Genomic DNA, 56,118 nt, shown 5'->3' on the forward strand with positions numbered 1-56,118 from the left:
GTTCACCTGCTTCTGCACCTCGTCGAGCTTGGACTGCGCCTGCTCGGCGAGCTTCTTGGCCTTGTCGAGGAACCCCATGCCGCGACACTAGCGCGGAAAGCCCGCCCGTGAGGGCGGGCCGTTGCGGGCGGCGACGAGGCCGCGGCGGGCGCGCGGTGAGGCGGGGCGCGGCGAGGCCGCGGCGGCGCGCGGTGCGGCGGGGCGCGGCGAGGCCGCGGCGGCGCGCGGTGCGGCGGGGCGCGGCGAGGCCGCGGCGGCGCGCGGTGCGGCGGGGCGCGGCGAGGGCGCGGCGGCGCGCGGTGAGGCGGGGCGCGGCGAGGCCGCGGCGGCGCGCGGTGACGCAGGGCGCCGCGGGCGGGGCCGTCGGCGCGGCGCGCGTGGGTCGTGGCGTGGCCCGCCCCCGTCCAGGGCGGGCCACGCCGGGTTTACGCGGTGACCTTGAAGCGGCGGACCAGACCGTTGAGTTGGTCGGCGGTGGCCGAGAGGGTCTGGGCGGACGCGGCGATCTCCTGGGCGGAGGCGCTGGTCTCCTCGGTGGAGGCGGAGACCTGCTCGGCGGAGGCGGAGGACTCCTCGGCGACGGCGGCCACGTCGGCGACCTCGAGCTGGGCGCGCTCGGTCTCGGCCGAGATCTCCTCGACCGCGCCGGAGATCTCGGAGACGCGGGCGGCCATGCCCTCGACGGCGGAGCCGATGGCCTCGAAGGCCTCGCGGGTGCGCTCGACGGTCGCGACGCCGTCCTGGGTGCGCGCGGTGCCTTCCTCGACGACGCCCACGACGCGGGCGGTCTCGCCCTGCATCTCGCCGATCAGGGCGGAGATCTCGGCGGCGGCGTTCTGAGAGCCCTCGGCGAGCTTGCGGACCTCTTCGGCGACGACGGCGAAGCCCTTGCCCTGCTCGCCGGCACGGGCGGCCTCGATCGCGGCGTTGAGCGCCAACAGGTTGGTCTGTTCGGCCAGGCCCGTGATGGTCGTGACGATCCCGCCGATCCGCTCCGAGCGGGCGTTGAGCTCGGCGATCGCCTCGCCCACCGCGGCGGAGGACTGGGCGACCTCGCGCATCGCCTCGCTCGCCGAGTTGGCGGCGTCGACGCCCTCGAGCGCTACGGCTTGTGCCTCGCCGGCGGCCTGCACGGTGGCGGTGGCGATCTGCGCGCTGGCCTGCGCCGAGCGGGCGGCGCCCTGGACGGCGTCACGCGTGGACTCGACGAGGCGGACCTGACGCTCGGCGCCGTGCGCCACCTCGGACACCGCGGAGGCGATCTCCGAGACCGCGCGGCCGGTCTCGTCGGACGTCGCCGCCATCTGCTGCGACGCGGCGGCGACCGTACCGGCGCCGGTGGAGAGCTCGCCGATCGTCTCGGCCAGCTGCGCGCGCATCGCGTTGTACGCCTCGACCGACGCGATCGTGTTGTCGCGAATGAACCCGACGGCTTCGGCGACGTCACCGATCTCGTCGTTGCTCGTCCGCTCGAGCGCCGGCGTCCGCGGGCTCACGTCGACCGTCAGATCGCCCTCCGCGACGGCCTCCAGGGCCTTCCGCAGCTCGGTGGTGTCGTGCATGCGGAGGCTCTCGATGCGATCGAGGATCTCCTTGACCGTCTTCTGGATGCGGCCGGAGAACCACAGCGCCATCGCGAAACCGACCACGAGCGCGCCCACGAGGAGCGCGATCGCCCGCGTCCGGGCCGACGCGGCCGCCGCCTCGATCGAGTGCTGCTCGTCGCCGGCGAGCTTGACCTTGGAGTCGAACAGCGCCGTGAAGGCGTCGACGGCCTCGCTCACGCGCGGGAGCACCTTCGCCTTGTTGAGTGCGTACGCCGCCTTGACGTCCCCCGTGTCGGACACGGCGAGGACCTCGGTGCGCGCCTTGCGGTATTCGACGATCGCCGCGCCGAGCGCCGCGAAGGCCTGCTTGCCCTTCGCCGTGGCGAGCGAGTCCTCGACCTTGGCGAGGTTCTGGTCCACGACCGCGTCGTTGGCCTTGAGCTTCTCGACCAGCTTGGCCTTGTCGGCCGGCGCGGACTCGAGGATGTGGTTGTTCGTGAAGGCCCGGCTCTCGTTGAACTTGGCGCGAGCGGTGCCGAGTTCGGCGAGCGGCTCGACGGAGCCCGCGAACATGCGTTTCGAGCTTGCATTGGACTCCGCGTTCGTGCGGATTCCAAGCAGCCCGATCAGGGCCGTGAACGCAAGTAGAACGCTTGCGCCAGAAAGCAATTTCGCCCGTAGACCGAAACGGGAAGGGAGACGTGGGTGCACCGGTAGCTCCTACGGGATTGATTGTGGTGACCCGTTTATCGACGGCTTAGAAACTCGATTCATCACCCCCAGGGTTAACTTTCATCTTCAGTCCATCCTGAGCGGTCGGACGCTGTCGAACATGGTGCCCCAGGGATCGTTCTCTCGCAGCCGCGCCTCGATCTCGCGCAGCTTGAAGCCCCGAGGCGCGAGCGCCGGGTCCGCGACCTCCTCCCACGTGACGGGCATCGCGACCGGCGCGCCGGCCAGCGCGCGGACGGCGTAGGGCGCGACGATGGTCTGCCCGTAGGTGTTGCGCGCGACGTCGACGAGGATCCGCCCCTCGCGCTTGTCCTTGCGCCAGAAGGTCGTCAGCGTGTCGGGCCGCTCGGCCGCGATCAGCTCGGCCAGCTCCCCCGAGCGGGCGCGCACCTCGTCCGCGGTCCGGCGCCGCTCGAGCGGCGCGATGATGTGGATGCCGCGCGAGCCGGAGACCTTCGCGAACGGGACGAGCCCGAGGTCGCGCAGCACCTCGGCGCACACCAGCGCGCCCTCGCGGATGTGGTCGAAGTCGTCCTCGGACGACGGGTCGAGGTCGAACACGATCCGGTCCGGCTTGTCGCGAAGGTCGCAGCGCGCGTTCCAGACGTGCGGCGTGATGCAGTTCTGCTGCGCGAGCCAGCGCAACGTGTCCGCGTCGTTGATCATCCCGTGGACGATGTCGCCGCCCTTGCGGCGCGGCACCTCGCAGCGGGCGACCCAGTCCGGCGCGCCCTTGGGGAGCGACTGCTGGACGACCACGTCGGAGCCGATCCCCTTGTTCCAGCGCCAGAGGTTCATCGGGCGGTCCTTGCAGTGCGGGACCATCAGCGGCGCGACCCGCGCGTAGTGCTCGGCCAGCTCGGCCTTGGTGATCCCGTCGTCCGGGAAGAGCACCTTGTCGGGATTGGAGAGTTTCACCTCGGGCATCAGCGGTTCCCCCGTAGAACGTCGGTGAACCGTTTCGGAACCTCGGGTGCCTCTCCTTCCTCCCACAACGTGACGACCACGAGCTCGCCGCGCGGCTTGTCCTCCATGCAGACGAACACGAGGTCCGGCCGCTCGAGGTCGCGGACGTTCAGCGCGCCGCGCTGACCGGGCTCGACCCGGCCGGCGTCGACCGCGCGCGAGACCCGCGACGCGATCTCCACCCGCGGGTCGAGCGCGCCGCGGACGCGCTGCAGGTAGCGCTCGACCGCGTGGTCGGTGACCGAGACTAGGGCCAAAGCAGCCGCTCGAGCCCGAATACCGGGGACTCGGGCAGCTGGGCCACGTGGCGGATCGCGAGCAGGACGCCGGGCATGAAGCTCGTGCGGTCGGTCGTCACGTGGCGGATGGTCAGCGTCTGGGCGACGTCGCCGAGGACCACGTCCTGGTCGGCGACGAGCCCCGGCAGGCGGACGGAGTGGATCGGCGGGTCGCCCTCCATCAGCGCCGCGGTCCGCGCCGCGGTGCCCGAGGGCTTGTCGACCTTGCCGGCGTGGTGGTACTCGATGATCTCCGCGGAGGCCATGATCTTCGACGCCTCGGCCGCGAAGCGCATCATCAGCACGGCGCCGATCGCGAAGTTGGCGGCCACGAAGACGTTCCCGGGCGCGCCGGCGACCGATGCCCGCAGATCCTCCTCGGAGTACCCGGAGGTGCCGATGACGACGTGCACGCCGGCGGCCGCGGCCAAAGCGGCGTTCGCGACCGCCTGGTCGGGCAGCGTGAAGTCGACGAGCACGTCGGCCGCCTCGAGCACGTCGGCGACCGACGTGCCCAAAGCGGGGTCGGCGCGGCCGACGAGCTCCATGTCGTCCGCGCCCTCGACCGCAGCGCAGACGGTCGCGCCCATGCGACCAGCTGCTCCCGCCACGGCAACCTTGATCATGTCGTCGGAACCGGCCCCGCGACCTTTTCGACGGCCGCGCAGAACGCGTCCTCGTCGGGCCCGATGCCCGCCGCGGACAGCCCACCGGGCGCCCACAGCTGGTCGACGAGCGCGCGCATGTCGTCCATCGTCACGGCGTCGATGCGCGCCATGACCTCGTCGGTCTCCAGCAGCGGCAGGTCGAACAGCAGCGACCCGCCGAGCCGGTGCATCCGTGCGCCCGTGGACTCCATGCCCAGCACGACCCGCGCCTTGACGTTCTCGCGGGCGCGGACGAGCTCCTCCTCGGTCGCGGGCTGCTCGCGCAGGCGATCGAGCTCGTCGCCGACGACCTGCATCGCCTCGACGAGGTTGTCCGGCCGCGTGCCGACGTACAGGCCCACCTGGCCCGTGTCGGCGTACTGGCCGGCGAACGAGTAGACGCTGTAGGCGAGCCCGCGCTCCTCGCGCACGGCCTGGAAGAGCCGCGAGGAGGAGAGCCCGCCGAAGATCGCGTCCAGCACGCGGGCGGCGAAGCGGCGCTCGTCGCCGCGCTGCAGGCCGAGGCCGCCGAGCGTCACGTGGACCTGCTCGGTGTCCTTGCGCACGAAGCGCACGTTGGAGACCGGCGCGTGCGGCGCCGGCTCCGGCGGGGCGACCGGCTCCAAAGAAGCCCGCTCGCCCAGCGTGTTGGTGGCCAGCTCGACGATCTGATCGTGGTCGACGGACCCGGCCGCCGCGATCACCACCGAGCCCGGCACATAGCGCCGGGCATGGAATTCGGCGATCACGTCGATCGGCGTGTCGCGGATGACCGGCGCGCGGCCGATGATCGGCCGCCCGAGCGGGTGCGCACCGAACACCGCCTCGCCGAGCACGTCGAACACCGTGTCCTGCGGGTCGTCCTCGTACATCGCGATCTCCTCGAGCACGACCTCGCGCTCGGGGTCGACGTCCTTGAACGCGGGGCGCCAGACCATGTCGGCCATCACGTCGAAGGCCGCCGGCAGGTGCTGGTCGAGCATGCGGGCATAGACCGCCGTGCTCTCCTTGTCGGTGCCGGCGTTGAGCTCGGCGCCCATCCCGTCGAACAGCTGGTCGATCTCGGCCGACCCGTAGCGGTCCGTGCCGCGGAACAGCAGGTGCTCGAGGAAGTGCGAGAGGCCGGCCTCCCCCACCGCTTCACCGCGGGAGCCCGTGGCCACGAAGAAGCCCAGGGCCGCGGAGCGGACCGAGGGCATCGCCTCGGTCACGATCCGCAGCCCGGAATCGAGCTCCGTGATGCGATGACTGGAAATGGCTATTTAAGCCCGATCGGGATCTCGGTCGCCGCGCGGGGCGCGGTCCCGGTCACGGTCGCCACGGTCGCTGCGCGGTCCGCGGTCGCGATCGCGCCCGCCACGCGGGCCACGGTCGCGGTCACGGCCACCGCCGCGCGGCCCACGGTCGCGGCCACCGCCGCCACCCATGGTCGGGTCGCCGGTGCCGACGGAGGCGAGCTCCTCCTTGGTCTTGCCGGCGATCTCCGGGTCCTCGGCGAGGCGCAGGCCGATGCGGCCGCGCTCCTTGTCGACCTCGACGACGCGGACCTCGATCTCGTCGCCCTTGTTGAGCACCTCTTCGACCGTGCCGACGCGGTTGCCCGGCGAGACGTTGGAGATGTGCAGCAGGCCGTCGGTGCCCTTGGCGAGCTCGACGAAGGCGCCGAAGGTCGTGGTCTTGACGACCTTGCCCTTGAACTCGTCGCCGACCTCGACCTCCTTGGTCATCGAGCGGATCCGCTCGACCAGGGCGTCGCCCTTGGCGCCGGTGACGGCGTAGACCAGGACCTGGCCCTCGTCGTTGACGTCGATCTGGGACTCGTACTCCTCCTGCAGCGAGCGGATCGTCTCGCCGCCCTTGCCGATGAGGAGGCCGATCTTCTCGGGGTCGATCTGGATCGAGCTGATCCGCGGGGCGTGCTCGGAGAGCTGCTCGCGCGGGGCGTCGATCGCCTCGGCCATCTTGCCGAGGATGAACTCGCGACCCTCCTTGGCCTGCGAGAGCGCGTCGCTCATGATCTCGAACGTCACGCCCGTGATCTTGATGTCCATCTGCAGGGCGGTGATGCCCTCGGACGTGCCCGCGACCTTGAAGTCCATGTCGCCGAGGTGGTCCTCGACGCCGGCGATGTCGGAGAGGATCGTGTAGTCGTCGCCCTCCTTGATCAGGCCCATGGCGATGCCGGCGACCGGCCGCGTGAGCGGCACGCCGGCGTCCATCAGGGACAGCGAGGAGCCGCAGACGGAGGCCATCGAGCTCGAGCCGTTGGACTCGAGGATGTCCGACACGACGCGGATCGTGTACGGGAACTTCTCCTGGTCCGGGATCATCGGGACCAGCGCGCGCTCGGCGAGCGCGCCGTGGCCGATGTCGCGGCGCTTGGGGCCGCGCATGAAGCCGGCCTCGCCCACGGAGAAGGGCGGGAAGTTGTAGTGGTGGAAGTAGCGCTTGGACGTCTCGAGCCCGAGGTTGTCCAGGCGCATCTCCTCGCGCGTCGTGCCGAGGGCGACGACGGACAGGGCCTGCGTCTGGCCGCGGGTGAACAGCGCCGAGCCGTGCGTGCGCGGCAGCGGCTTGACGTCGATCGAGATCGGGCGGATCTCGCGCTCGGAGCGGCCGTCGGGGCGCTTCTTGTGGACGGCGATGCGCTCGCGGATGATCTTCTTCTCGAGCGCGTCGAACGCGAGCTGCGCGTCCTGGCGCTTCTCGGCGTAGTCAGCGGCCTCGGGGTCGCCCGCGTACTTCTCGAGCACCTCTTCCTCGACGGCCTTCGTGGCGTCCTGGCGGGCGAGCTTGTCCTCGACCGACGTCGCCTTGTCGAGCTTCTTGCCGTGGGACTTGGTGATCTTGGCGATCAGGTCCTCCGGCGCCTTCTTGACCTCGATCTCCTGCTTGGCCTTGCCGGCCTTCTCCTGCAGCTCGCGCTGCGCGGCGGTCAGCTTCTTGATCGCCGAATGCGCGATGTCCAGCGCGTCCAGGATCTCGGCCTCGGGCACCTCGTTGGCGCCGCACTCGACCATCAGCAGCGCCTCGTCCGTACCGGCGACCACGAGGTCCATGTCGGCGGTCAGCAGCTGCTCGTCGGTCGGGTTGACGACGAAGTTGCCGTCGATCTTGCCGATCCGGACGGCGCCCACGGCCTGCGGGTACGGGATGTCCGAGATCATCAGCGCGGCGGACGCGCCGTTCATCGCCAGGATGTCGTACGGGTGGATCTGGTCCACCGACAGCGTCAGGTTGACCAGCTGGGTCTCGCGGCGCCACCCCTTGGGGAACAGCGGGCGCAGCGGGCGGTCGATGAGGCGCGCGATCAGCGTCGCCTTCTCACCCGCGCGGCCTTCGCGCTTGAAGAACGAGCCGGGGATCTTGCCCGCGGCGTACATACGCTCCTCGACATCCACCGTCAGCGGGAGGAAGTCGACGTCCCGGAGGCTGCCGGCGGTCGCGGTGGACAGCACCACGGTGTCACCTGCTGTGACGGTCACAGCCCCGGAGGCCTGCTTGGCCATCTTTCCCGTCTCGAAGGCGATCTCGGTCCCGCCGATCTCGACGGCGACCCGGTGCACTTCAGACATATGTCCCTTTCTCTCGCCCGCCTCGGAGTCGGCGGGCCCTCTGCATCGTCTTGACGCTTCGGTAGTCGTTGACAGGCATGTTAGAAGGCGCTTTCACACGATGCGCTGCCGGGTAAGGTGCCCCGTCGATGCGGATCGTGATCTTCGGCGCAAGCGGTTACACCGGCTCCCTGATCGCCGACCGTTTGGTTGCCCAGGGCGTGCGTCCAGTCCTCGCCGGCCGCTCGTTGGGGCGCCTGCAGGAGCTCGCGGACTCGCTCGGCGGCCTCGAGGTCGTGCGGGCGGACGTGATGCGGCAGAACTCCGTCTTCGACCTCGTCGGGGCCGGCGACGTGCTCGTCTCCACGGTCGGGCCGTTCGCGAAGTGGGGCGAGCCCGCGCTGCGCGCGGCGGTGGCCGCCGGCGCCGTCTACCTGGACTCGACCGGCGAACCCCCCTTCATCCGGCGCGTGTTCGAGGAGTTCGGGCCGCCGGCGGAGAAGTCGGGCGCGCGCCTGCTGACCGCGATGGGCTACGACTTCGCCCCGGGTGCGCTCGCGGGTGCGCTCGCCCTGGAGGAGGCGCCCGACGCCGTGCGGGTGGACGTCGGCTATTACGCGCTCGGCGGCGGCCCTACGTCGCTGTCCTCCGGCACCCGCGAGTCGCTGGTGGGCGTGACGCTGGACGACGGCCACGCGTTCCGCGAGGGGCGGATCCGCACCGCCCGCCCCGCCGAGCGCGTGCGCTCCTTCGCGGTCGCGGGCAAGCCGCGCGAGGCGATCTCGGTCGGCGGCGCCGAGCACTTCGGCCTTCCCGCGGCGTTCCCGCGGCTGCGCGAGGTCAACGTCTACCTCGGCTGGTTCGGCCCGCTCGCGCGCCCGCTGCAGGCCGGGTCGTTCGTCGGCCAGTTCGTCCGTCGCGTGCCGCTGACGACCGCGGCGATGAAGTTCGCCGGCGAGCGTGCGCTCGGCCTCTTGTCCGGCCCTGACGCGGGCACGACCCCGGGCGGGCGCTCCTGGATCGCCGCCGAGGCCTACGACGCGAGCGGTCACCGGCTCAGCGAGGTCCACCTCGCGGGCGTCGACGGCTACGCGTTCACCGCCGGCTTCCTCGCCTGGGCCGCGCAGCAGCCGGTCGACGGCGTCGGCGCGCTCGGACCCGTCGAGGCCTACGGGATCGAGCGCCTGACCGCGGGCGCGTCCGCCGCAGGGCTAGACCGGGTTCCGTAGTCCCGCGAGCGCGGTCGCGAGGATCGGCTCGACGTAGGCGGGGTCGCCCTCGATCCGCGCGATCGCCATGACCATGTCCAGGACCTGTTCGAGCGTGAGGTCGCCCCGGACCTCGCCGGCCGCTTGCGCGGCGCGCAGCAGCGGGCGCCCGGCGGCCAGCACCCGGTCGCGGTTCGCGTTGAACATCGGGTTCGTGCGGTCCAGGGCGAGCAGCTCGTTGGCGATCTCGTGCTTGCCCGCCGAGAACGCCAGGAACTCGTGCACCCACTCGGTGAACGTCAGCGACTCCGCGGCGGCGCAGATCGCGTCGACCTCGTCGGTGTAGAGCGCCTCGAGCAGCTCGCGCCGCCCCGGGAAGTTGCGGTAGAGCGTCGCCATGCCAACGCCGGCGCGGCGCGCGATCTCGGCCATCGACGTCTCGCCGGGTTCGGCGAGCGCGGCGCGGGCGACGGCGAGGATCTTCTCGCGGTTGCGCGCGGCATCGGCTCTTCTGGGCGCGGGCATGAAGCGGATAGGTTATCCGGTTAGGTGATGCGAGCGGCGAGCAGGCAGAGGTCGTCGGTCAGGGTGCCGTAGGCGAAGTCCGCGACGCGTGCGCGAAGGACGGCGACCGCCTCGGTCGGTGAGGGCCGGTGCAGGCCGCCGAGCACGGCGCTCACGCCGTCCACGCCGAACATCTGGCCGTCGTGCCGTGCTTCGGTGAGCCCGTCGGTGTAGAGCAACACTCCCGCGCCGGCCGTCGAGCGTTGCGAGCCCTCCACGAATCCGGGGTTCGGGCCGAGCCCGAGAGGCGTTCCCTGCGTGGGCGCGATCAGCTCGTGACCGTCATCCAGCCAGAGCGCGGGGGGATGACCGGCGTAGGCCCAGCGCAGGATCTGGGTGCTCGGGAGGAAGGTGACGCAGGCGGCGGTGACGAACTCGACGCTCACGCCTGCCCGCTCGATCAGAGCGGTGTTCGCCCAGCTCAGCAGGCGGCAGGGATCATCGGAGAACGGTGCGGTCGCGGCGAACGTCGTGCGGATGAACGCGGCCCGTCGCGCCGCCTGCAGGCCGTGGCCGACGACGTCCCCGACGACGAGTACGGTCGAGTCCTGTGGCCCCTCGGCCACCAGGTAGAAGTCGCCGCTGACCCGTTCTGCGATCGCAGGCAGGAACGCCGCCGCCAGTTCCAAGCCGGGGCGCCGGGGCAGCTCGGGCGGGGTCAGCGCGTCCCGGATCGCGCGCAGATCCTCCAGCTCGTGCTCGGCCGCCGCGAGGCGCTTACGCAGCACGGCGAGGTCCCCTTCGCGCACCGCGGCGTCTTCGCGAAGGCGCGCGATCAGCTTCTCTTGGCGGTGCTCGAGGTCGTCCAGCTCGTGGATGTCGCGCCGCTGAGCGGCCACCTCCGAGCGCAGCCGGCGAAGCTCCTCGTCGTTGTCGTGGTGATCGCTCAGGGTGGTCGCCGCCGCTGATGCGACGTAGCGCGTGCCGGTAGCCATCGTGTCGCATCGCCGCGCGACTGTCGATTGCGTCGAGTACTTGACCCCGTTGGCCACGTCCTCCCTAGGTGCGGTAGCGGCGTCGGCTCTGGATCAGTGCGTGGTCGAGCATCGCGTCGTGGTCGTCCTCGCGGACGACGACGACGAGCTTGTTCCACGCGCCGGGGTAGACGATCCGCTCGTTGTAGATCTGCGTCCGGAAGCGCTCGGTGTAGGCGGTAGGGAGCGTGTCGCCGGCGCTGTACATGCGCCGCCCGCCGTCGCTTCCGCGGATGACCGCGACCAGCTCGCGCGTGCGCTCGAAGTCGTCGGCGGCGGCGAACTCGACGAGCGGGTCCTGCGGCGAGCCGCTGCTGAGGAAGGCGACGACGTACTTGCGGTCGCGCCCGCGCGTGTTCTCGCGGATCGTCTCGCCGAGCCCGATCTGCACCGCGCCCTCGGCCCGTGTGGTGCCCATGAACACGCGGTAGGGCGCGTAGCGGTCGCGCCGCTTCGGCCACTGGTAGGACTCGGCCTCGCGTTCGCGGACGACCCGCCAGTCGCCGGGGAGGTCCGTCGGCGTGGCGCGCGCTGATGCTGCCGCACCCGCGGAGGCGGCCGCGGCGGCGTGTTCGATGAGCGGATTGTCGAAGCCCGCTTCGGCGAGCTGGGTCAGCAGTGGCCCCAGCTCGCGGTCGGGGACGTCGTGCACGGTGACGGAGAAGGGCGACATTTCAAGCTCCTACGTTGTTACGTAGAGGAACGTAGACAACGTAATAGAACGTAAGTACGAGAGCTGCTACGGTACTACGTACGTCACGCCTCCCCAGCGCCGCCACAGAGCTCTCACGAGTCCTCGCGGCGCCACGCGAGGCGAACGTATCCAGGAGCGTTCCACGGAGCGCCTCCGCCCGAAGAAATCGTTGGGATTCACATGTTCGCCACCATTCGCCGCTACGAGTCGGTCGACCAGAGCCGCACTGCCGAGCTCGTCAAGAAGGTCGACGAGACGCTGCTGCCGCGCCTGAGCAAGATGCCGGGCTTCGGCGGCTATCACCTGATCAAGGCCGACGACGGCACCATGAGCTCCGTCGGCTTCTTCGACACCTCGGCGCAGGCCGACGAGTCGACCAAGATCGTGTCCGGCTGGGTGCGCGACGAGAAGTTCGAGACGGTCCTCCCGAGCCCGCCGCGCATCACGACCGGTGAGATCGTCGCGCACCAGTCGCGCGAGCTCGTCAAGGCGTAACCCGCCAGAGCGAAATCCGACTGAAGGCCCGCCCCCGCGGGCCTTCGGTCGTTCCGGGACGGTTGCGACGAGCCTTCTTCCGCGGACCCAAGCGAACTAGGTCGCGTCGGGGGCAGCGCGCATCGGGGCGGGCATGAGCGCCGCGCCGGCGATCACGAGGCAGAACGCGAGGAAGCGGGCGCCGATCTCGACGGCGCCCGAGCCGATCGGCTCGTGGAAGATCAGGATGCCGCCGATGATGGCGGCGAGGTTGGCGGCTACTGAGGTGAGCGCGATGACCTCGACGCCGTCGCCGATCTGGAGGCTGCGCGCGGACGCGTAAAAGGCGATCACGCCGGCGATGATCGCGGTCACCGCCCACGGGCTCACCACCCCGAGCAGCGGGCCCGGTGCCGCCTGCGTGAGCCACTTGATCGCGACATCGGAGACCCCGAAGAGCGCGCCGGCGGCCGCGCCGAGCAGCAGCCCCTCGGCGCGCGGCGGGACGTGGCGGCGGGTCGAGACCCGCACCAGCGCGCCGCCGATCGCAAACGTCGTTGCCTCGACGGCGATCAGTGCCGCCAGCGAGGCGCTCTGAGGATCGTTGGCGCCGCCGCCGGTCAGTCCGATCACCACCAGCCCGGCGGCGGTGATCGTCACGCCGCCCCATTGTCGCCGTCCCAGGTGAAAACCGAAGAAACGCTCGGCGAGCACGGCCAGCAGGACCAGGCCACCGGAGAGCACCGCCTGCACGATCGACAACGGCGCCAGCGAAAGCGCACCGACGTGCAACCCCCAGGCCGCGATCGCCACGATCCACCCGACCAGGAACCATCCGGAGCGAAACAGACCGACGGCGCCGCGCAGCGGATGGCGCAGGCGGATCGGCGCGGCGAGCACCGCGCCGCGATGTTTGAACAAGAACGCGAGGTTGGTGGCCAGCGCCGAGGCGAGCGCCAGGAGCAGTCCTATGAGCATCGTTCAGGCGCGACGCGGGAACACGGTCTGAGCCCGGTCACGGCCTGGCCCGTACCCCGTGGGTGTTCGGCCATCACGTCCTGACCCGCGAGCAGCGCCTGCCCGGCACGCCCGAGGACGTGTTCGGGTTCTTCGCCGACGCGGGCAACCTCCAGGCGATCACGCCGCCCTGGCTGTCGTTTCACGTCGTCACGCCGCGGCCGATCGAGATGCGCGTCGGCACGTTGATCGAGTACCGGCTGAGACTGCACCGGCTCCCGATCAGCTGGCTGACGCGCATCGAGGAGTGGCTGCCGGGCGAGCGTTTCGTCGACGCGCAGCTGCAGGGGCCGTACAAGCTCTGGCACCACACCCACGAGTTCGAGGCGGACGGAGCGGCGCACACGCTGATGCGCGACACCGTCCGCTACGCGCTGCCCTTCGCGCCCCTGAGCGAGATCGCACACCGCGCGTTCGTCGCGCGCGACCTCGCCCGCATCTTCGACTACCGGCGGGACTACTTGACCGTCAGCTTGCCCTCCATGCCGGCGGCCCGGTGGCCGTCGACGGGGCAATAGAACTCGTAGACCCCGGGCTTGAGGTCGACGGTCAACGGCGCGGCGTCCTTCCCGGTCACCGTCTCGGTCGTCTTCTCCTCGATGCCGTTGCCCTCGATCGCGACCGCGTGCGGGAGCTGTGACGGGTTCGAGAAGTCGATCTCCACCGTGCCGGCCTTGGTCGTCAGCGACGACTCGGTGAACTTCAGAGCGCCGCCGGGGTCCGCCTTGATCGCGAGCTTGGTCGCCGACCCGGACGCCGGGGCCTCGGTCGCGGCCTCGGTCGGCGTCTCGGTGGCCGTCTCCGTCGCTTCGGGAGTCGACGTCGAGCTACTGCTGTTGTCGCTCCCGCCGCAGCCGGCGAGAGCGAGTGCGGCCGTGGCCGCGCATACGACAAACCATCTCATAGCAGGGGATACGCGCCCCCAGTGCGCAGGTTCAGGACAACTTGGCCGTGAGAATGTCCGACGGCACGACCTCACCGTTGGGCTTGTGCTCGCGACGCACGAGTCGAATCTGATCGTACTGGCCCTTCTTCACGGCTGTGGTGAGAATCACGTACGCGTTGCCCTTGGCGTCGACGCGGAACGTGCCGGCCCCGGCGCTCCACCCGGGCGCGTCGCAGAAGACCTCGTAGGTGTCGCCGGTCGGGAGGTTGTTGACCCACAGGCGCACGACCGTGCCGGACTGGGTCGTCCGCAGCCCGGCGCGCGCGTTGGCGTTGGCGGGCGCGTCGCCGACCTTCTCGAACACGACCCGGTACTGGGAGCCGGGCCGCCCGGCGTTCTTCTGGAAGTTCAGGGGGACGACGAGGACCGCGATCGCGACCGCGGCGCCCGCCAGCGCACTGCTGAGACCTAACGCGAGCCGGGGCCGCCAGCGGCGCCGCCGCGACGGGCGCTCGGGGCGCTCGCGTGCGAAGCGGTCCAGGAGCCGCTCCTCGATCGCCGGTGGAAGCGGCTCGTCCTCGGTGGCGCCTGTGACGACCGCCAGGTCGAGCAGGCCCGGGATCCCGGCCAGCTCGGAGTGGGCGGCCGCGCACTCCTGGCAACCGGCCAGGTGCTCGCGCACGCGCTTCTCGGTGTCCGCGTCCAGCGCGCCCAGGACGAACGCGCCGATGTCCTCGTGGACGTGCTGCGTCATGCCCGCACCCCCATCTCCTCCAAGACCAGCCGCAGCGAACGCAGCGCGTACCACGTGCGGCTCTTGACCGTCCCCTCGGGGAGCCCGAGCCGCTCGGAGATCTCGCGCACCGACAGTCCTTGGACATGGGCGAGGCGGATCACCTGGCGATGCTCGGGCGTGAGCTTCTCCAGTGCGCTCGCGACCTGCCACCCCAGCATCGCTCGCTCGATCGAGAGTCCTTCAGGGTCCTGCTCGTCGCGCGGCTCGTGCAGTGCCAGCGCGGGGCGCACGGCAGCTCGCCGGCGCGTGTCGATGATCGCGTGCCGCGCGATCTGATACAGCCAGGTCCGCACGCTGCCGCGTGTCGGGTCGTAGGCCTCGGCGTGCCTCCAGGCGCGTGTGAACACCTCTTGCACGACTTCCTCGGCGGTCCCCCGATCGCCGAGCGCGTTGAGCGCGAAGCCGTACAACTCGCCCGCGTAGGAGCGATACAGCGCGCGCAGCGCTTCGCCGGTGGCATCCGACGAGATCTTGGCGAGGAGTTGCGCGTCAGTGGGCATCTACCGCGTGGTAATACGCGCCGGTCCGCTTCCCGGTTCGATCCGGGAACTCTAGGGGTTCGTTGACGAATGGTCGGTCCGACCGATGTGGCGCGAGACGCCGCGGATGCGCCGCGGCGGGCGCACCGGTATTCGTCAACGGGCCCCTAAGCGTCCAGCAACGAGCGGCCAGGAAACATCCGGCCATCGGAGAACGCGGTCGGCGTCGTCACCACACCGGCGCGCACGCCGCCGCGGAAATCTGCCTTCACCCGCGCCAGGACGGCGTCCGAGCGGCGGTCGGCGTCGAAGCGGTCGACGTCGAGCCCGAGCCGCTCCGCCCGCGCCCACAGGTGCGGATCCTCGAGCCGGCCCTGGTCGGCGAACAGCGCGTCGTGCATCTCCCAGAAGGCGCCCTGCAGCGCGGCGGCCTCGGCCGCGCAGGCGGCGGCGAGCGCGCGCGGGTGCGCGGACTTGACCGGGAAGTGGCGGAAGCAGACCTCGTAGACGTCCAGGCGCGCCTCGAACGCGGCGCAGAACGGGCACTCGTAGTCGCCGTACACGATCACCAGGGGACCGGTCCCGCGAACATGGTCCTCGGGCCCGACCGGCGGCAGCGGGGCGGAGCTGAGGTCGCTCAGAGCGCGTCGAAGATCAGGTTGGCGCCCGGGAGAACGCCGGGGTTCTCGGCCTGGTGGCTCCAGGTCACGACGCCGTCGGGACCGACGATGACCAGCGCGCGCTCCGGGAAGCCGCCCGGGTGCAGGACGCCGAACGCCTTACACGTGGCGCCCTTGGGCTCGAAGTCCGAGAGTTGCTCGATGTCGACGCCGAGCTGCGCCTTGAAGGCGGCCTGGGAGTACGTCGCGTCGCAGGAGACGCCGTACAGCGTCGCGCCCTTGGCGGCGAAGTCCTCGAGCACCTCGTTGTAGAGCGAGAGCTGGTCCGTGCAGACCGGCGAGAACGCGAAGGGGTAGAAGACGAGGACCGTCGTGCGCCCGAGCAGCTGCTCGCGCGTGAAGTCCTCGCCGTCCGAAGTCTTGAGCGTGAAGTCGGGCGCGGAGTCGCCCGCTCCGACGATCGGCATGGCGCTTAGCGCCGCAGACCTAGTTCGCGGATGAGGCTGCGGTAGCCCTCGAGGTCGTTCTTCTGCAGGTAGTTCAGAAAACGACGGCGGCGACCGACGAGCATCAGAAGGCCCCGGCGCGAGTGGTGATCATGCTTGTGCTCGCGAAGGTGCTCGGTGAGGTGGTTGATGCGATGCGTGAGCAGCGCAACCTGGACCTCGGTCTTGCCCGTGTCGTTCTCGTCGCGGCCGAATCGCGAGATGATCTCGCGCTTTTCCTCTGCAGTCATGGTCATGTGCGGCCGTGCAGGGTAGCAGCCATGACACGGTCACGTCCGGCTGACTTCGCCGCGTACAGCGCCTCGTCGGCGCGGTGGAGCAGGTCCTCGGGCGCTTCGCCGTCCCAGGTGGCCACGCCGATGCTCACCGTGACCGGTACCGGCGTCGCCGCGCCGGCGAGCTCGGCACGCAGCTTTTCGGCCACGTGCTGCGCCGCTTGGGCGTTCGTGTCGGGCAGCAGCACGAGGAACTCCTCCCCGCCGAGGCGTCCGAGCTGGTCCTCCGCGCGCAGGTGGGTGCCCATCGCGTGCGCCGCCGCCACCAGCACCGCGTCGCCGGTCTTGTGGCCGTGGCCGTCGTTGATGCGCTTGAAGTGATCGAGGTCGCAGATCGCGATCGAGAGCGGGTGCCCGTGACGGCGCGCGGCGGAGACCATTCCGTTGAGGTGGGTCAGGATCGCGCGCCGGTTCGACAGCCCGGTGAGCCCGTCCTCGCGCAGCAGCGCCTCCAGACGGGCGCCCTGGGCGACCAGCTCCTGTTGGAGCGCCTTGGTACGTGCCGCCGCCTCCACGCGGGTCAGGACCTCGCCGTCGGACACCGGCTCGACCAGATAGTCCTGCACGCCGCTGCGCATCCCCTCGAGCGCCCGCGCGGGCTCCAGGCCCGGACGCTCGATCATCACGATCGCGATGCCGAACGCGACCGGGTCGCTCTTGATCGCCGGCACCAGGTCGCCGCAGCACTCGACGTGGATCAGGGCGACGTCCGGCGCGCTGACGCGAACGTGCTCGAGCGCCTCGTCCGGCGTGTCGGCCTCGAGCACTTCGTGGCCGGCGCCACGGAGGACGCGCGCGATCCGCCGGCGCTTCGGCGTCAAGGCATGGGCCAGCAGAACGCGCATCTCCGACTCGATACCCGTTGACCGCCGTCCGAACCTCGGACGATCGTCCAATGGTCAGACGATCTGACGAATGTCCTCGACGTCGCGGTGCATCTGCTCGACCAGGGTCTCGACGGACTCGAAGCGCTTCTCGCCGCGGATGCGGTCGATGAAGTCGAGCCGCAGCTCCTTGCCGTAGAGGTCGCCGTCGAAGTCGAGGATGAACGCTTCGACGAGCAGGCCGCGGCCGGTGACGAACGTCGGCCGCACGCCGACGGAGACGGCCGCGGTCCACTCCCCCACGCCCGGGACCGCGGCGCGGCAGGCGTAGATGCCGTGGTCGGGAACCGCAAGCGCCGGGTTCGGGACGAGGTTCGCCGTCGGGAAGCCGAGCGTGCGGCCGCGCTTGTCGCCGTGGGCGACGATGCCGCGCATCCCGAACGGGGCGCCGAGCAGGCGGGCGGCGTCGGCGACCGCGCCGGTGGCGATCAGGCCGCGGATGTGGGTCGAGGAGACGATCTCGCCGTCGATCTCGACCAGCTCGACCACCCGCGTCGTGAACGCGTCCTGGGCCTGCAGCAACGCCGCGTCGCCCTTGGCCTTGTTGCCGAAGCGGAAGTTCTCGCCGACCGAGACCTGGGTCGCGCCGAGCCGCGCGACGAGCTCGGCGTCGATGAACTCCTGCGCGGTCTGGGCGGCGCGGGCGCCGTCGAACGGGACGACGATCAGCTCGTCGACGCCCAGCGCGGCGATCAGGTCGGTCTTCTGCTCGAGCGTGGTGAGGAGCTTCGGCGCGGCCTGCGGGGCGACCACGGTGCGCGGGTGCGGCTCGAAGGTCAGCACGGCGTCCGAGCCGCGGATGACCTCGCGGTGGCCGGCGTGCACGCCGTCGAACTCGCCGACGGCCAGCTTGCGCGGCCGCGGGGTCGCATCGGGGAGCCAAACGGTCTTCATCTAGCCGCGGAAGCCTACGACGGGCTTGAGCGTGGCGCCGCCGCGGGGCTCGGCGAGGGCGATCAGGCCGTCCGCGTCGCGCAGCCGGACATAGCCCGTGGCGCGGCCCGGGACGGTCACGCCGTGCGCCGCTTTGCGGGCGGATTCCGGGTCCAGGTCGACCGCCGGGAGGAAGTCGAGCGCGTCGTCGAGGCCGATGAGCCGCTCCTCATCGGCGTCGGCGACGTCGAAGCCGCCGATGTGGGTGCGGCGCAGCTCGACGCAGTACGCGTCGTGCAGGTCGGCGATCAGCGAGCGCACGTACGTGCCGCTCGAGCAGACGATCTCGAACCCCGCGCGGCCGTGCTCGCGCCACAGCAGCTCGAACTTCGTCACCTCGACCTCACGTTCGGGCACCTCGACATCCTGCCCGGCCCGGGCGAGGGCGTAGGCGCGCTTTCCCCCGATCTTCACCGCGCTGTAGGCGGGCGGGCGCTGCGTGATCCGCCCCGTCGGCAGGACGAGCTCCTCAGGCGGCATGACCCCGGGCGCGATCTCGCCCTCGGTGTCGCCCGTGGTCGACGTGAACCCCAGCCGCGCGACGGTCTCGTAGCGCTTGGGCAGCTCCATCATGAACCGCTGGATGCGGGTCCCCCGCCCCACGCCGATGATCAGCAGGCCCGTCGCGAACGGGTCGAGCGTCCCGGCGTGCCCGACCTTGACGCCCTTGCCGAGCCGCCGCCGGATCTGCGCGACGACGTCATGCGACGTCACGCCGGCCGGCTTGTCGACGAGCAGGATGCCGTCGGTCATGCCGCTGCGCGGGAGTGCGAGCCGCCAGGCGAGTGTCGCAGATCAGACAAGTTGCTCGGCTACCTGCTCGCGCAGGAACTTCACCAGCTCGTCGAACTCCAGCTCGGTGGAGAGCCCCGCGGCGCGACGGTGGCCGCCGCCGCCCAGCGCTCGCGCGATCACCGACACGTCGATGCGGTCATCGGTCGCTCGCAGCGAGACCTTGCGTACGGGCTCGCCGCTGAGCGGTTCCCGCACCAGCGCAGCGACCGCCGTGCCCTCGACCGAGCGCAGGTGGTCGACGACGCCCTCGGAGTAGCTCTCGTCGGCGCCCGCCGAGCGGTAGTCCTCGCGCGTCAGGAGCGTCACGGTGATCAGGCCGCCGTCGAAGCGCTCGACGTTGGAGAGGCCGCGCGCCAGCAGCTCGAGCTTGCCCTGCGGGATGCCCTCGTAGAGGTGCCGGTAGACGGCGTGCGCGTCGATCCCCGCAGCGAGCAGTTCCGCGGCCATCACGTGCGCCCGCGGGCCGGTGTTCTCGTACATGAAGCGGCCGGTGTCGGTGACCAGGCCGACGTACAGCGCGTCGCCGATCGGCTCGGTGATCTCCACGCCGAGGTCGTGCATCAGGTCCCACACCATCTCGGCCGTGCACGAGGCGTGCGAGTCGACGTGATTGATCGTCCCGAAGCGCGTGTTGTCGTGGTGGTGGTCGATGTTGAGGAGCAGCCGGCCCGGCTCGTCCTTGAGCGCCTCGGCCGACGTGCGGTCGATGTTGCCGCAGTCGAGGAAGATCAGCGTGCGCTGGTCGAGGTCGGCGGGCGGCTCGGTCGTCAGACCTTCGAGCTGGATGAACCGGTACTCGTAGGGCAGCGGGAACTCGTGCGCCGGCATGTAGGTCACGGAGTCCTTGCCGAGCGCCATCAGCACCAGCTGCATCGCGGCCAGCGAGCCGACGGCGTCGCCGTCCGGGCGCTCGTGCGTGGTCAGGCAGAACCGCTCGTGCTCGCGGATGACCCGCAGGGCCTCTACTCGGGAGGAAGATGCGCCGTTGGCGCCGCTCATTCCGACGGCTCTTCTTGTTCCAGCAGTTCCGTGATGCGCATGCCGCGCTCCGGAGTCTCGTCATAGACGAACTGCAACTGCGGCGTGTGCTTCATGCGCAACTCGCTCCCCACCCGGCGTTGGAGGAAGCCGTGGGCGTTGTCGAGCGCCTGGAGCGAACGGCGTCGCTCCCCGGGGTTGCCGAACACCGACACGTAAACACGCGCATGGCGGAGATCCGGCGATGTCTCGACAGCGGTCACGGTGACGAATCCGACCCTTGGGTCCTTCAACTCTGTGGTGATCGCGCCTGACAAGACCTCCCTCATGGCCTCGTTCACCCGGCGCATCCGATCCGAGGTCATCCTAGTGACTCCAGATCAGTCCAGGATGCAAGCCGGTATTCAATCCTCACTCCTTGAGGAAAACGATTGTCGAGTGCGCGTTGGATGGTGTCCACGGTGTCGTGAGCGATTGACGCCGAGCGGGCCGCGATGGCGACCGCGAGGGTCGAGCGCTGCCATGAGTCCTGGTGGCCGACCTCGGCCACGGACGCGTGAAGGCGCTCCCTGAGGAACGCCTTCACTCGATTCAATTCGGCTCGCTTGCCCTTCAACGAGCCGGCCTCCGGGAAGAACAGATGAACGCGCATGAGCGCGACGAACGCGGGTTCGTCCACTAGCTCAGCGTACGTTCAACCTGCCTCGTCTCGTAGACCTCCATCGTGTCGCCCTGCTCCACGTTGGCGTAGTTGGCGAGCACGACGCCGCACTCGAAGCCCGCGACCACTTCGCGGACGTCGTCGTTGAAGCGTCGCAGCGAGCCGATCTCGCCGTCGTGGACGACGGCGCCGTCGCGGATCAGGCGGACCTTGGCGCCGCGCGTGACCTTGCCGTCGGTGACCATGCAGCCGGCGATCGTGCCGACCTTCGAGGCGCGGAAGATCTCGCGCACCTCGATGTTGCCGACGACGTCCTCGACGGTCTCCGGCGCCAGCAGGCCCTGCATGGCGTCGCGCAGCTCGTCGATCGCGCGGTAGATGACGGAGTAGGAGCGGATCTCCACGCCTTCGCGATCCGCGAGCGCGCGGGCGTCGCCCACCGGGCGCACGTTGAAGCCCATGACGATCGCGTCCGAGGCCGCCGCCAGGTTGATGTCGGACTCGGTGATGCCGCCCACGCCGGCCAGCACGATCGAGACCAGGATCTCCTCCTGCGGCAGCTTGGCGATCTCGTCCTCGAACGCCTCCAGCGAGCCGGACACGTCCGCCTTGAGCACGAGGGCGAGTTCCTTGGTGTCCCCACCTTGGTTGAACAGGTCCTTGAGCTGGAACTTCAGGCCGCCGCGGCGGGCCTGCTGCTCGAGCTTGAGCCGCGTCGCGCGCTCGCCGGCCAGGGAACGGGCCTTGCGGTCGTTCTCGACCACGCGGGCGAACTCGCCCGCCTCGGGCACGGAGTCGAATCCGAGCACCTCGACCGGCTCGGACGGCCCGGCCGTCTTGACCCGCTTGCCCGTGTAGTCGGACATCGCCCGCACACGGCCCCAGTGGGCGCCCGCGACCAGCGCGTCGCCGATCTTCAGCGTGCCGCGCTGCACGAGCACGGTGACCACCGCACCGCGGCCCGGATCGAGCTTGGACTCGATCACCGTGCCCGACGCCTCGGCGTCCGGGTTGGCGGTCAGCTCCTCGATCTCGGCCGTCAGCTGAAGGCCCTCGAGCAGATCGTCGAGCCCCTGCTTGGTCTTTGCCGAGACGTCGACGAACATCGTGTCGCCGCCCCACTCCTCGGGCTGGAGCCCGAGCTGGGTCATCTCGGTGCGCACGCGATCGGGCTGCGCGCCCTCCTTGTCGACCTTGTTGACGGCGACGACGATCGGCACGTCGGCGGCCTTCGCGTGATCGACCGCCTCACGGGTCTGCGGACGCACGCCGTCGTCAGCGGCGACGACGATGACCGCGATGTCCGTCGCCTGCGCGCCACGGGCACGCATGGCGGTGAACGCCTCGTGGCCCGGGGTGTCCAGGAAGGTGATGATCCGCCCGTCGTCCTGGTGGACCTGATAGGCGCCGATGTGCTGCGTGATGCCGCCCGCCTCGCCCGCGGCGACGTCGGTCTGCCGGATCGCGTCCAGCAGCGACGTCTTGCCGTGGTCGACGTGACCCATGATCGTGATCACCGGCGAACGCGGCTCGAGGTCTTCCTCGGCGTCGACGATCGCGGGCTGTGCCTCGGCGTCCTCGGCCGCGGAGACGATCTCGATCTCCTTGTCGAACTCGGAGGCCAGGAGCGTGATCGCGTCGTCGGTCAGCGTCTGCGTGAGCGTCGCCATCTCGCCGAGGCCCATCAGCTTCTTGATGATCTCCGGCACGGCGACGCCGAGGTACTCGGCGACGTCCTTGACCGTCGAGCCCGAGCGGATCCGGATGACGTCCAGCTTCAGGGACGCGACGTCCTGCGCGACGGGCTCCTCGTAGGTGCCACGCCGGCGCCGGCCGCCACGCCGCCTCGGCGGACGGTTCGGACCGCCGCCGGGACCGCCACCAGGGCCGCCGCCGGTGCCGCCGCCCGGACCGCCACCGGGACCCTGCCGGCGCGAGGCCTGCGAGTCGATGACGACACGGCGGACGCCGCCGGCCGAGCCCGGAGCGCGCTCACCCTGCAGCGAGGAGCGCGTGGGACGCCGGCTGCCCGGACCGCCGCCGGCGCCGTTGCCCGCCTCGGGCTTGGGCTTCGGCTTGGCCTTGGGCTTCGGGGGAGTCTTGGGTGCGAGGTTCTCCGCGCGCGGGGCGCGTGCGGTCCCATGGCCGAACCCGGCGCGCTGCTGAAGGACCGGCGCAGCCGGTTTCTTCGCGGCGCCGTTGCTCGCGATTGCCTTGGGCTTGGGCTTACCGGTCAACGCGGCGTCGGCGAGCTTCTCGTCCACGGCGGTTGCGGCGGCCTTGACCTGGAGGCCCGCGGCGTTCAGCCGCTTGATGACCTCAGAGGTCGGCATGTCGTACTGCTTGGCTAGCTCGTGGACGCGCTTCTTGGCCATGTTTTTGTTAAGTCTACGGTTTCCTGTGAGAGGGTTACGGGGGCTCTGAAGGCACGGTTGAAGGCGCGACGAGCCGCCGCAGCTTCAAAGCACTCAGAGGCCGGATGAAGCCAGGCGCCTCGGCCGGGCAGGCAGGCACGCGGATCCGGCACCGCGCAACCCTTCACGTTAGCGAAGCGGACGAGAAGCGCCCTCGGCGCCACCCGTCCGCAGCCAATGCAACGCCGCTGGGGCTGACCCGCCCTAGGCGCCGACGCGATCCGTGTCCTTGTTGGCCAGCGCCTGGTGGGCGTCCAGGCCGCAGTAGCGCGAGCCCGGCAGCGCCGCGTTCGGGCACCGGCGGCCGTTGCCGAGGATCGCGGCGCAGCGGCCGCCCGTCTCCTCCTCCTCGCCGTAGCCGGAGTCCTGCTCCTCCTTGGCGAACTCCGTTTCGGAGCGGATGTCGACGCGCCAGCCGGTCAGACGCGCGGCGAGCCGCGCGTTCTGGCCCTCGCGACCGATCGCCAGGCTGAGCTGGTCGTCGGGCACGATCACCGTGGCCTGCTTGTTGGTGTCGTCGACGAGCACCTCACGCACGCGGGCGGGGCTCAGGGCCTTCGCCACGAAGCGGGCGGGCTCGTCGTTGTAGGGGATGATGTCGATCTTCTCGCCGCGCAGCTCGGACACGACCATGCGCACGCGGCTGCCGCGCGGGCCGACGCACGCGCCGACGGGGTCGACCCCGTCCGCGTGGCTGACCACGGCGATCTTCGAGCGGTAGCCGGGCTCGCGGGCGACGCCGGTGATCTCCACCAGGCCGTCGGCGATCTCGGGCACCTCGAGCTCGAACAGCTTCTTGATCAGCTCCGGGTCGCGGCGCGAGACGATGATGCTCGGCCCGCGCGTGGAGGACGAGACCTCCTTGATCACGGCCTTGATGCGCTGCGAGTGGTCGTAGCGCTCGCCGTCGACCTGCTCGGACTTGGGCAGCAGCGCCTCCACCCGCTCGCGCAGCTGCACGAGCGTGTAGCGGGAGTCCGACTGCTGGACGATGCCGGTGATCAGCTCGCCGACGCGGTCGCGGTACTCCTCGAACATCATGTCGCGCTCGGCCTCGCGGATCCGCTGCAGGATCACCTGCTTGGCGGTCTGCGCGGCGATCCGCCCGAAGTCGTGCGGCGTGACGTCGCGGATCTCGATCTGGTCCTCGAAGTCGCTGAGCCGGCTCGGGTCGATGTCCGGGGCCTCCGGGATGATGACCTCGCCGGTCTCCGGGTCCACGCGGCGCTCGAGCGCACCGGTCGCCTGCTCCTCGGCCTCGTCGAGCAGTTGGTCCTCGAGCTCCTCGGGCAGGAGGAACTCCTCGACGATGAAGTCGCCTGAGTCGCGGTCCATGCGCACGCGGGCGTACCGGGCGGCGCCCGGCTGCTTCTTGTACGCGGACAGGAGCGCGTCTTCGAGCGCGCCCATCAGCTTCTCCTCGGAGATGCCCTTCTCGCGCCCGAGAGTCTTGACTGCTTCGACGATCTCTGCGGACATGTTCCTCAGTCTCCCACGAGGTTCGAACGATGGATGTCGGCGTAGGCGATCGAGACGACGCCGGTGTCGGCGGCCACGGTGACCGCGTCGTCGGTGGCGTTCAGGAGCTCGCCGGTGAAGGACTTGCGGCCTTCGTGTGCCCCGCGGGTGCGAACCTTGGCGCGGCGGCCGACGTAGCGGCGGAAGTGCTCGGGCTTGGAGAGCGGGCGCTCGATCCCCGGTGAGGAGACCTCCAGCGCGTACTGCTCTCGCACCTCGGGGAGGTGATGGGTCACGCGCTCGCAGAGGTCGAGGGTGACGCCCTGTGGGTGATCGATGAAGAGGCGGACGAGATCGCCCCCGACGACCTCGGCGAGCAAGACCTCGACTTCGGGCTCCACCTCAGCTAGGCGGGCCTCGATGTCGGCCTGGATCGTCATTGTCACCTCCTCTATTCAACAAAAAAGCGGGCTCTTCGCCCGCTTCCCAAAGTTGGCCTTCCGGCCGCGAAAAGCTATGTGTGGAGAGTAGCAGCGCTCGACGGATGTCGTACGCGGTCAGGCTGCCTTCCGTGCACGGTCGCGATAGATCCGATAGTCACGACGCTTGGGATTCATGTTCGCCGCGAGCGTGAGCGGCTTCCGCGCCTCCGCGACGCGGCCCAGCATCATCAGCGCGCGGCCGAGGCAGAACAGCGCGTAGTCGTTGGTGGGCGCCCGCTCGACGACCGCCTCGAACTCGACGCGCGCCTCCTCGAAGCCCCCTGAGCGGAAGTACGCCCGCCCGAGCGCTTCGCGGATCGACGTCTTGTCGGGCTCTAAGTCCCGGGCCTTCGTGAGCGGTACGACGGCTGCGTGAAAGTCTCCGTCCTCCAGCAGCGCCATCCCGCGCTGATAGAGGTCGTAGCAATCGTCCATCGAACGGATTGTAGGCCTGTGCCTACCTCGGCGGGAGGGCCCACCAGGCCCGGATTCGACCCAAAATGCCGCCGCCGCGTCCGAGCTCGGACCGCAGCCCACGGCGCTGCGCGCGGGTCGGGTGGCCCGGCTGGTCGCGGTAGCGGTTCTCGCGCAGTGCGCGCACGTACCCGGCCGCGGCGGGCGTGTTGGCGAAGCGCAGCTCGAGCGCGTGCAAGGTCGTGCCCGGGGCCGGCTCGCGGCGCGTGCGCTTGAGCGCCCGCTCGAGCTCATTGAGCGCCGGCGGGGCGCCGCGGCGCCAGCGGCGCAGGGCGAGGAAGACGAAGCCGAAGAACGCGGCCGCCCCCAGGACGATCGCCGGGATCCGCCACCACGGCGCCGGCTCGACGGACGCGGTCGTGCCCGCGCCGCGCTCGGAGACCGGGTCGCCGCCGAAGCTGCCCGTGCCGCCACCGGCGAGGTTGAGCGAGGCGCGGTTGGTGTCGTTGGGCGTGCCGCGGGCGGGCGAGTCGGCCGGGGTCGGGTCGAAGGTCAGCCAGCCCCAGTGCGGGTAGTAGGCCTCGACCCACGCGTGGGCGTCGAAGTCGCGGACCACGTACTCCCCCGTCTTGAGGTCGGTCGCGCCGGTGCTGAACCCGCTCACCACTCGCGCGGGGATGCCGCCCATGCGCAGCAGCAGCGCCATCGCGCCCGAGTACTGCTGGCAGTAGCCGATCTTGGAGCCGAAGAGGAAGCCGTCGAGCGTCGCGGACTCCTTCGGCGGGACCTCCGAGTACTGGAAGCTGTCCTGCGCGAAGTAGGCGAGCACCTTCTGGACGTAGTCGTCCGGCGTCTTGGCGCCGTCGGCGAGCTCCTGCGAGAGCTCGTAGATGCGGGTGAGGCCGGCGCGGGCGATCGCCTCGTCCGGCGTCCCGACGCGCGCGCCGCCCATGTGGATCTCCGGGTCGTCGACGCCGAAGAACGGGAACGTCAGCCGCACGCCGCCGGGCGCCCCCGGCAGGTTCGTGTCGATCCCGAGGTAGTTGGCGAGCTCGGGCGAGTAGTCGGTGCCCGCGCGGCGGCGCTGCGCCTCGGTCGGCTTGGGCGTGTAGACCGTCGCCGTGTACGCGTCGCCGCGCCGCAGCGTGCGCGACGGCACGTAGAGACCGTCCGACGTCGGCACCGTGATCAGGCGCGGGATCTCGATCCCGGTCGCGTAGCCCGCGGTGATGAACTGGTCGGAGCGCAGGTTGCGGAAGGAGACCTTGATCTGCTGCGTCCAGCGGCGGATCCCCAGCGCGTTGTCGGTCGGCAGCTCCGAGACGCCGAACGGCACCTGCGAGCGCTCCCACGTCTGGCCGTTGAACTCGTCGAGGTTCTCGGCCTTCCAGTAGGCGGGGGTCTTGGCTCTGACGCGGATCAGCTCGCGGCCGTCGCGGGGCCAGTTGAGCCCGGTGTAGTCCTGGACGCCCCAGGTGAACGAGGTCGACTTCGACGTCGAGGTCTCCGACGCCCAGGTCTCGTAGTCGAACCACGGCTGGTCGCGGTTGAGCAGCGGCGCGGCGCCGAGCGCGAGCAGCGTCGCGATCCCGGCCAGCGCGAACGCCGCCGGCGAATCCAGCCGTCGCAGCTTCTCCAGCCGCAGGAAGGCGACCATCAGCAGCGTGAACACCGCGCCGCGCAGGAACTCGACGGTGAAGTCGAGCGCGACGACCGGCACCACGTAGAGCACGACCAGCAGCAGCAGCGCCGGGAGCGGGAAGCCGAGCTTCGCCCGCCGCGGCCAGAACGCGAGCAGCGCGGCGGCCAGGACGAGCGCCGAGCCGCCGAGCGGGATCACGGTCCGCACCCAGTCGTCGAGGCCGCGGTAGGGCACGCGCACACCCGGCAGGTCGGAGACGCCGCGCGAGATGCCGGCCGCGAGCTCGCTCCACCCGCTCGGCACGACGAGCTCGTCCGCGACCCGCCCGGCCATCAGCATCAGCGCCGTCAGCGGGATGATCGCGACGACCGCGGCGAGCGTGCGCTTGCGGCCTTCGAGCCGGCCGGCGCCGAGCATCGCCGCGACCGCGAGGATCCCGACGAACAGCACCGTCCACCCGCGCCCGGGCTCGGACGGCTCGAGCATCGACATCCAGTGCAGCGCGCCCCACCCGGCGAGGGCGACGAAGGCGATCGCCCGCGCGATCGCGACCGGCAGCAGCGTCGCGCCCGTCGCCGCCCGGATCGCGGGCTTGCTCGGCGCGGACAGGTGCGTCGTGGAGACGTCGTCGTCCGTGTGCGGCCGCGTCGGCGGGGGCGGCGAGAGCGTCGCGCTCACGAGCGCGCTCCAGCGGCGTGTGGGCGCGCGGTCGTCGCGCGCGAGCGTCGAGTTTCTCGCGCAGGGATCGCGGAAGTCGACACTCGCGTGCGGGTCACGCCGCGCCCTCCAGGGCGGCGACGGCGGCGGCGCCCGAGTGGCGGCCGGCGGCGTAGCCGTGGCAACCGGCGACCTCGAGGATCGGGCGGCGGCCTGGGACGTCGCCCGGGACGACGATCACGCACCCGCCCGGGGTGCGGCCGAGGCCGCGCGGGGCGCGGTCGACGGGGCGGGCGGCGACGTAGAGCACCAGGCCGCGGCGGTTCTGGGCGGCGGCGAGCGACGGGCCGGCGCGGTCGTCCATCAGCGCCATCCGCACGTGCAGGGCGGGCCAGGCGAGCAGGTCGTGCTCGATCACGGCGGCGCGGCGGTCGCCCGGCAGCAGCAGCGAGCAGCCGGTCTTGCGGGCGAAGTGCACGGCCAGCGAGCAGGCGGCGCGCACCGCCGCGTCCAGCGCCTCGGGCGACGACGCCGCGCGCGGGTCCATCACGACCAGCGGGCGCGAGTCGGCCTCGGAGATCAGCTTGCGCTCCATCAGGCCGGCGCCGCGTGCGAACGACTGCCAGTGGATGCGCGAGGCGGGCGAGCCCTCACGCCACGGGCGCAGGCCGTCGATCTCGGTCTCGGCCGCGGCGAGCAGCGACGCGCGGGCGTGCGCGGGGGTCGCGTCTCCCCCGCCCGCGGTCAGGTTGACCGGGTAGAGCTTCGGGAGCACGAGGATCTCGTCGGTCGACGGGCCCGCGATCACGCGCTGGGCGAGCCCGAACGGGTCGCGCAGGACGAGCGCGGGCGGCGGGAGCCGGCGGCGCCCGCGGCGCCCGAACGTGACCTCGATCCGCACCCGCGCCGAGCGCCGCCCGGCCGGCAGGCGCACGGGCTCGGGCAGGAGCGGCTCGTCGATCCAGCCGGGCGGCAGCGGGATCCGCCCCGCCTTCGCGCTCAACTTGACCTGCAGCGGCTGATCCTCGACGACCGAGCGGACGCTGATCTCGCGCCCGAGCTTCGCCCCCACGCCGCCCAGCCCGATCCACAGCCCCGCACCCGCCCCGAGCAGCAGCAGCGCCGCGCCGGTGACGTAGAGCGGTTCAGCGTCGAATGTCCCGGCGACGACCAGCAGCAGCACCCCGAGCGCCGCGCACCCGATCGCGCTGCGCACTAGTGCCTCACAGCGCCCGGACGGACGCGATCGCGTCGCGGACGATCTCCGACCGCTGCACGCCCGCGGCCTCGGGGGCGAGCATCAGGCGGTGCGAGAGGACCGCGTCGGCGAGGGCCTGGACGTCGTCGGGCAGCGCGTGGTCGCGGCCGTGCACGAGCGCGCGGGCCTTGGCGGCGCGCAGCAGCATCAGGCCCGCTCGCGGGGACGCGCCGAGCTCGACGCGGTCGTCCTCGCGGGTGCGGCGCAGCAGCGCGACGATGTAGTCGCGCAGGGCGCGCGACGCGTGGACGCGGTGGGCGGTCTCGACCGCCTCGACGATCTCGGCGCGGTCGGCGACCGCCTCGAGCTCGAGCACCTTGTCGCGCGACTCGTGGCCGAGCAGCATGCCGGCCTCGGCGTTGGCGTCCGGGTAGCCGAGCGAGAGCCGGACCATGAAGCGGTCGACCTGCGCCTCGGGCAGCGGGTAGGTGCCCTCGTACTCGACGGGGTTCTGGGTCGCGAAGACCAGGAACGGGCGGGCGAGCTCGTGCGAGGTCGCGTCCACGGTGACGTGGCGCTCCTGCATGCACTCGAGCAGGCCGGACTGGGTCTTCGGCGACGCGCGGTTGACCTCGTCGACGATCACCACGTTGGCGAAGATCGGCCCCGGGCGGAACTCGAAGCGGCCCTCGCGCTGGTTGTAGATCTGGGAGCCGACGATGTCGGCCGGCAGCAGGTCGGCGGTGCACTGCACGCGGGCGAACGCGCAGTCGATCGAGCGCGACAGGGCGCGCGCGAGCGCGGTCTTGCCGACGCCCGGATAGTCCTCGACGAGGATGTGCCCCTCGGCGAGCAGCGACACGGTGACGTGCTCGAGCACCTCGTCTTTGACCTCGACGGCGCGGCGGATGTTCTCAGTGACGCGCCGGGCGACCGAGACCGCCGTGTCGATCTCGGCTTGCGCGAGCCGCTCCGGGACGGCCTCCTCCAAGGGTTCCATTCAGCGTCGAACCTTTATGTCGTTTGATGAACGGCGGCTCAAGACGGCATCGAGGATCGCCGCCGCGATCCGGCCCTTGGACGCCTTGGGAACGTGCCGCTCCTGGTCGGCGGTGACGATCCAGACTTCGTTATCGGTGGACTCGAAGCCGATTCCGGCTCCGCCGATGTCATTAACGACGATCGCGTCGAGTTTCTTACGCGCGAGTTTCCCGCGCCCGTAGGCCAGCGCGCCCTCGCCGTGCTCGGCGGCGAAGCCGACGAGCAGCTGGCCGGGGCGACGACGGTCCGCGAGCGACGAGAGCACGTCGGTGGTACGTACGAGCGAGAGGTTCAGTTCCCCGCCCGCCTGGTCCTTCTTGATCTTGCCCGCGCGCGCATCCGCGGGACGGTAGTCGGCGACGGCCGCCGCCATCAACAGCACGTCGCATTCGGCGAAGCGCTCAGCGCATGCATCGGCGAGCTCGGCGGCGGTGCCCACGTCGATGTATTCGATTCCCGGCGCGCGCGGGATCGACACGTTGGCCGCGATCACGGTGACCTTCGCGCCGCGCCGCTGCGCCTCTTCGGCCAGCGCGAACCCCATCCGCCCCGACGAGCGATTGCCGACGAAACGGACCGAGTCGATCGGCTCGCGCGTTCCACCGGCGGTCACGAGCACGTTCGCACCATCGAGTTCGCCACCCACCGCCAGCGCGCCCTCGACCGCCGCGAGCAGCTCCGGCGGCTCGGGCAGCCGCCCGATGCCGAACTCCCCCGGCGAGCCGAGCGGACCGACCCCCGGGGCGAGCACCGTCACCCCGCGTGAGCGCAGCGTCTCGAGGTTGGCTTGGGTGGCGGCGTGCTCGTACATCGCGTTGTTCATGGCCGGAGCGACCAGCAGCGGTCGTCGGCACGCCAACGCGGCGGCCGTCAGCAGATTGTCCGCGTTGCCGTGCGCGAGCTTGGCAATGGTTTGAGCCGTCGCCGGGGCGATCAGATACAGATCGGCGCGCTCGATCAGCGCGAGGTGCGAGAGCGGGGCATGCTCGGGCAGCGGGTCACCGGGGAAGACGCCGCGCAGCGGGTCGGACTCCCACTCGGTGAGCAGCACGGGCGCGCCGGTGATCCCGGCGAAGGAGGCCTGGCCGACGAAGCGCGTGGAGGCCTCGGTCTGCACCACGCGCACGCTGTGGCCCGCCTTCAGCGCGAGGCGGGTGAACTCGAGCGACTTGTAGGCCGCGATGCCGCCGCACACACCGAGCAGGATGCGCGCCACGGCTGCGTCGCCTTAGCGGTAGCGGTACGCCACTTTGCCCGTGGCGACTTCCTCGAGAGCGATCGTGAGGTAGTTCTTCGAAGCCGTGTCGACCATCGGCGGCGGGAACTCCTCGAAGGTGCCCTCACCGAGGTTGTGGTAGTACGAGTTGATCTGACGCGCGCGCTTGGCGGCGACGATCACGCTCGCATAGGGTGAGTCGACATGCTCGAGCAGGCGGTCTACGCGGGGAGAAATCACGCGCTTAGTCTAGCTGTGGCGTTGATCGCCCTGCTAATGACGACAACTCCGGCACATGCCGAGGACGTGGCGCGCTTCGGACTCGGCGACGCGATCCGCGGCCTCGTGGTCGGAAACGACGGCGGCGCGTGGGTCTCGGTCGTGCGTCCCAAGGACATCGCGATCGCCCGCGTCGCGCCCGGCGCCGCCGTCGTCACGAGCCCGGTGACGACCCCGCTGAGCGCCGCCGCCGCGCTCGGGCCGGACGGCGCGGCGTGGTTCGGGACCGACGGCGACAACGTGCTCGTGCGCGCGGACGCCGCCGGCGCGCTGACCTCGCTCGACCTCGGCGACGGCATCGGCTCGGCGTTCGCGACCGGCCCGGACGGGACCTTGTGGGTCTCGGGCGTCGAGTCCGACGCGCTCGCGCACGTGACCGCGCAGGGCGTCCTCGCCCGCACGCCGTTCGCCCCCACCGGCTGCGCCCACAAGCCGCAGCTGGTCGACATGACGCGCGCGCCCGACGGCGCGATGTGGATGAGCGACTGGGCCTGCCCGCGACTCCTGCGCCTCGCCGGCGACGCGGTGCAGAGCTTCCCGGTGCGCGACGACGAGCTGCCGACCGCGCTCGCCGCGGACCCGGCGGGCGGCGTGTGGTTCACGCAGGACGTCCAGCCGGTGATCGGCCACGCCGACGTGGGCGGCGCGATCACGCGTGCGCCGTACGACCTGCGCCGCGGCATGCCCGCGGACATCGCCGCCGCGCCCGACGGCAGCGCCTGGTTCACCGTCGGGACGTGCACGCTCGGGCACGTCACCGGCAAGGCGGTCGCCTTCGTGCCCGCGCCGATCCCCGCTCGCCAACTGGCTTTCGACGCGGCCGGCGCGCTCTGGCTGGCGAGCCCGGCACGCGTCGTCCGCACGACGACCGGCGAGCTCAACGGCGCCGGCTGCGACGACACGCCTCCGCGGGTGCGCATCCGGCCCGCGACCGGCGGGACGATCCGGCTCGCCGCGCTGCGCAAGGGCTTCCGGATCGAGGTGCCCGAGGCGGCACGGATCTCGCTGATGGCCGGCTACGGGACCCGCACGCCGCGCCAGCTCGAGCGCACGTCCGACCACCCCCGCCGGTACACATTCCGCGTGCCGAAACTCTGGATCAGCCGCATCGCCGGCCTCGTCCGCGCGGGCCAGCGCCCGCGGCTGACGCTGTTCGTGGACGCCGTCGACCGCGAGGGGAACGTCGCGACGGTCGGCGGAGAGCTGCATGTTCGCCGCTAGCGCGGCCGCGCTCGCGCTGGCGGTCTCCGCCCAGCCGGCCGCGCCCGTCGAGGTCGCCCACCTCGGGCTCGGGAGCTCGTTCGGCACGCTCGTCGCCGGGCCCGACGGCGGTGCCTGGGTGTCGATCGATCGCCTGCTCCTCGGGCTCGCCAGGAACCCGTCGGCGCGGTGGAACGACGCGATCGGTCACGCCACCGCCGGCAACGCGTTCCGCCAGGTGACGGTCCAGGGGCCGCTGTCGACCGTGTCGGCGGCGGTCGGCCCGGACGGCCAGGCCTGGTTCCCGAACGGCTTGGACCTGTATCGCTCCGACGCGGCCGGGACCGTGACCCGCAGCCGGCTGAGCGCGGCGGCCGGGTTCCTCGCGGCCAAGGGCCCTGACGGCACGCTCTGGTCGTGGAACGGCTCGTTCGCGAGCCCGGCGCTGGTACGGATCGACGCCCAGGGCAAGGTCACGGACGCCCCCGTCACGCTGCCGGCCTGCAAGGACCCGACCTTCCTGACCGAGCTCGCGGCCGCCGCCGACGGCGCGATGTGGACCGCGGACTCCACGTGCAACCGGCTGTTCCGGATCGCTTCGGACGGTGCGGTCTCGACCATCGCGCTCGCGACGACGGACCGCCTGGGGAACCTGGCCGCCGACGCGACCGGCGGGATGTGGTTCGGGAATTACGGTGACTCGCCCGGCGTCGGTCACGTCGATGCCGCCGGCACGCTGAAGCGGTGGCCGCTGCCCGGCGGTCGCCGCGCCTGGGGGATCGCCGTCGCGCCGGACGGTGCCGCGCAGCTCGCGTTCGGGCGCTGCGAGCTGGGCCGGATCACGCCCGACGGCGTGCTGAGCTTCGGCGAGGCGCCGATCCCGGTGGGCGAGCTCGCCTTCGATCCGCAGGGCGGCCTGTGGCTGGCCAGCGCGAACCGGCTCGTCCACGCCCCGGCGCCGCCGCTCGCCCGAGGCGCGTGCGACGACAAGCCGCCGAGCGTCCGCCTCTCCCCCGCGCTCCGGCGTACGGTACGACTCGCCCAACTGCGACGCGGCATCCGGATCAGCGTGCGCGAGCCCGCGGTCATCGGTGCCGCCGGCGACTACGGGGACGACGACCACGACGACCGGCTGAAGATCGTCCGGTCGGCGCGCGGCGGGACGCTCGTCTTCCGGGTTCCGAAGGCCGTGCTGAGGACCCTCGAGCGCCGCCGCCGGCCCGTGATCAGCCTCTACGTCGAGGTCACCGATCGCGACGGCAACACCGCCCAGACGATGCGCGAAGAGATCTCGGTCACGCGCTAGGAACGTTTTCCCAATCGCGGCGACCGGCCGTTTACGGTCGCCGAGCATGAAAGCGTTAGCAACAGTGGTGGGGCTCGCCGCGCTCACGGCGGCGGCGCCCGCGCAGGCCGGCGTGGTCGCAGAGATGAAGCTCGGAAACTCGCTGAGCCAGCTTGTCGCCGGGCCTGACGGCGGTGCCTGGGTCATGATCGACCGCCGCGACGCCGACGACGCCGTCGGGCGCGCCCAGCCCGATGGGAGCTTCCGGACGGCGTCCACGGACCAAGGAACCCTCGAAGGCGTGCTCGCACCTGACGGCAGCGCGTGGTTTCAGACGATCGACTCAGGGCTGCTCCGGGCGGACGCTTCCGACACGCTGAGCGTGATCGGCGACGCGAACGTCCGCGATGCGTTCCTGTCCGTGTTCGCGATCGGGCCTGACGGGACGATGTGGTCGCCGACCGCCGATCGCGATGGCTTCTGGCACATCGCCACCAACGGCATCGCGACGCGGGTGCCGGGTGGGCTGCCGGACCGCTGCGGCCCGGACTCGGACTACGCGGACATGACCCGCGCGTCGGATGGCGCGCTCTGGATCTCCGATGACACCTGCCGCCGGCTGATCCGCGTCGCCACGAGCGGAACGACCACCGTTCCCCTCGCGGTCGAGCCCGAGCACCTGGCGGCGGACGGCGCGGGCGGCGTGTGGGTGACGAACGAGTTCCTCGACGACGACCGCGTCGAGCACGTCGACGTCGCGGGCAACGTCCGCGCGTTCGATGTCGACAACAACCGCTATACCACCGACGACGTGGCGGTCGCGCCCGACGGGGCCGCGTGGTTCGCGACCGACGCCTGCCGGCTCCTGCGGATCACGCCCGCGGGTGAGACGAGCACGGTCCCCGCCTCCGTCCCGGCCCGGGAGCTCGCCTTCGATCCCGGCGGCGGCCTGTGGCTCGCGAGCCGGGCGCGGCTCGCCCACATCGCCGCGGGCGAGGCCCCCGCCACCTGCGACGACAAGCCGCCGTCGGTGCGTATCGACCAGGTCCGCGACGGCGCGCACGTGAGCTTGCGCCGGCTGCGCCGCGGATTCGCGATCACCGTGCGCGAGCCGGCCACCATCGGCGCTCTGGCCTTCTACCGCGGCACCGGCGGCAAGGACAGGGCCGGGTTCTTCCTCGACAAGACGATCCGGGGGCCGCGCGGCGGGACCGCCCGCTACCGGGTCCCGGCCGCGCAGCTGCGCCGGTTCTCACGCGCGCTCGCCGCCGGACGCAAGCCCACGCTGTCCCTGTCGGCGATCGCGAGCGACGCCGAGGACAACACCGACGTCGCCACGGTCGACGTTCACATCACCCGCTAGAAGGCGTCGATGGCCACGATCCGGTCCTCGGCCACGGCCGCCGTCGCGGGGAAGCCGAACTTGGAGTCGACCGCCAGCAGCGTCCTCCCGACGGGCTTGGCGGTCGTGAAGGTGCGGTCGGCCGGGGTCGGCATGACCTTCACGACCCGCCCGTGCTCGAAGCGCCGGCCGAGTTGGAGCTTGGAGATCTGGCGAGAGAAGTTCTGGACGACGTAGAGGGTGTGGCCGCGCAGGACGATCCCGTCGGCGTTGATCACGTTGGCTCCGCCGAGATCGACCTGGCTGATCCGGCGCGTCCAGAGGTCGATCCGCCACAGCTGCCCCGTCGTCCCCTGCGTCGTGAGCAGGTAGCGGCCGTTGGGTGTGATCGTGATCCCGCCGAGGTCGAAGTCGGTCAGCGGCGGCGTGTACGCGATCGTGCCCGAGACGTCCAGGAAGCGATCGATTCGCCACTTCCCGTGCGGCTGCGAGACGCGCCAGATGACCGGCAGCGAGGAGTCGGTCACGTAGGTTGCACCACTGCCTCGCCCAGAGGGCTCGTCACCGCTTCGCTCGGGCCCGATCCAGACGTCGTTGAGGTAGGACCCCGCGGCGCCGGTCGGCAACTCGGCGAGCAGCGTGCCGCGACGGTCGAAGACGCGCACCTCACCCGCCGGACCGCCGGCGACGAACACGCGCCCGAAGCGGTCGACATCGATCCCGCGACCGTCGTTGGACGCGCTCGGCGGCTGCCAGACCTCGAGCTTGCGGTCGCGGGCGAACAGGTTGCCGCGATAGATCGTCCCGCTCTGGTTGGTCGCGGAGACGTAGAAGACCCCGGCGTGCTCGTCGACGCCGATCCCCTCGATGTACACGCCCGCCTGCGGCAGGTCGTAGTCGCGGTCGCGCGCCTGCGCGCTCGCGGCAGGGGCGAGCAGCGCCATCGCGGCGAGCAGAACTCTCATCTTGCGCATGGCCGCCCTACGCAGCGTCAGCGCGAGGCGTTCAACACGATCTGCTCGAGCTCGGACGCGGCGCGCGCGAGGTCGTCGTTGAGGACGATGTGCGGGAACTCGTCCTGCGCGGCGAGCTCGGACTTGGCGACCGCCATCCGCGCGTCGATCTGCTCGGGGGTCTCGTGACCGCGGCCGACGAGGCGCAGCCGCAGCGTGTCCTCGCTCGGCGGGGCGATGAAGATCCGGACCGCGTCCGGCATCGTGTCCGCGACCTGGCGCGCGCCCTGGACCTCGATCTCGAGCACGACCGACGCGCCGGTCGCCGTCCGCTTCTCGAGCTCGGAACGCAACGTCCCGTAGCGCCGGCCGGAGTAGCCCGCGTGCTCGAGGAAGTCTCCCTCGATGACGCGGCGATCGAACTCGGCGTCATCGAGGAAGTGGTAGTGCACGCCGTTCTCCTCCCCCGGGCGCGGGTCGCGCGTGGTGGCGGAGACGGCGAGTTCCAGCGCAGGAACGCGTTCGAGCAGCGTGCGGATCAGCGTGCCCTTGCCGACCCCGGAGGGGCCGGTGATGACGAAGACCTTTCCGGGCACTGCCCTAGCGTCGGAGCATTGAGACGAGCTCAGTGCGCTGACGCGGCGACAGGCCGCCGATGGTCTTCGAGGGCGAGATACGGCAGAGCTGCAAGACCTTGTTCACCTTCACGCGCCCGTACTTGGGAACGGCCAGCAGCAGGTCGAAGACCTTGGCTGAATGGACGTACTCGGGCGGCTCCAGCAGCAGGTCATGGATGCTGACCTTGCCGGCCTTGAGGTCACGCTTGAGCGTCGCGCGCTTGGTCCTGATCTCGTTCGCGCGCTGGAGCGCCTCCATGCGCTGGACGAGGGAACGCTCAGGGGCAGCCGTGGTGGGCTTGGCGGGCGTCTTCGTCGCTGGCGGCATGGGCGGCGAGTCTACAGCGCTCGGAGCCTCCGACAAGGGGCTGGGTAGGTAATTCACCTTGACCTGAAGTTGAGGTTCAATGCTGATCATGGGTGTCGAAAGATTGCCCGCGGTTTGCAGGACTTTTGGACGCATTATCTGGACAGTGCTGAGTGTCCAGGGTGAAGTGTTGACAACTCGTTTCGCACGCGCGCACCAGCGAGCGGATCCCGGAAGGATTCGCTTCCCACGGCAACCAGATCTGCGCCCGCACGCAGGAGGTCGTTGGCGTGACGGCCGCACTGTATCCCACCCATCCCGACGATGGGGATTCGAACGCGCCCCCTTACCTCAGAAACCTGTGCAAGGGCCACCGCTCGCACCGCCGGACCGGACACGCCACCTGTTCTTCCGCCTAGCCACGGTTCCCCGGGGCGATGCGGATGCGGCGCCATCCCGCGCAGCGTGTTGATCAATGAGACGGCGTCCGCCCCATGCTGCTCGGCGGCCGCCGCGACGTCTGCGGGAGACGCCGTATTCGGCGTCAGCTTGACGATCAAAGGTTTGGTCGATCGCGAGCGCACCGCGTCCAGCAGGGCCGCGACCTCGCCCGGGTCGGCGCCGAACATGAGCCCGGTCTTGACGTTCGGGCACGAGACGTTGAGCTCCAGCGCGGTCACCTCGTCGCGCTCACCCACCCGTTCGACCAGTTCTGCGACCTCGGCGTGCGCGCCGCCCATCACGTTCACGATCAGCGGCACCGGTAGCTCCGCGAGCTGCGGCAAGTCCTGTTGCAGAAAGCCGTCCAGCCCCTTGTTCGGGAGCCCGATCGAGTTCAACAGGCCACCGGGCAGCTCGTAGAGCCGCGGCGGCGGGTTGCCCTGCCGCGGCGCGAGCGTGACGGTCTTGGTCACGAACGCGGCGAAGGGGAAGTTGCGCAGCAGCGCGTCGCCGAACGCGCGCCGGGCGGCGATGGCGTCGAAGGTGCCGGACGCGTTGATGACGGGGTCCGCGAGTCCCAAGAACGTCACGGAATCAGCGCCTCGAGGTCGGATGATCGGGGTGGGGCGGTGGGGATGTGCTGCCTCGGTGTCATGGATGCGTCACCGCAACCAGGCTTGACGCATCGAGAACCGGTCCATCGACGCACAGCCGGACATAGCCCTCCTTCGTGGCGACCACGCAGCCGAAGCATGCGCCGTACCCACACGCCATCCCGGACTCGAGCGCGAGCTGAGCCGGGACGTCGTGCTCGGCGCAGATCGCTCGCACGGCTTCCAACATCCCAGGAGGACCGCAGGAATACACCTCAATATGCGACGACCGCCCAATTTCCGCCAAAAGCAGGTCAGTGACGGGACCTTTGTGCCCCACGCTGCCGTCGTCGGTCGCCACGCGGGCGTCGCGCAGCAGTGACGCGCCGGCCGCGTGATCGGCGTCGCGAAAGCCCAGCAACGCCGGAGCGCCCGTCGCGTCCTGCCAGATGGCCAGCGGCGCGGTGCCGACGCCGCCGCCGACCAACAGCGGCGCGCGGCCGTCGCGCGGCGGCGCGAATCCGATCCCGAACGGGCCGGCGATCCACAGCCCGGCACCGGCACGAAGCTCACCCAGTCGGGTCGTCCCGGGGCCGACGGCCTCGAGCATGAACTCCAACCGGCCGGCCGACCGCCGCATGACGCTGAACGCGCGCGGCAGGAACGGCCGCTCGTCGGTCCCGCCGCCCCAGCGCTCGGCGGCGGTGAGCATGTAGAACTGGCCCGGATCGGGATCTGGGCCGTCCGCGTCGTCGGCGACGAGGATGTCGTAGGCGCCGACGCGGCGGTACTCGACGACCTCGCTCAGCCGGCGCCCCAACGGCGCGAGCGTCCGCGTCATGCGTGGACCCCGTTCTTGTGCAACTCCTGCAGCGAGACGACCGAGGGCTCGGACACCCGCGCGGCGGCGATCGCCCGCGCGGCCGCCATCCCGCCCGCGATCGTTGTGATGCACGGCACGCCGCGGGCGACGGCCGCGCGGCGGATCTCGTAGCCGTCCGAGCGCGCCGCGGTGCCGGTCGGCGTGTTGATCACGAGGTCGACGTCGCCGCGGTCGATCCAATCCACCACGTTGTTGGACCCGTCCTGGATCTTGTTGATGCTCTCCACCGGGATGCCCATGCGCTTGATCGCGGCGGCGGTCCCGCGGGTGGCGACGATCTTGAAGCCGAGGTCGTGCAGCTGGCTGGCGATGCCGACCACGCCCGCCTTGTCGGCGTCGGTGACGGTCAGGAAGACCGTGCCCGCGTTCGGCAGCCGCGTGCCGACCGCCGCCTGCGCCTTGGCGAACGCGGTCGGGAAGTCGGCGGCCACACCCATCACCTCGCCGGTCGAGCGCATCTCCGGGCCGAGCAGCGCGTCCGTCCCGCTGAAGCGGTCGAACGGCAGCACGGCCTCCTTGACCGACACGTGGTTGCCGCACGGGTCGTCCGGCAGCCCCATCGAGGCCAGCTTCTCCCCCAGCATCACCCGGCAGGCGAGCTTGGCCAGCGGCAGGCCGGTGGCCTTGGAGACGAACGGGACCGTCCGCGACGCGCGCGGGTTGGCCTCGATCACGTACAGGTCCTCGCCGTAGACGCCGTACTGGATGTTGATCAGCCCGACCACGCCGAGCGCCAGCGCGAGGTCGCGCGACGCGGCGCGGATCTCGTCGAGCATCTCGGTGCCGAGCGAGTGCGGCGGCAACACGCAGGCCGAGTCGCCGGAGTGGATGCCGGCCTCCTCGACGTGCTGCATGATCCCGCCGATCCAGACGTCCTCGCCGTCGCAGATCGCGTCGACGTCGACCTCGATCGCGTTCTCCAGGAAGCGGTCGAGGAAGATCTCACCCTGCGGCCGGGTCCGGCGGAAGTAGTCCGCGAGCATCGCGTCGTCGTAGGCCAGCTCCATCGCGCGCCCGCCGAGCACGTAGCTCGGGCGCACGAGCAGCGGGTAGCCGACCTGCGGGGCCGCGGCGAGCGCCTCCTCGGGCGAGTTCGCCAGCGCGTACGGCGGCGCCTTCAGGTTCAGGCGCTCCAGCAGCGCGCCGAAGCGCCCGCGGTCCTCGGCGAGGTCGATCGCCTCGGGCTGCGTGCCGAGCAGCTTGACGCCGGCCTGTTCGAGCCCCGCCGCGAGCCGCAGCGGGGTCTGGCCGCCGAAGGACACGATCACGCCCTCCGGCTGCTCGACCTCGACGATCGCCAGCACGTCGTCCAGCGTGAGCGGCTCGAAGTACAGCCGGTCCGACGTGTCGTAGTCGGTCGAGACCGTCTCTGGGTTGCAGTTGACCATCACCGCGTCGCGCCCGGACTCGCGGACGGTCATCGCGGCGTGCACGCAGCAGTAGTCGAACTCGATCCCCTGGCCGATCCGGTTCGGACCGGAGCCGAGGATCATCACGCTCGGCTTGTCGCCGCGGCGGACCTCGGACTCGGTCGAGTTGGTCTCCCAGGCGGAGTAGTAGTACGGCGTCTCGGCCTCGAACTCGGCGGCGCAGGTGTCGACCGCCTTGTAGGTGCGATGGCCCTCGAAGGAGCGCTCGACGGTCCGCAGCTCGCGCAGGTACCACATGTCGATCCCGGTGCGGGCGCGGATCTCGCCGTCGGCGATGCCGCGCCGCTGGAGCTCGAGGATCACGTCGAACCGGTCCGCCGACGGGGACTCCAGCCGCGTCAGCAGCTCCTCGTCGGTCCCGCTGAGGTCGGCCTGCGCGTCGAGCTCACGGCTGCGCAGGGCCTTGCCGAAGGCCTGGCCGAACGTGCGCCCGATCGCCATCACCTCGCCCACCGACTTCATGTGGGTCGAGAGCGTCGCGTCGACGCCCGGGAACTTCTCGAACGCGAACCGCGGCCACTTGACGACCACGTAGTCGAGCGTCGGCTCGAAGCTCGCCGGCGTCGCGCGCGTGATGTCGTTGGGGATCTCGTCGAGCGTGTAGCCGACCGCGAGGCGGGCGGCGATCTTGGCGATCGGGAACCCGGTCGCCTTCGACGCGAGGGCGCTCGACCGCGACACGCGCGGGTTCATCTCGATCACGACGATCTCGTCGGTCGCCGGGTTGACCGCGAACTGGACGTTGGAGCCGCCGGTCTCGACGCCCACGGCGCGGATCACGGCGATCGCCTGGTCGCGCAGCTTCTGGTAGGTCCGGTCGGTGAGCGTCTGCTGCGGCGCGACGGTGACGCTGTCGCCCGTGTGGACGCCCATCGGGTCGATGTTCTCGATCGAGCAGACGATCACGACGTTGTCCGCGTGGTCGCGCATGACCTCGAGCTCGAACTCGCCCCAGCCGAGGATCGACTCGTCGATCAGGATCTGGCCGATCGGGGATGCGGCGAGGCCCTGCTCGACGATCCGCTCGAAGTCCTTCGCGGTGCGGGCGATGCCGCCGCCGCGGCCGCCGAGCGTGAACGCCGGGCGGATGATCAGCGGCAGCCCGAACGCCTCGAGCGCGCTGTGCGCCTCCTCGTACGAGGTCGCGATCGTGTTGCGCGCGGTGCGCAGACCCGCGGCCTGCATCGTCGCGTCGAACTGCTCGCGGTCCTCGGCGCGGTTGATGGCGTCGTAGTTCGCGCCGATCAGCTCGACGCCGAACTCCTCGAGCGTGCCGTCCTCATAGAGCGTCTTGGCGAGGTTGAGCGCCGTCTGGCCGCCGAGCGTGGGCAGCAGCGCGTCGGGCTTCTCGCGCTCGATCACCTGGCGAACGGGGCCGGGGAGCAGCGGCTCGACGTAGGTCGCCGTCGCGAACTCCGGGTCGGTCATGATCGTCGCCGGGTTGGAGTTCACGAGCACGACCTCGTAGCCCTCCTCGAGCAGGACCTTGCAGGCCTGCGCGCCGGAGTAGTCGAACTCGGCGGCCTGGCCGATCACGATCGGGCCGCTCCCCAGGACGAGGATCTTGTGGAGGTCGTCGCGCCTAGGCATGCGTGGCGAAGAGGTCGATGAACTCGTCGAAGAGCCCGAGGGAGTCGTTGGGGCCGGGGCCCGCCTCGGGGTGGTACTGGACGCAGCCGGCGGGGACGTCGAGCAGGCGGATTCCCTCGATCGTGTTGTCGTAGAGGTTCACGTGGGTCAGCTGGGCCGCGCCCAGCTCGGACTCGATGATCTCGCCGGGCGTGCCGGCGACCGCGAAGCCGTGGTTCTGGCTGGTGATCGCGATCCGGCCGGTCCGCAGGTCCTTGACCGGGTGGTTGGCGCCGCGGTGGCCGAACGGGAGCTTGAACGTCTCCAGCCCGGCGGCGCGGGACAGCAGCTGGTGGCCGAGGCAGATCCCGAAGACCGGCTTGGTGGTCAGCAGCGTGCGGATGTTCTCCACGATGTAGTCCAGCGCCGCGGGGTCGCCGGGGCCGGGGACCAGGAAGAAGCCGTCGGGGTCGCGCGCCAGCAGCTCCTCGGCCGTGCTCGTGCACGGGAGGATCTCCAGCGTCGCGCCGCGGGAGGTGAAGTTGCGGATGATGCTTCGCTTGATGCCGGTGTCGAGGGCGACGATCCTCGGGCCGCCTGCGCCTGCGTATACGCGGGGTTCGGGCGTCGTGACCTCGCGGGCGAGGTCGCGGCCGACCATGCTCGGCTCGGCGGCGATCCGGTCGCGGGCCTCGGACTCGCTCACGTCGGCGGAGAAGATCCCGCCCCGCATCGAGCCCGCGGTGCGGATGTGGCGGACCAGCGCCCGCGTGTCCACGCCCGCGATCCCGGGGACGCCGTTGTCGCGCAACCAGCTCAGCCAGCCCTGCTCGGCGCCGGGCGCGTCGTCGTAGTCGACCGCGGAGCGCATGATCGCGCCCGCCGCGTGGATGCGGTCGGACTCCATCGCGGCTTCGCTCACGCCGTAGTTGCCGACGTGCGCGGTCGTGAACGTGATCAGCTGGCGCGCGAAGCTCGGGTCGGTCATCGACTCCTGGTAGCCCGACATGCCGGTCGTGAAGACGACCTCGCCGGTCACCGAGCCGTGCGCGCCGACCGCCTCGCCGTCGAAGCGCGTGCCGTCTTCGAGGAGGACGTACGCAGTCATGAGGCCTCCACGGACGACAGCGGGCGGCGGAAGCGAGCCGCTAGGCGAGGTTCCGCCAGCGGATGCGAGCGCGCAGCGCGAGTCATCCGCCGACCACCGTCAGGGAGCGCTCCCGGTAGACGATCCCGCCCGCCGCGATCGTGGTCACGACCTTGCCGGAGAGCCTGCGGCCCGCGAAGCAGCAGTTCTCCGAGCGCGACTCGTAGCCCGCCTCGCCGACCTCCCAGGTCGCATCGAGGTCGATGAGCACCAGGTCGGCGGGCTTGCCGACCTCGATCGTGGGCGTCGGGAGGTCCATCAGCGCCGCGCCCGCGCTCAGCTTCTGGACGACCAGGGAGAGCGGCAGCACCCCGGGCTTGACCAGGTCCGTGTAGACCGCCGCGAACGCGGTCTCCAGGCCGGTCGTGCCCATCGGCGCCTCCTCGAACGGCACCTCCTTCTCCTCGCGCGCGTGCGGCGCGTGGTCGGTGGCGATGCAGTCGATCGTGCCGGTCCGCAGGCCGTCGATCAGCGCCTGGCGGTCGTCCTCGGAGCGCAGCGGCGGGTTCATCTTCAGCCGCGTGTCGAGCTTCTCCAGCAGCGCCTCGTGCGTCAGCGTGAGGTGGTGCGGGCTGGCCTCGCAGGTGATCTTCACGCCGCGTGCCTTGGCCTCGGCGATCGCCTCGACCGACTCGCGCGCGCTCAGGTGCTGGATGTGGATGCGGCCGTTCTCGTAGCGGGCGATCGCGGCGTCGCGGGCGATCAGGGTGGACTCGCTGATGCTCGGGATGCCCGCCAGGCCGAGCCGCGCGGAGACCTCGCCCTCGTGCATGACGCCCTTGCCCGACAGCGTCGGGTCCTCCTCGTGCAGGGCGATGATCCCGCCGACCAGCTTCTGGTACTGAAGCGCTTTACGGAGCAGTCCGGCGCGGTAGACCGGCTTGCCGTCGTCGGTGAAGCCCAGTGCCCCGGCGTCCTTGAGCTCCGCCATCTCGGTCAGGGCGTCGCCGGCCAGGCCGGTCGTGACGCTCGCCATGAAGCCGACCGGGATGCGCGCCTCGCGGCGGGCGGCCTCGCGCAGGCTGCGCAGGACCGGCGCCGAGTCGACCGTCGGGCTCGTGTTCGGCATCGCCACGATCGCGACGAAGCCGCCGGCGGCGGCGCTGCGCGTGCCGGTCTCCAAGTCCTCCTTGTGCTCCTGGCCCGGGACGCGCAGGTGCACGTGCGGGTCGACGAAGCCGGGGAAGACGTGCTTGCCCTCGCCGTCGATCACCTCGCCGTCGTGGGAGAGCTCGGTGCCGAGCTCGGCGATGGCGCCGTTGCGCACGAGCACGTCGAGCTTCTTGTCGATCCCGGAGCGCGGGTCGAGGACGTGGGCGCCCTTGATCAGGACGTCGGCGGGTGGGGTTTCGCGGTGGTCGAGCATGCCTCAGGCCGGGATCGGAGTGGAAATGGCGGGCTGCGGCGCGCTGCGGCCGGCGAGCAGCTCGTAGAGGACGGCCATGCGGACGACGACGCCGGCCTCGACCTGCTGGCCGATCACGGCCTGCGGCGAGTCGATGACCTCGGCGGCGAGCTCCACGCCGCGGTTGACCGGCCCCGGGTGCATGAGCACCTGGCGCGGGCTCAGGCGGCGGCCGTTGATCTGGTAGACGGTCGCGTACTCGCGCAGCGACGGCACGAAGGAGTCGGTCATCCGCTCGTGCTGCATGCGCAGGGCGTAGACGACGTCGGCCTCCCCGAGACGGTCGAGGTTGTACGAGACGTCGCAGAGCGTCTCGATCCCGCGCGGGATCAGCGTCGGCGGGCCGCAGACGGTGACCTTGGCGCCCATCTTCGTGAAGGCGTGGATGTTCGAGCGGGCGACCCGGCTGTGCAGGACGTCGCCGACGATCCAGATGTTCAGGCCGTCGAGGGTGCCGAGGCGCTCGCGCAGCGTGTACACGTCCAGCAGCGCCTGCGTCGGGTGCTCGTGCTTGCCGTCACCCGCGTTGACGACGCCCGCGGTCGTCCAGCCGGCGACCAGCTCGGCGGCGCCGACGTGCGGCGTGCGGATCACGATCAGGTCGGGGCGGTAGGCGCTCAGCGTCTGCACCGTGTCCTTGAGCGACTCGCCCTTCTCGACGCTCGACCCGCCGGCGGAGAGGTTGATCACGTCGGCGCTCAGCGACTTCGCGGCCAGCTCGAAGGAGCTGCGCGTGCGCGTGGACGCTTCGTAGAAGAGGTTCAGGACGCGGCGGCCGCGCAGTGCCGGGACCTTCTTGATCTCGCGCTCGGAGACCTCGGTGAACGTCTTCGCGCGGTCCAGGATGCGCTCGATGGCGGCGCGGTCCAGGTCCTCGATCGACAGAAGATGCCGCATCAGGCGTACGCCTCCTCGAGCTCGGTGATGGTGACCTCGTCGGCGCCGTCGATCTCGCGGACACGGACGTTGACGCGCTCCGAGCGCGCCGTCGGCAGGTTCTTGCCCACGTAGTCGGGGCGGATCGGCAGCTCCCGGTGGCCGCGATCGACCAGTACCGCGAGCTGAACTCGGCCCGCCCTCCCGTAGTCAAATAGCGCCTCGATCGCGGCCCGCACCGTGCGCCCGGTGTAGAGCACGTCGTCGACGAGGACCACCGTGTAGTCCTCGAGGCGGAAGTCGAGATTCGTCGCGTGCACCGCGGGATCGACCGCTCGCTTGGAGATGTCGTCGCGGTAGAACGCGATGTCGATGTCCCCGAGCGGGACCTCGGTGTCCAGCAGGTCGCAGACGAGCTGGTGCAGGCGCGTGGCGAGATAGGCGCCGCGGCGGTGGATGCCCACGAGAGCGACGGGCCGGCCGCTGTTCTTCTCGACCACCTCGTGCGCGATGCGCACGAGCGTGCGGCGGATGTCGTCCTCGTCGAGGACGACCTTGTACTCGGACAAGCGCGTTCCTTCCTGGCCTCACGGGACCGGGTTAAAGGGACCTTGCCCCAGGGGTTCTAGCAGGCCCTCAGGACGTCGCGGGCTCGGGCAGCTCCGCCTTGACCAGGTGCGGGTCCCCGCGTTCGGGGAACGGGATCTCGATCGTGTCGAAGTCGCGCGGGACGACGGTGTTCTCGAAGATGTCGCGCGCCTCGTTGCGGATGTCGCGCGGGAAGTAGCGCGTCGACAGGTGCGTGAGCGCGAGCAGTTTCACCCCCGCCTCCTTCGCCACCCGCGCCGCCTGCGCCGCGGTCGAGTGCCCGGTCTCGCGCGCGCGGACGCGATCGTCCTCGAGGAACGTCGCCTCGTGGACGAGTACCTCCGCGCCGTGGGCGTAGACCTCGACCGACTGCACCGGCGCGGTGTCGCCCGTGTACACGATCCGGCGGCCCGGCCGATCCTCCCCCACGACCTGCTCGGGCGTGACGCCGTTGACGGTCTCGCCGCGCTGCAGCCGCCCGAAGTCCGGACCCTCGGTGACGCCGAGCGCCCGCGCGGCCTCGACGTCGAAGCGCCCCGGCCGGTCGTGCTCGATGAACGCGTAGCCGTACGCCTCGACCCGGTGGTTGACCGGGAAGGAGGCGATCACGAAGTCGTCCCAGCGGACCTCCTCGTGATGGTCGAGCTCGACCACGTCCAGCGGGTACTTCGTGCGCCCGATGATCGGCCGCAGCACCTGGTTGAAGAGCGCGGTCAGCCCGGGCGGGCCGAAGACGTCCAGCCGCCGCTCGCGGTCGCGCATCTCGAACGTCTTGATCATCCCCGGCAGCCCGAGCCAGTGGTCGAGGTGCAGGTGGGTGATGAAGATCGCGTCGACGTCGGGCAGGCCCACGTTCGAGCGCAGCAGCTGATGCTGCGTGCCCTCGCCGCAGTCGAACAGGATCCGCTCTCCCCCGGCCCGCAGCAGCAGCGCGGGCAGCCCGCGGCGCGGCGTGGGAACGGAACCGGCGGTGCCGGCGAAGAAGAGCGAGAGGTCCATGAGCGACAGGCGAGTCTAGGAGGCTCAACCGAGCTGGTTGACCCGAGGGAGCGTCCCGGAGAGCGGGTCGTCGGTGACCGGCACGAACACGAAGCCGTCGAACTGGGCGAAGTACATGTCCTGGGGCGAAACGCCTTCGTGGTATGTGGAGTTGTAGCCCCGCTGGTCGCCGTTGGCGCCGACGATCTTGGTGCCGTCGTTGAGGGTTTGAACCAGCGGAGCGCCGAGTGCGCCCGCGTCCTTGATCGCCTCGGCGACGAGGTTGACGGCGTCGTAGGGGTACATCTGCCAGTCCGGCGGCTGGATGACGTCCTTGCCGTCCTGCTTGACGCCGACCTTGGTCACGCCCTCGGCCTTCTCGTAGCGGGCGCGGAACGCCTCGAACGGCTTCGGCCCCATCTCGGCCGTGATCCGGCTGGAGACGAACCGCAGGCGCTTGAGGTAGTCGGGGTGCGCGGCGAGCCGCTGGCGGACGAGCGGGTCCTCCCCGGTCTGCCCGGAGATCACCTGGACGTTCCACCCGGCCTTCGCGACGGCCTCGAGCGTCGCCGCGACGTTGCCGGCCGAGGCCCACACGATCAGGCGGTCGGCGCCGGCGTTGCGCGCCTGGAGGATCTGCGGCGCGAGGTCCTGCGCGCGGCGCGGGATCACCTGGTCGTCGACGACCTGCACCTCGTCGACCCCGAACGCGTCCTTCAAGGCGGCCCGGCCCTGCGTGCCGTAGTAGCCCGAGTCGTCCGTGAGCATCGCGACCTTCGGCCGCTGGTTGGCGATGTAGTCGGCCAGGCGGCGGGTCATGATCGCGTCCGCCGGGGCGAGCCGGAAGACGCTCGGGTGGCGCTGGGGATCGACCAGCGACGTGCCGCCCTCGAAGACGATGAACGCCGGGATGTGGGCGCGGTCGGTGAGGTCCCCGATCGCGGTCGCGCCCGTGCCGTCGGTGAGGAGCATCGCCGCCTTGCGGTCGACGGCCTCGCGCGCGTTCGCCAGCGCGGTCGCGGGCGAGGAGGCGTTGTCGAGCACGACGAGCTTGAGCGGGCGTCGCGCCCCGTTCTGGAGCTCCAGGCCGCCCCGGCCGTTGATCTCGTCGACGGCGAGCTTCGCGCCCTTCTCGATCGACGACGCGATCCACGGCTCGGTCGAGACCGGCGCGCTGACGACGATCTGGACGCTGTTCTTGTCGTCGCCGCACCCGCCGATCAACAGCGCCAGCGCGACCAGGAGGAACGCCTGACGCATTCACCAATGATGGCGTGCGGTCGGCCGCATCGTGCTCTCCAGCACGATGCGGCCGACCTTTGCCCGATCGCGGGGGTCTAAGCCGCGATCACGGGTTCGTCGTCGACAGCGTGAACGTCAGCGTCTTCGAGTAGCTGCCGGTACGCAGCGGCTGCGTCGAGCTGATGTGCTGCTTGAACGAGATCGTCACCGAGTCGTTGGACACCGGCGCGGTCCAGGCGGCCTTGGAGAACGCCACCTGCAGCGGCTCCGGCAGCGCGAACGCGCCGTTGGTCATGCAGCACGGGTCAGAGACGCTGAGCGCCGCGTCGCCGGCCGTCGAGATCACGTTCGCGGTCGTCGACGCGTCGTAGGTCTTGTCGACGCCCGGCGTGAACGCGCCGAACGAGGCCGACGGACCGACCGTGAGCGCCAGCGTGGCCGGCACCGAGCCGCCCGCGCCGCCGCCGTCGGTCGCGTCCACCGACAGCGGGAGCTGCCAGACGGAGCGGCCGAAGGTCGCCGCGTAGAGCGACTTGCCGTCGTTCGAGAGCTTGACGTCGAGCACCGGGACGTCCGGCAGGCCGACGCTGATCTTGTACCAGGCGCTGTCGCCGTCCTTGTGGTCGAAGACGCCCACGTCGGTGGCGGCGAACAACACGTTGCCCTTCGAGTCGTACTCGAGCATCTCGATCGGCCCGTTGGGCATGTTCTGCGAGATGTTCTGCCACGAGGCGCCACCGTCGCGGGTCTCCCACACGTTGGCCGCGTCGTCGCCCTGGCGGAAGCCCGAGAACGCGATGTAGGCGTGGTTGGCGTCGTCCGGGTCGGCGATCACCGAGTTCACCCAGCGCGTCGGCAGGCCCTGCATCTGGACCCAGGTCGCGCCCGCGTCGGACGTCTTCCAGACCTTGCCGGTGTCCGTGCCCGCGTAGATGACCTGCGCGTACGGGACCGGCGTCGCCGACTTGGCCGGCGCCAGCGCCGTGACGGCGCCGTACAGGTTCGTGTAGAGCCCGATGTCGACCTCGTTGGCCGGGACGTGCCCGGGCAGCGACGGGTCCGGGTCGGTGTAGTTGGCCTGCGGCAGCGGCGTCGGCGAGATCGGGGTCATCGACGTGCCGCGGTTGAGCGAGCGGCCGATCATCGCGCCGCCCATGTAGAGCGCGTTCGGCGGCTGCGTGCCGTCGGCGTTCTTCGGCGGGACGTTCGGGTCGGTGACGATCGGAGCGTCCGTCGTGTAGCGGTTCGTCCCGTTCGCGCCGACCTGCGCGACGTTGGCGGTCGTCGTCGTGGTCGCGGTGTCGGTGCGGCGCCCGCAGGAGTGCGTGCCGCCGCCCGAGGACTGCGAGCACGTGTAGTAGATGTTGTCGTCGGTCGGGTCGATCGCGTTCTGGTGGCCGTCGCCGCCGCCCGCGGAACCCCAGTCACGCAGCTCGGGATCGGTCGGGACCTGCGCGGCGTTCGTCCACGAGCGGACGCTGCCGTTGTCCTGCAGGCCCTGCACGAGGCGGTTCGGACGACCCGCCTGCCGGGAGACCGACAGGTGGTACGCCTGGTTCCACGGCTGGTTGGTGGCCTTCACCCACGAGCCGTTGACGCCGCTGTTGTCCGAGCGGTACATGCCGCCGTCGTTGCCGAGGAAGACCTTGTCCGGCGTCGCCGGGTTACCGTCCAGCGAGGCCGGGTCCCAGTCCATGCCGTGCTGGTCGGAGTGCACGCTGCCGCTGTTGGTCCACGTCGTGCCGCCGTTGATCGACGTGCGCAGGTTGACGTCGGCGTTGAAGAGGTGGTTCTGGTCGTCCGGGTCGACCCAGATGCGGCCGAACCACCACTGGTAGCCGCCGCTCGGCGCGTACGCCTGGTTGGCGACGGTCGGGCACTCGGCGGTCCCGCCCGTGGTGCACCAGGTGTCGCCGCCGTTGTTGGAGTAGTAGAAGCCCTTGTCCGGTCCGTACGGGCCGCCGAAGACCACGTAGACGCGGTCCGGGTTGCTCGGCGCCACGGCGACGCCGATGCGGCCGAGGCTCGCGTCCGCGGTCAGGCCGGTCTTCGTCTGGTCGTAGCTCGGGATCGCCTGACCGGCACCCATCGTGTCCAGCCGCTTCCAGGTCGTGCCGCCGTCGTTGGAGCGGAACAGGCCGGAGCCGATGCCGCCGTACGTCCGCGTGCCGTTGGTGCGCTTGTGGTCCCACATCGCGGCGTAGACGATCTGCGGGTTCTTCGGGTTGATGGCGACGTCGATCGCGCCGGTGGTCGAGGTCGTCGGCGCGAGCACCAGCGTCCAGGTCTTGCCGGCGTCGGTCGAGCGGTACAGGCCGCGCTGGCCGGCGCTGCGGGCGACGTGGCCCGCGGCGGCGACGAAGATCGTGTTCGCGTTGCTCGGGTCGACGGCGATGCGGCCGATCGACTCGCTCTGGGTCAGGCCCATGTTGGTCCAGTGGCCGCCGTTGTCGGTCGACTTGTAGACGCCGTCGCCGAAGTAGGTCAGGCCGCCGCCGGGCGGGTTGGCCTCGCCGGTGCCGGCCCACAGGGTGCCGTCCTTGGCCTGGGCGATCGCACCCATCGTCTGGGTGTAGTCGTCGGGCCAGATCGACGTCCAGTTGGCGCCGCCGTCCGTCGTCTTCCAGACGCCACCGCCGGAGACCGCGGCGAACGCCGCGTTGGGCGTGAAGCGGTCGGCGACGACGTCCGTGACGCGCCCGCCGATGTTGTACGGGCCGAGCTGCTTCCACGCCAGCCCGCTCGCGGACGCTGCCGCCGGCACCGCCGCCGCCTGCGCCTTGTACTGGTCGACCTGCGCGCGGGTGACCTCGGAGTTCGAGCTCAGCCGGAAGTCCGAGAACTCGTCCGGCGTGGCGCCGTTCGCATGCTCGAGCGCCTCGTTCTCCGGCGGGACCGCGGACGCGACGTCGACGGGCGCGTGTGACGCCCTCCGGGTCGTGGAGCCGGTGAACGCGAGGGTCAGGATCGCGGCGACGAGCGCGAAGCCGCCGAGCGCGGCGGCCAGCGTGTGGTGCCGGCGCCGCGGCCGTGCGCCGGCGAAGCCGCGCAGTCCGCGCCGTTGCCGGCGTTCGCGAGCCTGCTTGAGCTGCTCGCCGTAGCGGTCTAGAAAGTCACTCATCCCCGTCCTCGATCACAGTGCGCACATGGGCAATCGCGCGGCTGACGCGCTTGCGCGCGACCGCCTCCGAGCAGCGCAGACGCAGCGCGAGCTCGGCATAGGACTCCTCGTCGACGGCGCGGGCGCGGAGCGCCTCGTAGTCCGCGGATGACAGCGTCGCCCGGACCGTGTCCGCCAGGTCGGCGGCCTCGGCGACCTCTTCGATCCGCTGGATGTCGGAGTCGTCGAGCACCAGTGGCTCGAGGTGCAGCTTGCGCCGCGCCGACGCCTCGACCTGACCACGCCGCGCGCTGTCGATCAACAGGTTGCGCGCGATCGTGAACAGCCACGCCGCCGGCTCATCCGGCGGCGCCGACTTGTAGTGCACCAACGCCCGGGCGAAGGTCTCCGCCATCAGATCGGCGGCGACCTCCGGCTCTCCGACCCGTCGCGCGAAGTAGCCGAGAACCGGCTCGCGAAAACGGACGTAGAGCGCGTCGAAAGAGTCCATCTACACAACTGAGACGAGCGGGGATCCCCCCTGTGACCCACCGGAGTTGTACCGCGCGCTGAGATTTCTCAACGCCCCCGGTCAGGGGAGGATGTCGCCGAGCGCGACCAGGAACCGCTCCTCGGCCGTCAGCCCGAGCGCGCCCTCGATGTGCAGCCGCGCCGGGCCGTCCTCGGCCCACAGGTCCAGGAAGAACGTCCAGCCCTCACCATCTTCGAGCTCCTCCGAACGCGAGATGGCCTCGACGCCGTAGTGCGAGCGCGGCGGCAGCATCAGCGCCTCGGGCACCTCGTCCTCGACGCGCCGGCGCAGGTCCTCCGCCACCAGCATCCCGGCGGACAGCTCCGCCAGTTCGTCCCACTCGCCGTCGACGACGAGCTCGACGACGCCCTCGAGCGCGCGGTACGTGCCGTCGGGGAGCGGCTCGAGGCTCGGCGGGAGCGGCGCGTGGGGGTTCAGCGGCGTCTCGGGGGAAAGGTCCAGGCGCGAGTAGAAGTAGTCCTCGGCGGCCGTGCGCGCGTTCCCCCGGATGCTCTGCGGGATGCCGGCCTCGCGGAGGCCGATCATGGCGGCGCGGACCGCCGCGCCGAGCGTGTCGTGCGGCTCCGCCAGTTGCGCCGTCACGGCGCGCCCGTGCTCGGTGGCGCGGTTGACGGACACGCCGTCCATGACGATCGAAGGCGCTTCGTGGCGGCTGTAGCCCGGCAGTGCGCGCACCGCCGAGTGCATGACGATCAGATGCTCACCCATTCAGCTTCTGGAGGGTGACACGTCACTTCGCGTCATCCGCACCGAGGCCGACAGCTCCGAGTCCGCCATGCCGCGATAGACGCCCTTGATCGGCGGAACGTCCGGGTAGTGGCGGCCATGGCCGATCTTGACGTGGGTCTCGCCGCCGAGCTGGCGGTTGGTCGGATCGAGCGCGACCCAGGTGAGACCGCTCTCCGAAGGCAGCAGCGCCTCCACCCAGGCGTGGGTCTCGACCTCCGCGGAGGCCTCGTCGCCGTTGGACGGCGCCCACAGGTAGCCCGAGACGTAGCGAGCGCCGAGCCCGTGGCGGCGCAGGAGCAGCAGCGCGAGGTGGGCGAAGTCCTGGCAGACGCCCGCGCCCGCGGCCAGCAGGTCGCCGACCGTCGAGCCGACGTAGGTCACGCCCGCCCGGTACTCGAAGCGGTCCGGGATCACGTCGACGAGCTTCTGCGCGGTGCCGAGCGGCGAGTCCGCCCGGGTCAGTCCGACGAGGTCGTCGATCGCGACGACGTCGGGCTCGGAGCCGTCGAGCAGCAGGAACTCGCCCGCCGCGGCATCGTACGCCCGATCCTCGACCGCGCTCCAGTCGGTCTCCTCCGGCACGTCCGGCGAGCTGGTGCGCACCCGCGCGCGGACGTCGATCGACAGGTGCTCGTGCGGGCGCGAGATCCCGAACTCGATCACGGTCGTCCCGAAGTAGTCGAGATGCTGGTTCAGGCGCGACTCGGGATCGACCCGGACGACGAAGTCCTCGACGCTCTGGGTCGCCATCGTCGCCGGCTTGACCCGCAGCGCGTTCAGGTTGTCCGTGACCGGGCCGCTGTAGCGGTACTCGGTCAGGTAGCGGATGGCGAAGTTCATACGGCTATGGGCCGCGCGGCGGGCTGCGCGGGGTTGCCAAAGTACCGTCCGGCGATGTCGGAATCGACCTGGATCAGCTCGCGCTGGACGAGCTCGAGCGTGCCGGGGTCGGCCTCTCCCGCCCGCGCCCGGAAGTCGAGGTCGGCCATCAACCGCGACAGCCGCAGCACGGCGGGCGAGCTGCGATAGGACGGATCGGCGGCGGTCAACGCGGCGTGCAGCGCGTCGATCGAGTACGAGACCGAGTCCGGATAGTCGCGCTCGAACAGCAGGAAGCGGGCAACGGGCCGCGCGTTGGGCGGCGCGGGGACCGCGCGGCGGTAGGCCTGGAAGCCGCCGACGGCCTGCAGCAGCGCGAGCGCCTGTCCGTCCAGGAGGTGGTTGTCGCCGCCGTCGGACGGCAGGGCGACGCGCAGCATCCGCAGGACCATGTCGGCGGACTCGATCGCGGCGCCCGCCTGTAGGAACGCGTGCGCCTCGTCGCGCAGCATCGTGCGGCTGGTCACGCCCCAGAACAGGCCGCAGCGCTCGCGCACGTACGCATAGACGCTGTACGGGCCGGTCTGGACGGCCGCGGAGATGTTGCGCTGCAGCAGGCCGAGGTGGAAGGTGTTGATCGCCTCCCACATCTCGCCGGAGAACACGTCGCGGACGGTGCGGGCGCCCTCGCGCGCGCGGCTGATGCAGTTCAGGACGCTCGTCGGGTGCTCGGGGTCGAGCGTGAGCAGGCGCAGGACCTCGTCACGCGAGGCGCTCGTCTCCGGCGGCTCACCCGAGACGATCGTCAGCAGCGCGTCCCAGCTCAGCCGCACGCCCGCCGGGTCGTCCGGGCGGCCCTGCAGGTCGGCGTGGAAGACGCCGTCGAGCATGCGCGAGGTGTGCTCGGCGCGCGCCAGCTGGCGGCCGATCCAGTAGAGCTCGTGCGCGATCCGGGCGAGCACGGGGCTACTGCTGCTGCTGTTGTTGTTGGGAGGACCAGGCGCCGCCGAGCGGGAGGCCGGGCATCCGCGGCGGCTGCCAGTTCGACAGCGTCGGGGCGTCCGGGAGCGCCGACTCGTCCGCCTCGAGCACCCACGTGTCCTTGGAGCCGCCGCCCTGGGACGAGTTGACGATCATCGAGCCCTCGCGGAGCGCCACGCGGGTCAGCCCGCCCGGGACGATGTGGATGTCCTCGCCGAAGACCGCGAACGGGCGCAGGTCGACGTGGCGCGGCGCGAGCGTCCCGTCCGGCCCCGCGGTGGGGACGGTGCTGAGGTGGACGAGCTCCTGGGCGATCCACTTCTCCGGCATGCGCTTGATCTCGTCCGCCTGGGCGGCCAGCTGCTGCTCGGTCGCGGTCGGGCCGATGAAGACGCCCTTGCCGCCGGACTCCGACGTCGGCTTGACGACGACCTCGTGCAGGCGCTCGAGGATCGCGTCGCGCTGCTCGCGGTCGGACATCAGGTAGGTCGTGACGTTCTCGAGGATCGGCTCCTCGCCCAGGTAGTACCGGATCATCTCCGGGACGTAGTGGTAGATCGCCTTGTCGTCGGCGACGCCCGTCCCGACCGCGTTGACGATCGCGACGCTGCCGGCCCGGTAGGCGCGCATCAGGCCAGGGACGCCGAGCACGCTGTCGGGGCGGAACTCGAGCGGGTCCATGAAGTCGTCGTCGATCCGCCGGTAGATCGCGTGGACGCGCTGCAGGCCGCGGGTGGTGCGGATGTGGCAGACGGCGTCGCGGACGACGAGGTCGGAGGCCTCGACGAGCTCGACCCCCATCTGACGCGCGAGGAACGCGTGCTCGAAATAGGCGGAGTTGTAGGGACCGGGGGTCCAGACGACGACGGTCGCCTCCTCCTCCCCGCCGGTCGGCGCGACCTCCTCCAGCGCGGTGCGCAGCAGCGCCGGGTAGTGGTCCACGGGCCGGACCCGGTAGTGCTCGAACAGCCCGGGCAGCAGCCGCGTCATCGCGCGCCGGTTCTCGAGCACGTAGGAGATGCCCGACGGCGTGCGGACATTGTCCTCGAGCACCTTCCAGGCGCCGTCGGAGTCGCGGACGAGGTCGCAGCCGGAGACGTGGCAGTAGACGCCGCCCGGCGGGCGGATGCCGTGCGCGGCGCGGGCGAACGCGGGCCTCGACACGACCAGCTCCCACGGCACCTGACCGTCGTGGATGATCTCGCGCGCGTGGTAGACGTCGTCCACGAAGTGGTTCAGCGCGCGGATCCGCTGCGCGAGGCCGCGCTTGATCGTCTGCCACTCGGCGGCGGGGATGATCCGCGGCACGAGGTCGAGCGGGAACGGCCGGTCGCGGACCGGCCCGTCGCCCGGCCCGCCGGCGTCGAACGTGATCCCCTGCTGCATGAAGATCGCGTCGCGGCGGCGGCCCGCGGCGGTCAGCGCTTCGGGGCCGAGCGCCTCCAGCGCCGCGACGAGCGTGCGCGCGTGCGGTCGCGGCTCTCCGTCGGAGGCGACGAGCTCGTCGTAGAAATCCCGGTCCAGGGCTGCCACGGCTGCATCCTATTCAGCAAGCTCAGCCCCACGAGCCCGACCGTCGCGGCTTGGACCAGCAGTACAACGCGGTAGTCGATCAGGGCCACGAGCGCCGCCCCGAGGGCGATTGACAACGTCTGCGGCGCGCCCAACGCGAGCTCGGAGGCGGCGAACGCGCGGCCCTGGAGGTGGTGCGGGGTCTCGCGCTGGAGCAGCGTGAGCATCGCGACGACCACCCACGGGATGCCGAGGCCGAAGAGCACCTTGCCGGCGAGGACGACCGGCAGCGCCCGGTC

The 56,118-nt window shown here is 71.1% G+C and carries 57 protein-coding genes (1 of these 57 only partly in view); 6 read left to right on the forward strand and 51 right to left on the reverse strand.

The window, feature by feature from the left end:
* Positions 1-425: 425 nt before the first annotated feature.
* The 6 genes from G569_RS0122495 to G569_RS0122520 form a co-directional block, all read right to left on the reverse strand.
* Complete coding sequence (locus G569_RS0122495; protein WP_084285393.1) at positions 426-2,258, reverse strand: methyl-accepting chemotaxis protein; 1,833 nt, start codon at positions 2,256-2,258, stop codon at positions 426-428.
* Positions 2,259-2,345: 87 nt separating this feature from the next.
* A complete protein-coding gene (gene ligD / locus G569_RS0122500) occupies positions 2,346-3,206 on the reverse strand; it encodes a non-homologous end-joining DNA ligase (protein WP_028065087.1) in 861 nt (286 codons plus the stop codon).
* The gene (locus G569_RS0122505) at positions 3,206-3,502 is read right to left on the reverse strand and encodes a hypothetical protein (protein WP_028065088.1); all 297 of its coding nucleotides are present in this window, start codon (positions 3,500-3,502) and stop codon (positions 3,206-3,208) included. The genes ligD and G569_RS0122505 overlap by 1 nt, the downstream gene beginning before the upstream one ends.
* Positions 3,493-4,149, reverse strand: coding sequence for a 4-hydroxy-tetrahydrodipicolinate reductase (locus tag G569_RS0122510; protein WP_028065089.1), 657 nt, complete (start codon positions 4,147-4,149; stop codon positions 3,493-3,495). Before G569_RS0122510 ends, G569_RS0122505 begins: the two co-directional genes overlap by 10 nt.
* Positions 4,146-5,381 (reverse strand): M16 family metallopeptidase, encoded by a 1,236-nt coding sequence (locus tag G569_RS50710; RefSeq protein WP_053226828.1) that lies wholly within the window; start codon positions 5,379-5,381, stop codon positions 4,146-4,148. Before G569_RS50710 ends, G569_RS0122510 begins: the two co-directional genes overlap by 4 nt.
* A gap of 51 nt (positions 5,382-5,432) precedes the next feature.
* Positions 5,433-7,745 carry a polyribonucleotide nucleotidyltransferase gene (locus tag G569_RS0122520; RefSeq protein WP_028065090.1) on the reverse strand — a complete coding sequence of 771 codons (2,313 nt, stop codon included), beginning with the start codon at positions 7,743-7,745 and terminating at the stop codon, positions 5,433-5,435.
* A gap of 128 nt (positions 7,746-7,873) precedes the next feature.
* On the opposite strand from G569_RS0122520, the gene G569_RS0122525 reads away from it, so the two are divergent.
* Positions 7,874-8,953, forward strand: coding sequence for a saccharopine dehydrogenase NADP-binding domain-containing protein (locus tag G569_RS0122525; RefSeq protein ID WP_037498410.1), 1,080 nt, complete (start codon positions 7,874-7,876; stop codon positions 8,951-8,953).
* Here the strand turns inward: G569_RS0122525 and G569_RS0122530 are convergent.
* From G569_RS0122530 to G569_RS0122540, 3 genes are all read right to left on the reverse strand, one after another.
* Entirely contained in the window at positions 8,936-9,457 is a 522-nt protein-coding gene (locus G569_RS0122530) for a TetR/AcrR family transcriptional regulator (RefSeq protein ID WP_037498413.1), read from the reverse strand. The two genes, G569_RS0122525 and G569_RS0122530, sit on opposite strands and share 18 nt — an antisense overlap.
* 20 nt (positions 9,458-9,477) lie before the next feature.
* A complete protein-coding gene (locus tag G569_RS0122535; protein WP_028065093.1) occupies positions 9,478-10,431 on the reverse strand; it encodes a PP2C family protein-serine/threonine phosphatase in 954 nt (317 codons plus the stop codon).
* Positions 10,432-10,495: 64 nt separating this feature from the next.
* Positions 10,496-11,143: a hypothetical protein gene (locus G569_RS0122540; RefSeq protein WP_028065094.1), complete on the reverse strand. Its 648-nt coding sequence runs from the start codon at positions 11,141-11,143 to the stop codon at positions 10,496-10,498.
* Positions 11,144-11,344: 201 nt separating this feature from the next.
* Here G569_RS0122540 and G569_RS0122545 point away from each other — a divergent pair, with 201 nt between their 5' ends.
* Positions 11,345-11,659, forward strand: coding sequence for a hypothetical protein (locus tag G569_RS0122545; protein ID WP_028065095.1), 315 nt, complete (start codon positions 11,345-11,347; stop codon positions 11,657-11,659).
* A 96-nt stretch (positions 11,660-11,755) separates the two neighbouring features.
* Here the strand turns inward: G569_RS0122545 and G569_RS0122550 are convergent, their stop codons facing one another.
* Complete coding sequence (locus tag G569_RS0122550) at positions 11,756-12,616, reverse strand: DMT family transporter (RefSeq protein WP_028065096.1); 861 nt, start codon at positions 12,614-12,616, stop codon at positions 11,756-11,758.
* A 62-nt stretch (positions 12,617-12,678) separates the two neighbouring features.
* On the opposite strand from G569_RS0122550, the gene G569_RS50715 reads away from it, so the two are divergent.
* Positions 12,679-13,173, forward strand: coding sequence for an SRPBCC family protein (locus tag G569_RS50715; RefSeq protein WP_053226829.1), 495 nt, complete (start codon positions 12,679-12,681; stop codon positions 13,171-13,173).
* On the opposite strand, the gene G569_RS58665 is transcribed toward G569_RS50715, so the two are convergent.
* From G569_RS58665 to rpoZ, 22 genes are all read right to left on the reverse strand, one after another.
* On the reverse strand, positions 13,113-13,559 hold the full coding sequence (locus G569_RS58665) for a plastocyanin/azurin family copper-binding protein (RefSeq protein ID WP_053226830.1): 447 nt from the start codon (positions 13,557-13,559) through the stop codon (positions 13,113-13,115). The two genes, G569_RS50715 and G569_RS58665, sit on opposite strands and share 61 nt — an antisense overlap.
* 31 nt (positions 13,560-13,590) lie before the next feature.
* Positions 13,591-14,295 (reverse strand): anti-sigma factor family protein, encoded by a 705-nt coding sequence (locus tag G569_RS58670; protein WP_028065097.1) that lies wholly within the window; start codon positions 14,293-14,295, stop codon positions 13,591-13,593.
* Positions 14,292-14,837, reverse strand: coding sequence for a sigma-70 family RNA polymerase sigma factor (locus G569_RS0122570; protein ID WP_053226831.1), 546 nt, complete (start codon positions 14,835-14,837; stop codon positions 14,292-14,294). Before G569_RS0122570 ends, G569_RS58670 begins: the two co-directional genes overlap by 4 nt.
* Positions 14,838-14,983: 146 nt before the next feature.
* Positions 14,984-15,385, reverse strand: a complete 402-nt coding sequence (locus G569_RS50730) for a DsbA family protein (RefSeq protein ID WP_053226832.1) — start codon at positions 15,383-15,385, stop codon at positions 14,984-14,986.
* Between the two features lie 68 nt (positions 15,386-15,453).
* Positions 15,454-15,903, reverse strand: a complete 450-nt coding sequence (locus G569_RS0122580; RefSeq protein ID WP_028065099.1) for a redoxin domain-containing protein — start codon at positions 15,901-15,903, stop codon at positions 15,454-15,456.
* Positions 15,904-15,908: 5 nt separating this feature from the next.
* Positions 15,909-16,178, reverse strand: a complete 270-nt coding sequence (rpsO, locus tag G569_RS0122585) for a 30S ribosomal protein S15 (protein WP_028065100.1) — start codon at positions 16,176-16,178, stop codon at positions 15,909-15,911.
* A complete protein-coding gene (locus tag G569_RS50735) occupies positions 16,175-17,062 on the reverse strand; it encodes a GGDEF domain-containing response regulator (RefSeq protein WP_053226833.1) in 888 nt (295 codons plus the stop codon). The genes rpsO and G569_RS50735 overlap by 4 nt, the downstream gene beginning before the upstream one ends.
* A 54-nt stretch (positions 17,063-17,116) precedes the next feature.
* A complete protein-coding gene (locus tag G569_RS0122595; RefSeq protein WP_028065101.1) occupies positions 17,117-17,995 on the reverse strand; it encodes a bifunctional riboflavin kinase/FAD synthetase in 879 nt (292 codons plus the stop codon).
* Positions 17,996-18,787, reverse strand: a complete 792-nt coding sequence (gene truB / locus G569_RS0122600; RefSeq protein ID WP_028065102.1) for a tRNA pseudouridine(55) synthase TruB — start codon at positions 18,785-18,787, stop codon at positions 17,996-17,998.
* A 42-nt stretch (positions 18,788-18,829) separates the two neighbouring features.
* Entirely contained in the window at positions 18,830-19,828 is a 999-nt protein-coding gene (locus G569_RS0122605; RefSeq protein ID WP_028065103.1) for a DHH family phosphoesterase, read from the reverse strand.
* On the reverse strand, positions 19,825-20,157 hold the full coding sequence (rbfA, locus tag G569_RS0122610; protein WP_053226863.1) for a 30S ribosome-binding factor RbfA: 333 nt from the start codon (positions 20,155-20,157) through the stop codon (positions 19,825-19,827). The genes G569_RS0122605 and rbfA overlap by 4 nt, the downstream gene beginning before the upstream one ends.
* Before the next feature lie 11 nt (positions 20,158-20,168).
* Positions 20,169-20,486, reverse strand: a complete 318-nt coding sequence (locus G569_RS0122615; protein WP_053226834.1) for a DUF503 domain-containing protein — start codon at positions 20,484-20,486, stop codon at positions 20,169-20,171.
* On the reverse strand, positions 20,486-22,843 hold the full coding sequence (infB, locus tag G569_RS0122620; RefSeq protein WP_028065106.1) for a translation initiation factor IF-2: 2,358 nt from the start codon (positions 22,841-22,843) through the stop codon (positions 20,486-20,488). Before infB ends, G569_RS0122615 begins: the two co-directional genes overlap by 1 nt.
* On the reverse strand, positions 22,816-23,103 hold the full coding sequence (locus G569_RS66445; protein ID WP_084285396.1) for a YlxR family protein: 288 nt from the start codon (positions 23,101-23,103) through the stop codon (positions 22,816-22,818). Before G569_RS66445 ends, infB begins: the two co-directional genes overlap by 28 nt.
* Positions 23,087-24,361 (reverse strand): transcription termination factor NusA, encoded by a 1,275-nt coding sequence (gene nusA, locus G569_RS0122625; RefSeq protein ID WP_028065107.1) that lies wholly within the window; start codon positions 24,359-24,361, stop codon positions 23,087-23,089. Before nusA ends, G569_RS66445 begins: the two co-directional genes overlap by 17 nt.
* A 5-nt stretch (positions 24,362-24,366) precedes the next feature.
* Complete coding sequence (gene rimP / locus G569_RS0122630; RefSeq protein WP_037498420.1) at positions 24,367-24,780, reverse strand: ribosome maturation factor RimP; 414 nt, start codon at positions 24,778-24,780, stop codon at positions 24,367-24,369.
* Positions 24,781-24,897: 117 nt separating this feature from the next.
* Complete coding sequence (locus G569_RS0122635) at positions 24,898-25,224, reverse strand: tetratricopeptide repeat protein (RefSeq protein ID WP_245602537.1); 327 nt, start codon at positions 25,222-25,224, stop codon at positions 24,898-24,900.
* Between the two features lie 55 nt (positions 25,225-25,279).
* Entirely contained in the window at positions 25,280-27,556 is a 2,277-nt protein-coding gene (locus tag G569_RS0122640; RefSeq protein ID WP_028065110.1) for a transglutaminase TgpA family protein, read from the reverse strand.
* 94 nt (positions 27,557-27,650) lie between these two features.
* Positions 27,651-28,751 carry a DUF58 domain-containing protein gene (locus G569_RS0122645; RefSeq protein WP_028065111.1) on the reverse strand — a complete coding sequence of 367 codons (1,101 nt, stop codon included), beginning with the start codon at positions 28,749-28,751 and terminating at the stop codon, positions 27,651-27,653.
* A gap of 7 nt (positions 28,752-28,758) precedes the next feature.
* Positions 28,759-29,733, reverse strand: a complete 975-nt coding sequence (locus tag G569_RS0122650) for an AAA family ATPase (protein WP_037498423.1) — start codon at positions 29,731-29,733, stop codon at positions 28,759-28,761.
* Positions 29,734-30,990: a bifunctional phosphopantothenoylcysteine decarboxylase/phosphopantothenate--cysteine ligase CoaBC gene (gene coaBC / locus G569_RS0122655; RefSeq protein WP_028065113.1), complete on the reverse strand. Its 1,257-nt coding sequence runs from the start codon at positions 30,988-30,990 to the stop codon at positions 29,734-29,736. It lies immediately after the preceding gene.
* A 12-nt stretch (positions 30,991-31,002) separates the two neighbouring features.
* The gene (rpoZ, locus tag G569_RS0122660; RefSeq protein ID WP_028065114.1) at positions 31,003-31,230 is read right to left on the reverse strand and encodes a DNA-directed RNA polymerase subunit omega; all 228 of its coding nucleotides are present in this window, start codon (positions 31,228-31,230) and stop codon (positions 31,003-31,005) included.
* Positions 31,231-31,251: 21 nt separating this feature from the next.
* On the opposite strand from rpoZ, the gene G569_RS58675 reads away from it, so the two are divergent.
* From G569_RS58675 to G569_RS0122675, 3 genes are read left to right on the forward strand one after another with little or no spacing between them, the layout of a single operon-like run.
* Positions 31,252-32,490, forward strand: coding sequence for a Vgb family protein (locus G569_RS58675; protein ID WP_157592229.1), 1,239 nt, complete (start codon positions 31,252-31,254; stop codon positions 32,488-32,490).
* Positions 32,477-33,775 (forward strand): Vgb family protein, encoded by a 1,299-nt coding sequence (locus G569_RS0122670; RefSeq protein ID WP_028065116.1) that lies wholly within the window; start codon positions 32,477-32,479, stop codon positions 33,773-33,775. The genes G569_RS58675 and G569_RS0122670 overlap by 14 nt, the downstream gene beginning before the upstream one ends.
* A 46-nt stretch (positions 33,776-33,821) precedes the next feature.
* Positions 33,822-35,117 carry a virginiamycin B lyase family protein gene (locus G569_RS0122675; RefSeq protein WP_157592230.1) on the forward strand — a complete coding sequence of 432 codons (1,296 nt, stop codon included), beginning with the start codon at positions 33,822-33,824 and terminating at the stop codon, positions 35,115-35,117.
* Here G569_RS0122675 and G569_RS50745 read toward each other — a convergent pair.
* The 19 genes from G569_RS50745 to G569_RS61390 all read right to left on the reverse strand — a co-directional run.
* Positions 35,114-36,061 carry an SMP-30/gluconolactonase/LRE family protein gene (locus G569_RS50745; protein WP_157592231.1) on the reverse strand — a complete coding sequence of 316 codons (948 nt, stop codon included), beginning with the start codon at positions 36,059-36,061 and terminating at the stop codon, positions 35,114-35,116. The two genes, G569_RS0122675 and G569_RS50745, sit on opposite strands and share 4 nt — an antisense overlap.
* Before the next feature lie 26 nt (positions 36,062-36,087).
* Positions 36,088-36,645: a guanylate kinase gene (gene gmk / locus G569_RS0122685; protein ID WP_028065118.1), complete on the reverse strand. Its 558-nt coding sequence runs from the start codon at positions 36,643-36,645 to the stop codon at positions 36,088-36,090.
* Between the two features lie 4 nt (positions 36,646-36,649).
* Positions 36,650-36,994, reverse strand: coding sequence for an integration host factor, actinobacterial type (gene mihF, locus G569_RS0122690; RefSeq protein ID WP_028065119.1), 345 nt, complete (start codon positions 36,992-36,994; stop codon positions 36,650-36,652).
* Between the two features lie 134 nt (positions 36,995-37,128).
* Positions 37,129-38,004, reverse strand: a complete 876-nt coding sequence (locus tag G569_RS50750) for a dihydroorotate dehydrogenase (protein ID WP_053226836.1) — start codon at positions 38,002-38,004, stop codon at positions 37,129-37,131.
* Between the two features lie 61 nt (positions 38,005-38,065).
* On the reverse strand, positions 38,066-38,848 hold the full coding sequence (locus G569_RS50755) for an iron-sulfur cluster-binding protein (protein ID WP_053226837.1): 783 nt from the start codon (positions 38,846-38,848) through the stop codon (positions 38,066-38,068).
* Complete coding sequence (gene carB / locus G569_RS0122705) at positions 38,845-41,910, reverse strand: carbamoyl-phosphate synthase large subunit (RefSeq protein ID WP_028065120.1); 3,066 nt, start codon at positions 41,908-41,910, stop codon at positions 38,845-38,847. Before carB ends, G569_RS50755 begins: the two co-directional genes overlap by 4 nt.
* A complete protein-coding gene (gene carA / locus G569_RS0122710) occupies positions 41,903-42,997 on the reverse strand; it encodes a glutamine-hydrolyzing carbamoyl-phosphate synthase small subunit (protein ID WP_028065121.1) in 1,095 nt (364 codons plus the stop codon). The genes carB and carA overlap by 8 nt, the downstream gene beginning before the upstream one ends.
* An 82-nt stretch (positions 42,998-43,079) precedes the next feature.
* A complete protein-coding gene (locus tag G569_RS0122715) occupies positions 43,080-44,402 on the reverse strand; it encodes a dihydroorotase (protein WP_053226838.1) in 1,323 nt (440 codons plus the stop codon).
* Between the two features lie 3 nt (positions 44,403-44,405).
* Positions 44,406-45,341, reverse strand: coding sequence for an aspartate carbamoyltransferase catalytic subunit (locus G569_RS50760; protein WP_371683484.1), 936 nt, complete (start codon positions 45,339-45,341; stop codon positions 44,406-44,408).
* Positions 45,338-45,886, reverse strand: coding sequence for a bifunctional pyr operon transcriptional regulator/uracil phosphoribosyltransferase PyrR (pyrR, locus tag G569_RS0122725; protein WP_028065123.1), 549 nt, complete (start codon positions 45,884-45,886; stop codon positions 45,338-45,340). The genes G569_RS50760 and pyrR overlap by 4 nt, the downstream gene beginning before the upstream one ends.
* Positions 45,887-45,953: 67 nt before the next feature.
* Positions 45,954-46,904, reverse strand: coding sequence for a ribonuclease Z (rnz, locus tag G569_RS50765; RefSeq protein WP_053226839.1), 951 nt, complete (start codon positions 46,902-46,904; stop codon positions 45,954-45,956).
* Between the two features lie 24 nt (positions 46,905-46,928).
* Positions 46,929-48,143 carry an ABC transporter substrate-binding protein gene (locus G569_RS0122735; RefSeq protein WP_028065124.1) on the reverse strand — a complete coding sequence of 405 codons (1,215 nt, stop codon included), beginning with the start codon at positions 48,141-48,143 and terminating at the stop codon, positions 46,929-46,931.
* 88 nt (positions 48,144-48,231) lie between these two features.
* Positions 48,232-51,246: a WD40/YVTN/BNR-like repeat-containing protein gene (locus G569_RS50770; RefSeq protein WP_053226840.1), complete on the reverse strand. Its 3,015-nt coding sequence runs from the start codon at positions 51,244-51,246 to the stop codon at positions 48,232-48,234.
* Positions 51,239-51,736: an RNA polymerase sigma factor gene (locus G569_RS58680; RefSeq protein WP_053226841.1), complete on the reverse strand. Its 498-nt coding sequence runs from the start codon at positions 51,734-51,736 to the stop codon at positions 51,239-51,241. Before G569_RS58680 ends, G569_RS50770 begins: the two co-directional genes overlap by 8 nt.
* Positions 51,737-51,817: 81 nt before the next feature.
* Entirely contained in the window at positions 51,818-52,486 is a 669-nt protein-coding gene (locus tag G569_RS0122750) for a DUF7668 domain-containing protein (protein ID WP_028065125.1), read from the reverse strand.
* Positions 52,487-53,347, reverse strand: coding sequence for a transglutaminase family protein (locus G569_RS0122755; protein WP_028065126.1), 861 nt, complete (start codon positions 53,345-53,347; stop codon positions 52,487-52,489).
* A complete protein-coding gene (locus G569_RS0122760) occupies positions 53,344-54,288 on the reverse strand; it encodes an alpha-E domain-containing protein (RefSeq protein ID WP_028065127.1) in 945 nt (314 codons plus the stop codon). Before G569_RS0122760 ends, G569_RS0122755 begins: the two co-directional genes overlap by 4 nt.
* A 4-nt stretch (positions 54,289-54,292) precedes the next feature.
* The gene (locus G569_RS50780) at positions 54,293-55,840 is read right to left on the reverse strand and encodes a circularly permuted type 2 ATP-grasp protein (RefSeq protein ID WP_053226842.1); all 1,548 of its coding nucleotides are present in this window, start codon (positions 55,838-55,840) and stop codon (positions 54,293-54,295) included.
* Positions 55,726-56,118 carry the end of an MFS transporter gene (locus tag G569_RS61390; RefSeq protein ID WP_084285401.1) on the reverse strand. 864 nt of this gene lie beyond the right edge of the window, so only the last 393 of its 1,257 coding nucleotides appear in the window; the start codon falls outside the window, past its right edge; the stop codon is at positions 55,726-55,728. The genes G569_RS50780 and G569_RS61390 overlap by 115 nt, the downstream gene beginning before the upstream one ends.

It is taken from the genome of Solirubrobacter soli DSM 22325, from assembly GCF_000423665.1.
Taxonomy (GTDB): domain Bacteria; phylum Actinomycetota; class Thermoleophilia; order Solirubrobacterales; family Solirubrobacteraceae; genus Solirubrobacter; species Solirubrobacter soli.

Coding starts and splice junctions, on each gene's coding strand:
- G569_RS0122650 (WP_037498423.1), bottom strand. CDS start 29,733: ATGGAACCCTTGGAGGAGGCCGTCCCGGAGCGGCTCGCGCAAGCCGAG.
- rimP (WP_037498420.1), bottom strand. CDS start 24,780: ATGACGATCCAGGCCGACATCGAGGCCCGCCTAGCTGAGGTGGAGCCC.
- G569_RS50735 (WP_053226833.1), bottom strand. CDS start 17,062: ATGCGCGTTCTGCTGGCCCATGCCTTGACGCCGAAGCGCCGGCGGATC.
- infB (WP_028065106.1), bottom strand. CDS start 22,843: ATGGCCAAGAAGCGCGTCCACGAGCTAGCCAAGCAGTACGACATGCCG.
- G569_RS0122605 (WP_028065103.1), bottom strand. CDS start 19,828: ATGAGCGGCGCCAACGGCGCATCTTCCTCCCGAGTAGAGGCCCTGCGG.
- G569_RS58680 (WP_053226841.1), bottom strand. CDS start 51,736: ATGGACTCTTTCGACGCGCTCTACGTCCGTTTTCGCGAGCCGGTTCTC.
- truB (WP_028065102.1), bottom strand. CDS start 18,787: ATGACCGACGGCATCCTGCTCGTCGACAAGCCGGCCGGCGTGACGTCG.
- G569_RS50755 (WP_053226837.1), bottom strand. CDS start 38,848: ATGACGCGGACGCTCGCGCCGTTGGGGCGCCGGCTGAGCGAGGTCGTC.
- G569_RS0122545 (WP_028065095.1), top strand. CDS start 11,345: ATGTTCGCCACCATTCGCCGCTACGAGTCGGTCGACCAGAGCCGCACT.
- G569_RS0122540 (WP_028065094.1), bottom strand. CDS start 11,143: ATGTCGCCCTTCTCCGTCACCGTGCACGACGTCCCCGACCGCGAGCTG.
- rpsO (WP_028065100.1), bottom strand. CDS start 16,178: ATGACCATGACTGCAGAGGAAAAGCGCGAGATCATCTCGCGATTCGGC.
- G569_RS0122750 (WP_028065125.1), bottom strand. CDS start 52,486: ATGGGTGAGCATCTGATCGTCATGCACTCGGCGGTGCGCGCACTGCCG.
- G569_RS0122735 (WP_028065124.1), bottom strand. CDS start 48,143: ATGCGTCAGGCGTTCCTCCTGGTCGCGCTGGCGCTGTTGATCGGCGGG.
- G569_RS0122520 (WP_028065090.1), bottom strand. CDS start 7,745: ATGTCTGAAGTGCACCGGGTCGCCGTCGAGATCGGCGGGACCGAGATC.
- G569_RS50770 (WP_053226840.1), bottom strand. CDS start 51,246: ATGAGTGACTTTCTAGACCGCTACGGCGAGCAGCTCAAGCAGGCTCGC.
- G569_RS0122570 (WP_053226831.1), bottom strand. CDS start 14,837: ATGCCCACTGACGCGCAACTCCTCGCCAAGATCTCGTCGGATGCCACC.
- carB (WP_028065120.1), bottom strand. CDS start 41,910: ATGCCTAGGCGCGACGACCTCCACAAGATCCTCGTCCTGGGGAGCGGC.
- G569_RS0122510 (WP_028065089.1), bottom strand. CDS start 4,149: ATGATCAAGGTTGCCGTGGCGGGAGCAGCTGGTCGCATGGGCGCGACC.
- G569_RS0122595 (WP_028065101.1), bottom strand. CDS start 17,995: ATGAAGACCGTTTGGCTCCCCGATGCGACCCCGCGGCCGCGCAAGCTG.
- mihF (WP_028065119.1), bottom strand. CDS start 36,994: ATGCCGCCAGCGACGAAGACGCCCGCCAAGCCCACCACGGCTGCCCCT.
- carA (WP_028065121.1), bottom strand. CDS start 42,997: ATGACTGCGTACGTCCTCCTCGAAGACGGCACGCGCTTCGACGGCGAG.
- G569_RS58670 (WP_028065097.1), bottom strand. CDS start 14,295: ATGACGCAGCACGTCCACGAGGACATCGGCGCGTTCGTCCTGGGCGCG.
- G569_RS0122715 (WP_053226838.1), bottom strand. CDS start 44,402: ATGCTCGACCACCGCGAAACCCCACCCGCCGACGTCCTGATCAAGGGC.
- rbfA (WP_053226863.1), bottom strand. CDS start 20,157: ATGCGCCGGGTGAACGAGGCCATGAGGGAGGTCTTGTCAGGCGCGATC.
- G569_RS0122675 (WP_157592230.1), top strand. CDS start 33,822: ATGAAAGCGTTAGCAACAGTGGTGGGGCTCGCCGCGCTCACGGCGGCG.
- G569_RS0122580 (WP_028065099.1), bottom strand. CDS start 15,903: ATGCCGATCGTCGGAGCGGGCGACTCCGCGCCCGACTTCACGCTCAAG.
- G569_RS0122530 (WP_037498413.1), bottom strand. CDS start 9,457: ATGCCCGCGCCCAGAAGAGCCGATGCCGCGCGCAACCGCGAGAAGATC.
- rnz (WP_053226839.1), bottom strand. CDS start 46,904: ATGGACCTCTCGCTCTTCTTCGCCGGCACCGCCGGTTCCGTTCCCACG.
- ligD (WP_028065087.1), bottom strand. CDS start 3,206: ATGCCCGAGGTGAAACTCTCCAATCCCGACAAGGTGCTCTTCCCGGAC.
- nusA (WP_028065107.1), bottom strand. CDS start 24,361: ATGTCCGCAGAGATCGTCGAAGCAGTCAAGACTCTCGGGCGCGAGAAG.
- G569_RS0122535 (WP_028065093.1), bottom strand. CDS start 10,431: ATGGCTACCGGCACGCGCTACGTCGCATCAGCGGCGGCGACCACCCTG.
- G569_RS0122670 (WP_028065116.1), top strand. CDS start 32,477: ATGTTCGCCGCTAGCGCGGCCGCGCTCGCGCTGGCGGTCTCCGCCCAG.
- G569_RS58665 (WP_053226830.1), bottom strand. CDS start 13,559: ATGAGATGGTTTGTCGTATGCGCGGCCACGGCCGCACTCGCTCTCGCC.
- G569_RS50745 (WP_157592231.1), bottom strand. CDS start 36,061: ATGAGAGTTCTGCTCGCCGCGATGGCGCTGCTCGCCCCTGCCGCGAGC.
- G569_RS0122550 (WP_028065096.1), bottom strand. CDS start 12,616: ATGCTCATAGGACTGCTCCTGGCGCTCGCCTCGGCGCTGGCCACCAAC.
- G569_RS0122755 (WP_028065126.1), bottom strand. CDS start 53,347: ATGAACTTCGCCATCCGCTACCTGACCGAGTACCGCTACAGCGGCCCG.
- G569_RS0122525 (WP_037498410.1), top strand. CDS start 7,874: ATGCGGATCGTGATCTTCGGCGCAAGCGGTTACACCGGCTCCCTGATC.
- G569_RS0122635 (WP_245602537.1), bottom strand. CDS start 25,224: ATGGCGCTGCTGGAGGACGGAGACTTTCACGCAGCCGTCGTACCGCTC.